44 protein-coding genes and 1 pseudogene (1 of these 45 running past the window's edge) are annotated in these 57,671 nt (G+C 59.4%); 19 read left to right on the top strand and 26 right to left on the bottom strand.

Annotated features, from left to right (window positions below; all coding sequences use genetic code 11):
* Positions 1-216: 216 nt before the first annotated feature.
* Positions 217-675, bottom strand: a complete 459-nt coding sequence (locus ACZYGA_RS12675; protein WP_024953445.1) for an META domain-containing protein — start codon at positions 673-675, stop codon at positions 217-219.
* Between the two features lie 198 nt (positions 676-873).
* Here ACZYGA_RS12675 and ACZYGA_RS12680 point away from each other — a divergent pair, with 198 nt between their 5' ends.
* From ACZYGA_RS12680 to ACZYGA_RS12700, 5 genes are all read left to right on the top strand, one after another.
* A complete protein-coding gene (locus tag ACZYGA_RS12680; RefSeq protein WP_479399273.1) occupies positions 874-1,869 on the top strand; it encodes an ion transporter in 996 nt (331 codons plus the stop codon).
* A 426-nt stretch (positions 1,870-2,295) separates the two neighbouring features.
* Positions 2,296-3,027, top strand: a complete 732-nt coding sequence (locus tag ACZYGA_RS12685) for a TauD/TfdA dioxygenase family protein (protein ID WP_225347875.1) — start codon at positions 2,296-2,298, stop codon at positions 3,025-3,027.
* Between the two features lie 271 nt (positions 3,028-3,298).
* On the top strand, positions 3,299-4,618 hold the full coding sequence (egtB, locus tag ACZYGA_RS12690; RefSeq protein WP_024953448.1) for an ergothioneine biosynthesis protein EgtB: 1,320 nt from the start codon (positions 3,299-3,301) through the stop codon (positions 4,616-4,618).
* A 90-nt stretch (positions 4,619-4,708) separates the two neighbouring features.
* Positions 4,709-5,050 carry a DUF427 domain-containing protein gene (locus ACZYGA_RS12695; RefSeq protein WP_024953449.1) on the top strand — a complete coding sequence of 114 codons (342 nt, stop codon included), beginning with the start codon at positions 4,709-4,711 and terminating at the stop codon, positions 5,048-5,050.
* Positions 5,051-5,308: 258 nt separating this feature from the next.
* Entirely contained in the window at positions 5,309-6,076 is a 768-nt protein-coding gene (locus tag ACZYGA_RS12700; protein WP_225347876.1) for a nuclease-related domain-containing protein, read from the top strand.
* 59 nt (positions 6,077-6,135) lie between these two features.
* On the opposite strand, the gene ACZYGA_RS12705 is transcribed toward ACZYGA_RS12700, so the two are convergent.
* The 10 genes from ACZYGA_RS12705 to ACZYGA_RS12750 all read right to left on the bottom strand — a co-directional run bounded on the left by ACZYGA_RS12705 (position 6,136) and on the right by ACZYGA_RS12750 (position 19,465).
* Positions 6,136-7,428 (bottom strand): type II toxin-antitoxin system HipA family toxin, encoded by a 1,293-nt coding sequence (locus ACZYGA_RS12705; protein WP_052384808.1) that lies wholly within the window; start codon positions 7,426-7,428, stop codon positions 6,136-6,138.
* Positions 7,425-7,667 carry a helix-turn-helix domain-containing protein gene (locus tag ACZYGA_RS12710; RefSeq protein ID WP_084589588.1) on the bottom strand — a complete coding sequence of 81 codons (243 nt, stop codon included), beginning with the start codon at positions 7,665-7,667 and terminating at the stop codon, positions 7,425-7,427. Before ACZYGA_RS12710 ends, ACZYGA_RS12705 begins: the two co-directional genes overlap by 4 nt.
* Before the next feature lie 445 nt (positions 7,668-8,112).
* Complete coding sequence (locus ACZYGA_RS12715; RefSeq protein WP_479399275.1) at positions 8,113-10,725, bottom strand: hypothetical protein; 2,613 nt, start codon at positions 10,723-10,725, stop codon at positions 8,113-8,115.
* A complete protein-coding gene (locus ACZYGA_RS12720; protein ID WP_153635476.1) occupies positions 10,722-13,211 on the bottom strand; it encodes a hypothetical protein in 2,490 nt (829 codons plus the stop codon). The genes ACZYGA_RS12715 and ACZYGA_RS12720 overlap by 4 nt, the downstream gene beginning before the upstream one ends.
* Before the next feature lie 134 nt (positions 13,212-13,345).
* Positions 13,346-14,170: a hypothetical protein gene (locus tag ACZYGA_RS12725; RefSeq protein ID WP_225347877.1), complete on the bottom strand. Its 825-nt coding sequence runs from the start codon at positions 14,168-14,170 to the stop codon at positions 13,346-13,348.
* A 365-nt stretch (positions 14,171-14,535) separates the two neighbouring features.
* Complete coding sequence (locus ACZYGA_RS12730) at positions 14,536-15,483, bottom strand: site-specific integrase (RefSeq protein ID WP_043335828.1); 948 nt, start codon at positions 15,481-15,483, stop codon at positions 14,536-14,538.
* A gap of 334 nt (positions 15,484-15,817) precedes the next feature.
* A complete protein-coding gene (locus ACZYGA_RS12735; RefSeq protein ID WP_284893779.1) occupies positions 15,818-17,383 on the bottom strand; it encodes a DEAD/DEAH box helicase in 1,566 nt (521 codons plus the stop codon).
* On the bottom strand, positions 17,380-17,925 hold the full coding sequence (locus ACZYGA_RS12740) for a hypothetical protein (protein ID WP_284893780.1): 546 nt from the start codon (positions 17,923-17,925) through the stop codon (positions 17,380-17,382). Before ACZYGA_RS12740 ends, ACZYGA_RS12735 begins: the two co-directional genes overlap by 4 nt.
* 227 nt (positions 17,926-18,152) lie before the next feature.
* The gene (locus tag ACZYGA_RS12745; RefSeq protein WP_284893781.1) at positions 18,153-18,281 is read right to left on the bottom strand and encodes a hypothetical protein; all 129 of its coding nucleotides are present in this window, start codon (positions 18,279-18,281) and stop codon (positions 18,153-18,155) included.
* A gap of 374 nt (positions 18,282-18,655) precedes the next feature.
* Positions 18,656-19,465: a helix-turn-helix domain-containing protein gene (locus ACZYGA_RS12750; protein WP_404626920.1), complete on the bottom strand. Its 810-nt coding sequence runs from the start codon at positions 19,463-19,465 to the stop codon at positions 18,656-18,658.
* A gap of 507 nt (positions 19,466-19,972) precedes the next feature.
* Between ACZYGA_RS12750 and ACZYGA_RS12755 the strand changes: the two genes are divergently transcribed.
* Together ACZYGA_RS12755 and ACZYGA_RS12760 are read left to right on the top strand one after the other, a co-directional pair.
* Complete coding sequence (locus ACZYGA_RS12755) at positions 19,973-21,022, top strand: phosphotransferase enzyme family protein (RefSeq protein WP_317292863.1); 1,050 nt, start codon at positions 19,973-19,975, stop codon at positions 21,020-21,022.
* A complete protein-coding gene (locus ACZYGA_RS12760; protein ID WP_225347879.1) occupies positions 21,022-22,356 on the top strand; it encodes an aspartate aminotransferase family protein in 1,335 nt (444 codons plus the stop codon). Before ACZYGA_RS12755 ends, ACZYGA_RS12760 begins: the two co-directional genes overlap by 1 nt.
* Positions 22,357-22,753: 397 nt before the next feature.
* Here the strand turns inward: ACZYGA_RS12760 and ACZYGA_RS12765 are convergent, their stop codons facing one another.
* A complete protein-coding gene (locus ACZYGA_RS12765) occupies positions 22,754-24,781 on the bottom strand; it encodes a TonB-dependent receptor domain-containing protein (protein ID WP_479399277.1) in 2,028 nt (675 codons plus the stop codon).
* Between the two features lie 357 nt (positions 24,782-25,138).
* On the opposite strand from ACZYGA_RS12765, the gene ACZYGA_RS12770 reads away from it, so the two are divergent.
* Positions 25,139-26,017: an ABC transporter substrate-binding protein gene (locus ACZYGA_RS12770; RefSeq protein ID WP_024952241.1), complete on the top strand. Its 879-nt coding sequence runs from the start codon at positions 25,139-25,141 to the stop codon at positions 26,015-26,017.
* A gap of 106 nt (positions 26,018-26,123) precedes the next feature.
* On the opposite strand, the gene ACZYGA_RS12775 is transcribed toward ACZYGA_RS12770, so the two are convergent.
* From ACZYGA_RS12775 to ACZYGA_RS12825, 11 genes are all read right to left on the bottom strand, one after another.
* Positions 26,124-27,116, bottom strand: a complete 993-nt coding sequence (locus ACZYGA_RS12775) for a nucleoid-associated protein (RefSeq protein ID WP_024952240.1) — start codon at positions 27,114-27,116, stop codon at positions 26,124-26,126.
* 80 nt (positions 27,117-27,196) lie between these two features.
* Positions 27,197-28,252, bottom strand: a complete 1,056-nt coding sequence (locus tag ACZYGA_RS12780; protein WP_176426456.1) for a LacI family DNA-binding transcriptional regulator — start codon at positions 28,250-28,252, stop codon at positions 27,197-27,199.
* 145 nt (positions 28,253-28,397) lie between these two features.
* Positions 28,398-30,116 carry an alpha-amylase family glycosyl hydrolase gene (locus tag ACZYGA_RS12785; RefSeq protein WP_479399279.1) on the bottom strand — a complete coding sequence of 573 codons (1,719 nt, stop codon included), beginning with the start codon at positions 30,114-30,116 and terminating at the stop codon, positions 28,398-28,400.
* Between the two features lie 136 nt (positions 30,117-30,252).
* Entirely contained in the window at positions 30,253-31,524 is a 1,272-nt protein-coding gene (locus tag ACZYGA_RS12790; protein ID WP_024950908.1) for an ABC transporter substrate-binding protein, read from the bottom strand.
* A 125-nt stretch (positions 31,525-31,649) separates the two neighbouring features.
* Positions 31,650-33,317, bottom strand: coding sequence for an alpha-amylase family glycosyl hydrolase (locus ACZYGA_RS12795; RefSeq protein WP_432704829.1), 1,668 nt, complete (start codon positions 33,315-33,317; stop codon positions 31,650-31,652).
* A 38-nt stretch (positions 33,318-33,355) separates the two neighbouring features.
* Complete coding sequence (locus ACZYGA_RS12800) at positions 33,356-35,005, bottom strand: alpha-amylase family glycosyl hydrolase (RefSeq protein WP_024950906.1); 1,650 nt, start codon at positions 35,003-35,005, stop codon at positions 33,356-33,358.
* A gap of 151 nt (positions 35,006-35,156) precedes the next feature.
* Positions 35,157-36,263 carry an ABC transporter ATP-binding protein gene (locus tag ACZYGA_RS12805; protein ID WP_175090554.1) on the bottom strand — a complete coding sequence of 369 codons (1,107 nt, stop codon included), beginning with the start codon at positions 36,261-36,263 and terminating at the stop codon, positions 35,157-35,159.
* A 45-nt stretch (positions 36,264-36,308) separates the two neighbouring features.
* Positions 36,309-37,949 carry an alpha-glucosidase family protein gene (locus ACZYGA_RS12810; RefSeq protein WP_286987845.1) on the bottom strand — a complete coding sequence of 547 codons (1,641 nt, stop codon included), beginning with the start codon at positions 37,947-37,949 and terminating at the stop codon, positions 36,309-36,311.
* Between the two features lie 26 nt (positions 37,950-37,975).
* Positions 37,976-38,818: a carbohydrate ABC transporter permease gene (locus tag ACZYGA_RS12815; protein WP_084208934.1), complete on the bottom strand. Its 843-nt coding sequence runs from the start codon at positions 38,816-38,818 to the stop codon at positions 37,976-37,978.
* Between the two features lie 11 nt (positions 38,819-38,829).
* Complete coding sequence (locus tag ACZYGA_RS12820; RefSeq protein ID WP_175090552.1) at positions 38,830-39,804, bottom strand: carbohydrate ABC transporter permease; 975 nt, start codon at positions 39,802-39,804, stop codon at positions 38,830-38,832.
* Between the two features lie 15 nt (positions 39,805-39,819).
* Positions 39,820-41,088 carry an extracellular solute-binding protein gene (locus tag ACZYGA_RS12825; RefSeq protein WP_474373357.1) on the bottom strand — a complete coding sequence of 423 codons (1,269 nt, stop codon included), beginning with the start codon at positions 41,086-41,088 and terminating at the stop codon, positions 39,820-39,822.
* A gap of 375 nt (positions 41,089-41,463) precedes the next feature.
* On the opposite strand from ACZYGA_RS12825, the gene ACZYGA_RS12830 reads away from it, so the two are divergent.
* Positions 41,464-43,005: a carbohydrate porin gene (locus ACZYGA_RS12830; protein WP_286173705.1), complete on the top strand. Its 1,542-nt coding sequence runs from the start codon at positions 41,464-41,466 to the stop codon at positions 43,003-43,005.
* 264 nt (positions 43,006-43,269) lie between these two features.
* On the opposite strand, the gene ACZYGA_RS12835 is transcribed toward ACZYGA_RS12830, so the two are convergent.
* Both ACZYGA_RS12835 and ACZYGA_RS12840 read right to left on the bottom strand, forming a co-directional pair.
* Positions 43,270-43,398: a putative transporter small subunit gene (locus ACZYGA_RS12835; RefSeq protein WP_284727478.1), complete on the bottom strand. Its 129-nt coding sequence runs from the start codon at positions 43,396-43,398 to the stop codon at positions 43,270-43,272.
* A 53-nt stretch (positions 43,399-43,451) separates the two neighbouring features.
* Positions 43,452-45,143, bottom strand: a complete 1,692-nt coding sequence (locus tag ACZYGA_RS12840) for a sodium:solute symporter family protein (protein WP_175090550.1) — start codon at positions 45,141-45,143, stop codon at positions 43,452-43,454.
* A 791-nt stretch (positions 45,144-45,934) separates the two neighbouring features.
* On the opposite strand from ACZYGA_RS12840, the pseudogene ACZYGA_RS12845 reads away from it, so the two are divergent.
* The 9 genes and pseudogenes from ACZYGA_RS12845 to ACZYGA_RS12885 all read left to right on the top strand — a co-directional run bounded on the left by ACZYGA_RS12845 (position 45,935) and on the right by ACZYGA_RS12885 (position 55,548).
* Positions 45,935-46,186: pseudogene (locus tag ACZYGA_RS12845) on the top strand (PAAR domain-containing protein).
* Positions 46,187-46,482: 296 nt separating this feature from the next.
* Positions 46,483-47,115: a putative quinol monooxygenase gene (locus tag ACZYGA_RS12850; protein ID WP_153635504.1), complete on the top strand. Its 633-nt coding sequence runs from the start codon at positions 46,483-46,485 to the stop codon at positions 47,113-47,115.
* 335 nt (positions 47,116-47,450) lie between these two features.
* Entirely contained in the window at positions 47,451-48,164 is a 714-nt protein-coding gene (locus ACZYGA_RS12855; RefSeq protein ID WP_347421545.1) for a UTRA domain-containing protein, read from the top strand.
* Between the two features lie 145 nt (positions 48,165-48,309).
* Positions 48,310-49,305, top strand: coding sequence for a putative 2-aminoethylphosphonate ABC transporter substrate-binding protein (locus tag ACZYGA_RS12860; RefSeq protein WP_479399281.1), 996 nt, complete (start codon positions 48,310-48,312; stop codon positions 49,303-49,305).
* A gap of 98 nt (positions 49,306-49,403) precedes the next feature.
* Positions 49,404-50,627: a putative 2-aminoethylphosphonate ABC transporter ATP-binding protein gene (locus tag ACZYGA_RS12865; RefSeq protein ID WP_284727481.1), complete on the top strand. Its 1,224-nt coding sequence runs from the start codon at positions 49,404-49,406 to the stop codon at positions 50,625-50,627.
* Positions 50,627-52,315 (top strand): putative 2-aminoethylphosphonate ABC transporter permease subunit, encoded by a 1,689-nt coding sequence (locus ACZYGA_RS12870; protein ID WP_479399358.1) that lies wholly within the window; start codon positions 50,627-50,629, stop codon positions 52,313-52,315. The genes ACZYGA_RS12865 and ACZYGA_RS12870 overlap by 1 nt, the downstream gene beginning before the upstream one ends.
* Positions 52,316-52,363: 48 nt before the next feature.
* Positions 52,364-53,503, top strand: coding sequence for a 2-aminoethylphosphonate--pyruvate transaminase (locus ACZYGA_RS12875; RefSeq protein ID WP_479399283.1), 1,140 nt, complete (start codon positions 52,364-52,366; stop codon positions 53,501-53,503).
* 13 nt (positions 53,504-53,516) lie between these two features.
* Complete coding sequence (phnX, locus tag ACZYGA_RS12880) at positions 53,517-54,335, top strand: phosphonoacetaldehyde hydrolase (RefSeq protein ID WP_479399285.1); 819 nt, start codon at positions 53,517-53,519, stop codon at positions 54,333-54,335.
* Positions 54,336-54,651: 316 nt separating this feature from the next.
* Positions 54,652-55,548, top strand: coding sequence for an EamA family transporter (locus ACZYGA_RS12885; RefSeq protein WP_479399287.1), 897 nt, complete (start codon positions 54,652-54,654; stop codon positions 55,546-55,548).
* Positions 55,549-55,687: 139 nt separating this feature from the next.
* Here the strand turns inward: ACZYGA_RS12885 and ACZYGA_RS12890 are convergent, their stop codons facing one another.
* Complete coding sequence (locus ACZYGA_RS12890) at positions 55,688-56,593, bottom strand: LysR family transcriptional regulator (protein WP_479399289.1); 906 nt, start codon at positions 56,591-56,593, stop codon at positions 55,688-55,690.
* Between the two features lie 187 nt (positions 56,594-56,780).
* Here ACZYGA_RS12890 and cuyA point away from each other — a divergent pair, with 187 nt between their 5' ends.
* Positions 56,781-57,671, top strand: the 5' portion of a protein-coding gene (cuyA, locus tag ACZYGA_RS12895; RefSeq protein WP_479399291.1) for a D-cysteate sulfo-lyase. It continues 153 nt past the right edge of the window; 891 of the gene's 1,044 nt are visible here — the first part of the coding sequence; the start codon lies at positions 56,781-56,783; the stop codon falls past the right edge of the window.

The following is a 57,671-nucleotide window of genomic DNA, read 5'->3' on the forward strand; positions in this document are numbered from 1 at the left end:
GGTATAGACCTTTACCAGAAACAATTCGCCGTCTGATAAAGGCGTAGCCGAGGTGAGTCCCTTCATGCTCCCGGCAGTCCGAAGATGCGAGATGGGGAATACCCTGCGGCGTGGATGTCGCAAAAAGACCGGAGCGGGACGAGTGATTCAGGCGCGATGAAGCAGTGCAAGCATTTCTTCTCGTCCCGACACCTTGTCACTGGAGCTTGTGAGTCCTCAATAGAGATGGACTGTCTGGAAACGGGCACGCGACGCCCCTTGTGCATCCATCAGCGTCAGTGTCTTGCCTTCTATCTGCCAGCCCGACACGTCATTGAGTGTCGCGAGGAAATCGCGTTCGAGCGTTGCTACTTCACCGGGACATGCCATTCGCGTGATGGCCAGGCGGCCGAAGCCGAGTTCTTGCGCATCATGGTGATATTCCCCCATCAGGCGATTGCAGCCGGTGGAGCCGGCTACTCGCGAGTCTTGTGTATGTAAGACGATATGGGCTTCACGCTTGCCTTCCACCACGGGTGTTGGCTGGTTGTCGAGTGTCACCAGCTTCCAATAGGTGTTCTCCAGTGGCTCGTCGACACCTTGATAATCCTCAGAGGATTGAGCGCCTGCGCAGCCGCCCAGGGTGAGTGCTGCGCTCATCACGGCGGCCCATGTCATCACTTGCGCTTGTTTCATGCGGGTGTCTCCCTCACTAATAGGGTGTCTACGGCGATTCGGGGCTGGGCTCCGGTAGCGCTGCAAGCCCTCGCAGATAGCGTCATCGCCAGTGTGGTCAGCTGATGCGCGGTCATCGCCAGCGTGGTCATCTGAAGCGTTGTAGGCTGAGTCAGGAAGACGCGTTACGCATTCTGAAACAATCGCCAAGGAGTTGTCATGCCAGCCACCCGCACGCCCTCGCCCGCCAGGGAGCGGATACATCTGTGGTGGGATCTGTTCATCATCGTGCTCGTGATCGCCAATCTGGCATTGCTGCTATTCGATAGTCTCTTCCTGATTCCCCCGCTGAACACGGCCTTCGAGGCCGTGACACCCGGGTTGCATGCGGCCTATGAGCAGAATATCCACGCCAATTTCCTCTCTATCGACCTGGCATTCGTCGCCGTCTTCCTGCTCGATGTGCTGGCGGGGTGGGCAGTGGCCATTGCGGAGCGGCGCTACCACCGCTGGTTCTTCTATCCCTTCGTGCACTGGTACGACGTGCTGGGGTGTATCCCGCTGAGCGGCTTCCGCCTGTTGCGTGTGTTGCGTGTGATCTCGCTGTTGTTCCGCCTGCAACGTCTCGGCTTGATCGATGTTCGCCGCTGGTACCTCTACGGGGTGGCGGCCAAGTATCTCGATATTCTGCTGGAGGAGCTGACGGACCGTATCTCCCTGCGCATGCTCGATAACGTCCAGCAGCAGTTGCGCGACAGCGATGACCTCTCATCTTCGGTGATCGAGCGTGTCGTGGAGCCTCGCAAGCAGGCCTTGATCCGTGAAATTACCCAGCGCCTCGAGACCATGGCGGGGGATGTCTATACCCAGAATCGCGACGATACCCTGCGCTATGTGCGGGGCCTGGTCAGTCGCACCCTCGCCGAGAGTCCGGAGCTTCAGCGTGTCTCGCGCCTGCCCATGGGCACCCAGCTTACGAAAGGGCTGGAAAGCTCGCTGTCGGATCTGGCCTGCCATCTCGTCGATGAAGCGCTGGTCGGCCTGCGTTCCAAGGAGTTCTCGGCGCTGGTGGGGCACCTGGCAGAGAGTGGTTTCGATGCTTGGTCGCGCACTGACCCGAGGACGGAGCAGATCACCGAGCAGGTGCTGATCGACATGCTGGATCTGCTCAAGGAGCGGATCGCCGTGAAGAGTTGGCAGAAGAAATACGAGTGACGTGATGCACCAGCGTCATCCTGATAGGTAACTCGCGGCGTTCGGGATGAGATGGGGCGAGGTTTGGCGCACGGGAATGTGTTTGCGAGAATGCTGATACATTCATCCCACGCCGAGAGTCTGTGAGCCGCGAGTGTCGTCGCGCAGCGATAGCGCGGCCTGATGACACATCAGCGTCTCGCCAGCGTGGGAGCCGCGACAGGAGGTCAGTGTCATGGCGAATCCAACACGCACTGAGGTAGCCGAGTCAGCACCGGGCGTTCCGTTCGACCCGGCACAGGTGGCTGTCATCCAGCAATTCGGCGGCAGCATCACACCGCTGGAGCCGATAGGCGCCGAGGTGAGGGGAATCGATCTGTCCGCTCAGGACGCGCCGCCCGCGCCAGTTGCTGGTGGGGCGGCAAGGAGCTGCACAGTACCCATGGGATGCATCCGGCCACGCCCGATGGCAACCGGCACATCTTCCGGCTGTCGAACGATCGCCGTCACGGCATTCCCGGCGTCGGGCCGCAGTGGCATAACGACGGCAGCTTCAATACCGATACGTTCTCGCACTCCGGCTACCACATCATCCGCCCGGCCGAGAACGGCGGCGGTACCTGCTTTGCTCATCAGGGCGCGGCCCATGACGCCTTGTCTGCCGAGCGTCAGGCCTTCTGGCGCCGTCTTGCTTCGGTGAATTCCTCCTCCGGGGCCGTACATCCCGTGGTACACGAGCACCCCATCACCGGTCGCAAGTGCATCTGGCTTCATCTGGGCATGACCGGCGCAGTGATCGAGAAGCTACCCGATCAGGATGCCTTCCGGCTGCTGACCGCCGAAGAGCTGACGCAGCTCTGCCGTGAGTACAACGCCATCCTGAATGCCGGCTTCACCGAGGGTTACGCCCTCGACTTCGAGTACCAGGAAAACGACTGCGTGTTCATCGATAACCTGGCGGTCGCTCATAGGGCCGCGCCCGGCGCGCACTTGCCGGCACAGGAGCAAGGCTTGCGGATCATGCATCGCAGTACCGTGCGTGGCACTCAGGATCTGGCACCTGGCTTCGGACTGCCGCTGCAGGTGGATATCCATGGCCCCAGCCCGCTGGAGAATGGTGTATGGCAGGGCGGCGGTATCGGCTTTCGTTGGGAAGAGAATATTCCGATGCAGAACTGAGGCTGGCGCGCTCAGGTAAGACACTTGCAGCGGGACGTGCGTTACAGCGAAGTGAAGGCTAGGGCAGATCAGGGGTAGATCAAGGTGCAGACCTAGTTTCAGAGGAAAGACCAGAGTCCGTGAAGAGTTGGCATTAGCAACACGAGTGATAGGGTGGGGATATCACCCCGACCAAGCGCTGATGGGGCTGGGGAGGCACGTCAGCCGTGCTGGCCAAGAGCCTGTCCGATCACGTTTCAGGGAGAGAACCAGACTCGTAAAGGAAGCCATCATGTCATCTGCCCATGACACCGTCATCGAAAGACCCGATAGCCTGCATGCCAAGGAGTGGCTACGCGCGTACCAGCGGGTACGCGCCGCCACCGAGGCGATCTGTGCGCCGCTGCATAAGGAAGACTACATGGTGCAGAGCATGGCAGATGTCAGCCCGCCCAAGTGGCACATCGCCCATGTCACCTGGTTCTTCGAAGCCTTCATCCTGAAGCCGTTTCAGCCGGACTATCAGACGCTCGACCCCGCCTACGATCACCTCTTCAACTCCTACTACGAGACCCATGGCGTACCGTTCCCGCGCGCCGAGCGTGGCACGATCTCGCGCCCGACCGTCGACGATGTCTATCGCTATCGCGCGCACGTCGATCAGGCCATGCAAGCGCTGCTTGAGAATCCGCCACGGGAACATCTGCCCGAGATTCTTCGCCGCTTGGAGCTGGGGCTGCCGCATGAGCAGCAGCATCAGGAGCTGCTGTTGATGGACATCAAGCACATTCTGGCGCAGAACCCACTGTGTCCGGCCTATCGGGATGATCTGACTCCGGGATTGGCACCAGCCCCTGCGCAGGAGGTGCCGTCGCTTGGATGGCTGGCCTATCCAGCTGGGGTTCGCGAGATCGGCCATGATGCAGCCGAAGGTGGCTTCGCCTACGACAACGAGATGGGCCGACACCGTCAGTTCGTCGAAGCGTTCGAGATGGCCGACCGTCCGGTGACCAACGGCGAGTTTCTCGCCTTTATGCAGGACGGCGGATACGCCACCCCCGAGCACTGGCTGGCGGATGGCTGGGCGACGGTCAAGGCGGAAGGCTGGCCGGCGCCGCTTTATTGGGTCGAGCGCGACGGCGTCTGGCATCACTACACGCTAGGTGGCCTGGTGCCGGTGGATCTGAATGCGCCGGTCTGCCATGTCAGCTTCTTCGAGGCCGATGCCTACGCCCAGTGGGCGGGCGCGCGCCTGCCCACCGAGGCCGAGTGGGAGACAGTCGGTCAGGATGTCCCTCTCTCTGGTAACTTCGTCGATCAGGATTATCTACAGCCAGTCGCGGCCGCGAGCTCCGAAGGCATGCCGAGTCAGATGTTCGGCGATGTCTGGGAGTGGACGGGCAGTGCCTATCGCCCGTATCCGGGCTTTCGCAAACTGCCGGGCAGCCTGGGGGAGTACAACGGCAAGTTCATGTCCGGTCAGATGGTGCTCCGTGGGGGTTGCTGCGCCACGTCTGCCGATCATATCCGCGCGACCTATCGCAACTTCTTCCCGCCCGAGGCGCGCTGGGCGTTCTCCGGCTTTCGGCTCGCCAGGGACGGTGGGGTCTGAGGGTCTGACTCTTTCAGAACGCGCCTCAAGGCACTTTCATCTGCCGCTTTCATCTGCCGCTTTCACCCGCCAACCCGTAAAGGAGTCTTCATGGCCGACCACCTCGAACCGCGTATCACGCTGCACCCGCTATCCTCGCGGGTGCGAATCCTGGTCGGTGAGACGGTGATCGCTGACACTGGCAACGCGCTGGAATTGCGCGAGAAGGGCTATCCGCCGAGGCTCTACTTGCCGCGCGCCGATGTGGCGATGGCGGAGCTCTCGGTTTCTCACACCGTCACTCATTGTCCGTTCAAGGGCGACAGTACCTATTACTCGCTGCCGGATCTTCCTGATATCGCCTGGAGTTACGATCACCCCATCGAGGAGGTGCAGGCGATCGCCGGGCGGCTGGCGTTCGATACCGACAAGGTCATGTTGGAGGTGGAGTGATTCAGACGAACGGCTCGTCGCCAACCTGATTCTCTCGTCGATGCACAACGCTCCGTCGTGCTCTGCTTCAGAGATAAACCGATAGAGAACAGTAGCTTGGCGTTCGCCAGATGGTTAGAATCCTGCAGTTTGCTGCACCGCGCTCCTCCATCGGGCGCGGTGCAGCATTACCTTTCCCTTATCAAGGCTCAGTACTCCGGTTGGACGAATCACCTCGCTTGATTCCTTTCCGTACAGGCTGCACCAGGAGTCATGACAGTGGTTGTCCCTTCGAACATCGCGCCGGTGATGAGTGTACTGCTATGCCTCGTGCTGGCCTCCTGCGTCAGTCGTTATCTCAAGTCTCCCCGCATGAAAGGTCGCATTGGCGAGTGGCGAGTGCGCTGGATGGCGCGTCGACTCGGCAAGCAGGGCTATCGGGCCTTGCACAATGTCACCCTCAAGACCGAGAGCGGCACCACCCAGATCGATCATGTGCTGCTGTCGCGTTTCGGCTGCTTCGTGTTGGAAACCAAGAACATGAAAGGCTGGATCTTCGGCAGTGAGCACGAGGCGAACTGGACCCAGCAGTTTCCTCGACAGTCGTTCAGCTTCCAGAACCCGCTACGTCAGAACTACAAGCATCTCAAGGCACTGGAGACGACGCTTGGCGTGACTCCCGAGCATCTGCATTCGGTGATCGTCTTCGTCGGCAACGCCAGGCTCAAGGGTGAGATGCCAGCCAACGTGACGCGCGGTACTGACTTCGTTTCCTTCGTACAGTCGTTCAAGGCCCCCATCTTCAGCGAGGCGCAGGTCGAGGCCATGCATGAGGCGCTGCTGACGGGGCGGCTGGCGCCGACTCGGGCGACGCAGCGTGCTCATGTGCAGCATCTCAAGCAGCGCAATGATCCACAGGCGAGACGTGAATGCCCGAAATGCGGTAGCCGTATGGTGCTGCGTACTGCCAAAGCAGGTGTACGTGAGGGCCAGCAGTTCTGGGGATGCTCGGCCTATCCGGAGTGTCGCGCGACACAGGCGGTGTGATGACTGCCTTCACGGCCCCGAACGAGGCAACATCCAAACTTGAATTTCGCTGACAGGCACTACCATCGCTCGGCACGGCGGCACTGCTTTTGAATGTGTTGACGTTGCTGCTGCAACCTCGTCCAGCCTTTGCCTTCGAGACCGGCTTGCTGTAGCTGCTCCTTGAGTATGACTGAGTCGGATAGATCAGCGAGCATGGTAACCATCTGTTGAATTTGGCGCTTCACAAACGGATAACTGAATCGGCACTCCTCCGAAAAGGCCTGCCAATCGCGCGGTAGCAGCTGCATCGAATTGAACTCCCCGCCGAGGGAGAAGGCCATGTCTGAATCGTAACCGAGCACTATGGTGCCAACGAGGTCATAGGCTGGGGCGATCTGCCAACGACCTCGGGAGTCCTGTAACAAGGACACGTTCTTGGCATGGCCGTCACTGTTGCCAACCAGCACATTGAATATTTGCCAGCGAAGCAGCTGCTGAATGGATGCCGCTGAGGGTCGGCAGGCTTCGCGGACTGTTTGCACGATCTCTCCGAAACGTGGCCCACCGTAAGCCTGGTATTTCTGATTCCGCGACACGCCCATGGCCTGACACAGATCCTCCTGATGCAAACGCTCGACGTGTCCGCTTTCAATACCCAAGCGGTCGTAGCGTTCGACCATCAAGTAAGGATGTCGGCCGGCATAGACCATCGTGGTCCTCGGGCAGGCTATTCCCCCCAAGCGTGCCAGATTGTTCAGATACAGCTCATTCAGAATGACTTGCTCACGCCCTTCGACGGCGAATTTCAAAATATGGGTAGAGGGTTCGATTCCGATAGGTAAGTAGAGTGTATCGTTCCACAGTCGCACAGGGATCTTGTCCTGCGCGCCGGCCAGCGAAAGACGAGGGCGTTTGGCCAGAGCTCCTTCATTCATCAGGGCATACCGCTCGCGAGCACCTGCCCATTGCGCAAGTCGATCGAGCGGCAACTCGCGGTAGTTGTCATCGAGGGATGACGGTAGGGTTCTTGACGGCGGCATGTGATCGCTCGGAAGGATCGTCAGCGCACCAGCACAATCGCCGCCGATGGTCGCCAGTAGCGAGAAGTCGTCGTCTGGTATACCCAGGCGCTTGATCAGCGCCGCCCGGGCTTGCTCTTCAGGCAGCAAATTTGCGAACCAGTGATGCGCCAGAAGGTCTTGGGGCTGCCAAGCCTTTTGGCTTAGAGGCAAGCTGTACGAAATGGCATGCCCGTTCTGTCGCCAGGTATCGTTGTATTCGAAGCCCATCAGTCGGCCATCCGTGCCGCGCCACAACGTCCCTACATGCTGCGTGTCGCGCCATACGTTCAACGAATCCGGCAATATCATGATTCGGATCCCTCCGGTGGAACAGCGGACAGCTCGATGCCTAGCGTATCAAGTACGATCAATATGCGACCCAACCCGCAGCTGTCACGGCCGTTTTCCAACTCACTCAGAAAGCGAATGCTCAACCCGCAAAGACCTGCGAGGGTTTCAAGATTTAGCCCTTGCTGCTTGCGAGCGCGGCGAATCAACTTGCCAAGCGTTGCGGCATCATGAATGGGAACTGCTTGCGATAGGGGCATGCTAAGACCTTTCACGATAAGAAAGCGGGTTGTTGTAAACAATTTAGTATACTTAAAAATTTCCCTATAGGGATAATTGGGTGGATATACTGGAGTAGTCCTGAATTTTTCCCTATAAGGAAAATAGTTGGTGTGCGGGTTGCAAGTGCTGCAATTTTTCCCTTTCAGGACAATTTGGGGCGATCAGTCTGTCAAAGTGTCAAGGAGATCATCGCACCACGCATGAACTGCTAATGCTCCATCCGTGTGTACAGGCTCGGACAGCCTACTGTACCTCCTGACTCATCCTGGTTGCCGAGCGTGAGATGGCGCAGGTGGACTCTGAGTGCAACACCGCAAGTGATGGAGGGTGATACATCGGGGTTGGGCTATCTCTAGCCCGTCGACCACCTGCGCTTCGGCTTCGATAGGCGACAGCCAGTATGCGAGTATGCGATCTTCGCCTTCAGCGTCGCTTCATCAGCTCCAGAAGTACCTCACCATGTATCTCACCCAGCACATGCGTGTAGTGATGTGTCAGTGTTTGAGAGTTGCGGTGCCCGATCAACTTGGCGAGTAACTCGAGACGGTGACCTCGTGCCTTGGCATCTCTTTCCAGTACGTCGTAGACCGCTCGGCGGCAGTTCGCCAGTGCTGCAGGAGTGAAGGACCAATGTCCTCGGCAGGTGGAGGAAAGGCGATCCAGAAGCTGAGGGTAGTCGTCGCTGTAGAGGCGCAGTACGAGCCACGAGATTGCATTGTGCCTCAAGAGATGAAAGTCGAAGTGGATGTCCTCCAGCTCCAATCCGGGTGTGAGAGCACCGCGGAGAGACTGCCGGGCCCATGCCATGAGCGGGGTCAGCAAGCTCTCTCTTGAATAGCCCAGCGGAGAGCTTTCTGGCCCCAGCAAGGCAATGTTCTTCAAACGCTGCTGGCCAGCAAAGGACTCTCGGCGCCTATCAATCCATTCTTTCACCAGCGTCATCAATTCTGGGGATATCAAAAGGTGAAGAGGAACGCTGCGACGAGCATTTGCGGTCTTCCCAGCATGGATTTCTACGTAACAGTAGGTGGGGCCGTCATCTCCCGGCTGATTGATGATGACGTCATGCAGTGTCAATGCCATGACTTCTCCAGCTCTCAGGCCCCCGTAGTAGCCAAGGAGGAAGGCGATCAGCCAGCTGCGCCGCAATCCACTCCGTCTTCGGGAGAGCGCCCGGGTCAGATGTTCCGCCTCGTGCGGCATGATCAGATGTGTACGCAATGTACTGATGAAGCGACCTCCCTCACCCTGCACGGGGGGAATACCCGTTAATCGATCGTTACCTTGGCAGAAGCTGATGAACTGATTGAACGTCTGGAAGAAGTTGTGGGACGTCGAAGTGTCCCAGCCTTTCTGAGTCGGTAGCTGTTCGCTGATCGCCTCCATCAGTTCTCCATCCCAGAGCGTCAACCATGGGATATCGGGCAACATCATCATGGAGGTGGGCGTCAGACGACTCAGGTAAGTTCTGAGCGTGCTGGCTTTGTTGCCTTGAGTGCTCGATTGATAAGACAGCCATAGCAGTATCCAGAGTGGATAGCTGTCTTCGCCCAGCATGTGTATCAGCTTCTTCGCGTAGCGAGACGTAATGGCGTCATGCCGCTGGATCGCAGATTCCCCTCTGGGGGTTATCAGACCTTCATGCTCCAGTTCGGTGATATACGCATACAGTTGGTTGCCTGCTTTCACATACCAGTCTGTTGATAGTTGATCCTGCCTGTATCGAGGGGAGGTTGATGGTGACGATTCGTTACTCCTGACGCCTCCTCCCATAAGGAGTTCAGGGGTGTGAAGATCGGTCTCGATGTCTTCCGGTTCAGAGGCATCCATGGCGCCGGAAGCGCTTGACGTACCGGAGGTAGGGAGGGATGCCGCCGATAAAAAGAGGCTTTCGTCATGCTGCCAAGGAGAACGCCAGCTACACACCGGCAGGGGATAGCGCCGAAGCAGCTGTGACCAGAGGGGCGCAGGGCCCAACAATGTCGTGCACCGAAAGGCATGACGAAGCAATGATCGGACACTCTTCAGCGAAGCGGAGGAACCAGTCCTGCGTGGTGCCTGGCTATCTAGCAGCTGTGACAGACCGGTGACCAAGAGCTGATCCAGATGGGCAGCTCGCGCTTCCAATGGACTGTTTAGATCCAGCGTAGCATCCGAGGAGAACCACCATACATCTGCTCGCTGAGAGGAGGGGGCTGATGATGGGGCAGGGGACTGACGGCAAGCCCTGAGTAGCCTCCTGAGATGATTCGGGATTTTTAGCCGGTAATGGGCTGGATGTGTTCGAGATAACCCTGGCAGGCAGCCGATGAACCAATGGTGGGGACCGCGCTTGGTGTTCAGGCGTGGCAGATGCTCTGAGCTCAAGTTCAGCAAAGTATGGCGAATCACTTCTTCCTCCATCCCCAGCAGGGTACCCATGCTCAAGGCCAGGAAGAGAAGAGACTGCTCTGGCGTGCATTGGTTAGCGGGAATGCTCTGCAGGGCGCGTACCGAATCCAGCACCCGTTGCTGAACCTTGATATCTCGTGATGAGGTAGCCGCGGATGAGGGTCTGACCGGACGCTTGATACTGGTCGGAATCGTAGCCTCGAAGTCAGGCTCTCGGTTGAGATGAGTCAGTACAAGCGCGACTTCCTTGGTGACCTTTCGGGAGCTGAAGTCGAGTTCAGCTTCCTTGGTAAGCTGGATGGCGTTGCGAATCAAGGCTTGTACAGCTCGCTGGTTCAAGCGTGTGGCATTGTGTCGAGCGCGAGACGGCTTGGTGGAAGGCGCACTTTGCGCTCTAGCCTGTGCTCTGGTTACCTTTTTCTTATGCCGTCGCCAGGCGTAGCGTGCGACATTCTTGCGGAAATGTCTGAGCTCTTCAGATGAGGAGAAAAGGGGATGAGCTGGATCATCCCAGCGACGGAATATCCTACCCAGTGTTTTCGAAAGCTCGATCGGAGACAGCTTCGGAGCTGTAAGCTCTTGGTGCGTGGCCTGGGCAGGTACATCGGTTTTCTTCCGAAGATCAATGGTGGTAACAGCGCTCATCCTCTATCTCCTTGAATGGCTGGTCCGGCGTGCTCAATGGGCCATGGGAGGTCGTCTCTGTGAAGCAGATCCGGTGTCAAGCCGCATAGTCTGGCGATATCGGTTAGTGCGCTTCGTGTCGCCGATTGAATCAGGCTCCGATCACTGGCCGGGGATTGGAGTGAGTGCCCCTGGGTGGTGTGCCCAGCGAGTGCGCTAAATTCAGCGTGAGAAAGTCGCGATTGGAGCGCGGTGAGCATGCTGTGGCGCGTGATATTGGAAGGCTGGTGGCCCCACTGGCTCAATTCAGTTGCCAAAGGCGAAGGCATGAATGTTGGAAGATCCTTGAGCCACTGTCGCCAGTCAGCATGCTGCATGCGTTGCTGCGTCAACATCATTGTCGAGGCATTGAACTTCCATTGAACGGGGTAGGCGACTTGTTCATGCCTAAGAAAGTCTGCTTTGCCACCGTGGCGTTTCCACCATCGTTGCCATTCCTCCCGCCACTCATGCTGAAGCCGGAGCAATGTGCCAAGGGCAGGGACAAGTGGAATTTGGCGGCTTTCCTGTGCCCGAGCCGAATCCTTGTCGCGTAGCCAGAGCGTATTTTCCAGCTGCTCACATTGGGTTTTGGATCCAATTGGGCGAGCCAAGGTGCAGAGCTGCCATGCAAGTAAGGTCAGCGCTCCCAGTATCTGACCTTGCCGGGCAATGGCTTCGCCGACTGCCCGTAAGTCGCGACTACGATTCCCTTGTGAGGTAATCAATGAGGTAACCAGCATGGCGTGGTTCTTGGTAAGTTGCGTCAGCAAATGAAGCGGACGTTTGAAATAGCTCGGCTCCTGGGCTTTTGTGGATCCCACGGTGTGATCTTCGCGAGGTGTACGACAGTCTTCTTCTAATAAGGGAAATAGGCCAAGCGCAGCTTGAGCCGAGAGAAAAGCCTTCTGAATCTTGTGCAGAGGTATCGTTCGATACGTTGCCGGGGCAGAGAGCGAAAGCGGGAGCTCGCCTCGCAACCAGGTCGCGATCACTTCATCTTCACAGGCAGGTATCACCCAATGATGATGACTGGCGGACACGCGTCTCAACGTCAGAGTACTTCCGGGACGGTTATCCCCCCAGCGCTTGAGTTTTTTCTCGATCAGTGATTTCAGTGCTTTGAAGGGCTGGGCGCCGGGGAGCCATGCCTTTTCGGCCATGAGTGACTGATTGAGAGCGTTGGGCAAGGGCAACGTGATGATGGTTTCGTTAGGTGCCTTGTTGACAGAGTAATGGAGTAGCCCCTCCTCCGGTGACCAGCTGGGAACTTGATCCAGTGTCTGGCAGATGATCCACTCACGATTGCTATCGCTATTGAGGGGCAGCTTGGGGGATCGGGAGATTACCGTCGTCTGCAGCAAGCGCTCAGGTGCTATTCCACTGCAAAGTAGAATGCTAAGAAATGCCAAGGCTTGTCGGTTTGCAATAGCACTCTCAGATTCTATGAGAAATTCCTCATCTTTCGGTGGTTGGAAGATACGTAAAGCTGCTAGAACCTCTTCTTGTGGGCGTAGGCTGATGTCTGCAGATGTCTTGAGACTGCGGGCCTGTTGCAAGAGCTGTACGCTCTCAAGGTGAAGCGCCTGATCGCCTTGTGAAAGCAGCGTGTTATGGAATAGCTCTTTCACTGGGTCGAGGGGTGAGATACTGCTTTGGTTCAGATCATTAGATGATGATTCATTCTGATGTTCATTGTCATCCGTGAGCTCTTCATCATCCTCTATTAAGGCATGGTCAAGTGCTTGGATTGACCTGTCAAGGGAGCGATAGTCGGTATATTCAGCATGAATTTTGTAAGATTTGTCACTGGCCCAAAGTGGCGAATCACGAAGAATGGTATCGACATGTTGACGTCTTTTTTGATTTTCATTGCGAGCTCTATGCTGTTTTCTTATTGGGCTACGAGTGAGCTGGCTCGACTGATAAATTTCGTCAAGCAAAGCGCGTGTCGCTTTCTTATTGCGCAGATGGTTGGGATGCTCCGATGGACGATCAGTTGCTTTATCATAGGCATGAAGAAACTGTTCGAGCAGCTCCAAATCAGCATCGGAAAAATGCTCCGGAGGAGGAACTAACTGCTCTCCCAGGGTAGGGGAAATGGGTCTGGGGAAACTGTTTTGAATATCATCCAGGTCGCCCCAGTTAAGTAGCCGCTTAAGCGCCTTTCTAAGCTCAAGTATCTGGGTGTAATATTTGATGGCAGAGCCACGTCTTACAGTACGACGTGGCTGACAAAAAATCAGTCTAAGCAGCTTTCGGATACTGCTTACGCGAGGATCAGTGAGCGATATAAATCGGTAGTTCACCGTGTAATGAAGGCAGTGAGACATTCTATGATTTCGATGTGACTCATCTTCCATAAAAAATTGGCTTTCTAGAAACTCTTCTACTTGGGGCACAAGGTCTGGCTCCGAGTAATCGGCGGCAAAGAGGCGAGCACTGAGGCGATATTCTGAGGCAATCAAGGGTGGGAGGCTCCTCTTGAGCCACTCCGGTACAAGGGGCCAGCGGGACCCGATCGCATTGAGGTCGTAATTAGCCAATATTTGGTCAGGTAGTTGGTGTTCACTCACGTGAAAGCCTCCTGTTTATCAGTCAATCAAAGCTCATAAAGCCAATCAATTTGCGAATCTGAGTCGTTTTCCCTCTTATTGTTCGAGTACTTGTTTTTTTCTTTTATATTGCTTTGCTTGTTGGTATCTGATTCCTGCTTCCTATTATCTTTTCTTTTGCTATGGGTGTTCTTCTTACTTGTTTTAGCGACAGTGGCGCCGTTTGCTATATTTCTATCTTTAGATGCATTACTTTGACTTTTATTAGCGCTATCCGTTATTGTGTTCATAAACTTTCTAATCGAGTCAGTGGAATAGCGATATTTGAACATTGATGAGATTTGCTTGTGTGTTATTGGCAAGTTTTGTTGAGTGACTACATTGCTCCATGCGTATTGTAATCTTTCATCACTAATGAAGTTTCTGAGTATATTGTTCCATAACTTCTTCTCGTTAATATTGATATCGCCAGTGGTATGTAGGTTGTGGATATTGATCCATTCCCAGCCAAGCTCGAGCAGAGGCTGTAGCACCTGGTAATAGAATCTCACCACCTGGACTTCATCTTCGTTGAGTCTGCCGATATCGATCTCGATGCAAAATACACTTTGTGAGACGGGCACTTTCTGTGTGGATACGATGGCTTTGATAACATGAAAATTCACGAACTCCTCGGAAGTGTGAGTCGACTGAACGTTGCTGCGGAAGCGGACAGGCGCTATGGGCAGGCTCTCTGTCGCGACCGTTGGTCGAAAAGCATGCTCCTCGTTCATAAGCTCGGCGGTGTCCACCTCGAGTACTCGCTGATAGATGACAAGCGTCTTGTCAGCGCTGATTTTCACTAGTGACGGTGTATAGGTAGCATCTGGCATATTGATGACTCCAACGATAGGCAAAGGGGGGCCGAGACGTATGAGAGAATCATTCGTCGAGTTCATGTCCAGCAAACGCGAGTAACTTTGAGTAGTGATGATCAGTCGAGTAATACACCCGACCTGTAGAACGATATCTCTGAGAGTACTACCTCCTGATATGTCTAATCTGAATCAATGTGTACTAATAGCATAACTCAAGTAGCAAGAATCTACTGCATCAGTTAACCGTCAAAATCGACCGTTTCGCGAGCATTAGGGCTTTTTAGCGTCAATATTGGTAGTGATTTTTTATTATGACTTTGCGTTTGATTGCTTTTTCTCAATTCATCGATTATTGAACGGTAATGTACTGTTCGTGTTTATCAAAAGTCATTGGCACTGTTTTCGAAGGGGTCTGCGACCCGAATATACTCCGTCAAGGTGCTGAGATGCCTGTGACCTGTTACGCGTTGTATCTGCTCCAGGCTCTTCCCCCGCAGATGAGCTTCAGTGATCAGGCCAGCACGCATGCTATGTGTGCTGAATCCCCGTGAAGCCAGGTTTGACCGCTCAAGCCCTCTGATCAACGCATTCTGAAATGCAGTTCGAGAGAGTTTCGAGCCTCCTGGCCTGCCGCCCAGCGAGACGCTGCGAAATACCGCACCTCTCTGGATATGGGCGGCTTCTAGCCAGCGATACAGGAGATTGACTGGGCAGTAGGGGAGCGAGGTATCCGCATGGTGAATGGCTTTGACTTCATGTCGTCCTTCTTGATTGGTCTTGCTGCGGGCGAGCCTGACCAACACGCCTCGTGTATCCCATGTGAGGTGCTCGACACGAAGGTTGAGGACTTCGCTGTAACGAAATGCTCCATAGAACGTCAGGCAGAACATGGCGGCGTCGCGCAGATCTCGCAACTCGCTCAAATTCAGGCTATTCAGCAGCTGATGCAGATCGTCTCTCATCAAGGCTGGTGCACGTTTCACCGGCACTTCATTGAGGCGTGCACAGCCGCGCATGACCCCCTTGATCATTTGCTCATTGCCCAAGGTGGGGCAATTCATGACAAGGTGCCAACGCCGTAACGAGCACAGCTGCCGCTTGAGCGTATTCGGTTTATAGCCGTCCTCGAAACACCGGGTGAGATAGTTGGCTATCTCCGTGTCGGTGCTGGGGAGGGTGCCGCCACGTCTGAGAAACATCCGTATGTCGCTTTGGAAGGCTCGGATGGTACTCGGTGCAAGGCTTGCCATTATCAGCTTTCGTGCCGAGACCGTCAGGCAAAGTCCCGGCAGAGAGTCCTGGTTTCCCTGATAGGGGATCACTTGCATTGCCTGATGTCTTCGTCTTTGAGGCGGGTGAATGCCTGTCGGTGGTCTGGACACCATGAGGGATCTCCATCGATGTCGAAAAGTTGGAATGATGGCCGACATGCGCTTGTGAGGCGGCCAACCAATTTCACGCTATCACTCTTCGTAAATCAGCCAACCCGAAATGCATGCCTCAGAAGGCATGGAAAGTCGAGAGTCACGCATGCTTAGGGTTATTGGAGGGATACCACTAGCAAGTGCATGATATGTGAGTGTTATCTCTGGGATGAGGTTGAAGAAAAGTGAAATCATCTGCCTGGTCGTGCAGGCGGTGCAGCCGAATCGCTGCCTGTGGTCAGAGCGATACCAGGCGCGCCAAGAAGGCGTTGGAGAACGCCACATCATTTGCCAGATCGAGAGTCATCTCTCGTATTCCCTCTGATAGGCTCACACACTCACTCATGGGGGCCTGAGCATGTGGCGCGCCATGCATTTCAATCGTGGGGAGTTCTCCGCTCGTGCCAGGGTCGTTGGAGGCTATCGAATCTGTGGCTGGATAGACGATTGGGGCGGGTGTTGTCGGGGAAGAGAAGGGATCCAGTTGGATCGCAGCATGCTCGTCGGGTAAGTCGTCAAACAGCCGGTAGGCGTAGTGCCGTAACGTGCTTTCGTTGAGTGCATAGAAATAGCACGCATCATCTTGTGCATGTCGACGCCGTATGATTCGGCCTAGCACCTGACGAAAATACTGTTCGGTCCTGACGTGGCTGAGGTAGCAACATACCTGCAAGCGGGGAATGTCGATCCCTTCACTGACCATGTTGACGGAGACAATCCACGAGGTATGGCCGTAGCGAAAGGCCTCAAGTCGTGCGTGCGCCCCTTCCGTCTGGCTGGTTACCAGACACACCGTCTGTCCCATCTGTTTCAGACAATCAGCGATGTCTTCCGCATGGGAAATGTTGGATGCCACCACCAATCCTGCGGCGGTCGGGTCTTTCTCCTGAAGCTGTCGCAAGCGTTGGCAGCTGACGTCCAGCAAATGCTGCTGAGGCCCCGGGTGACGCAGCAAGGCGGCGTAATGCACCCCTGGATGACGCAACAGGGCTGGGATGCTTTGGTAATACAGTGTCTCACGCTGCGCCTGCTGTTCTGCCACCAGACGTATGTCGTCATTATCTATCAGGTATATCTGGGGAGTACGGCAGACATCATCCTGGATGGCATCACGCAGGGGATAAGTGAAGTCTGGGATCAGCGCGAGGCGGTCACTGTCCGCCGATGGCAGGGTTGGCGCCGATGGCTCGGACGCTGAGGCGTCTTCATGGCTCGGTGCCATATAACGCAGCATCGGAAGGCAACTGCCATCAGTGCGCCAAGGAGTGCCTGACAAGGCGAGCGTAAAGCGAACATCGCGCTCCAATGCCAAGAGTGCCAATCCCCATTGATTGGCGCCGGTGGCTGCCGAGCTGGTGTAGGCGTTTTTTGCGGCGCATGCTGTCGCGCCGGCGGCATGGTGGCTTTCGTCCCAGACCAGCAGGACACGCCCTTGGCGACAGAGTTGCTTGAGATCCTCCAGGCGGAAGCTGAGCGCTTGATAGGTCAGCGCAATACCGATGTCCCCCAGCCTGCCCTGCATGGGCCGCCCCAGAATTTGCGAAAACGTCTCGCGTGCACGCTCCACCACGGCAGAGGTGGGGCCGAGATAGATGACGTGATCAATGCTCCCGTTGAGAATCAGTTCCTCAGTTAGAACGGCTGCCATCAGCATCTTGCCCGCACCCGGGGTGGCCTGGCACAGGAAATGGGGCTGCTGATCCGAAAGCCGTTGAAGCGCTGTCTCAATACAACGCGCTTGCCAAGCTCTGAGTGTCTGGCTTGTCAGAGAGGGCAGTAATCGATTGATCTGACGCGGCGTCATGAGGCACCTCCAGCATGGCGTTTTGCAGAGAGCGCCAGCACGGCGGCCAGTTGTCCCTGGAGTTCACAGGCGCGCTGAATCGCATCCTCCTGAAGTGGAGCGATGTCGGGTTTCGCCTCCGGATAGTCCTTTGCCAGCTGATAGAGGTGCTCGGCTTCCGCCTTCGCGGCCCGCATAGATTTTTTCAAGGCTCGACGTTGTTCCTGCAGTGCTTTATCGAGCGGTAGATGCGATGTGCTGTCGGTTTTCGACGTGGCAAGATCCTGTCGATTGCTCGGCAGTGGGATATCCGGTGAGCGCCCCGAAGTGCTATCGATGAGTTGATAGACGCGGCGACGCTTGCCGATGGTGTCGGATTGCACAGCGTGACCATCAATGACCAAGCGATCGATCAGGTCACCGACACGCTGCAGGACAATAATGGGTTTATAGCCCGCCAACTCTGGATGTTTCATCAGCTCGTTGCGGCAGCTGACTTTCGTGAAATGAGTCGGTTTATCCTTCAAGGCTTTCAGCCACTGCTGGAAGTGCTGTTTGATCAACTGTCCTCGTCGATAAGCTGCTGCAGTCGAGGAGTCTTGGAATGTGGGAGAGCTTGAGGTGTGAGGAGAAGTAGAGCTGTGCTGATTCTCTGAGGTGGTGGTAGAAGACGAGTCGTGTGACGCTGAAGCCTCAGGCATCTTGGAAGACTCGGCTATTGCCTTGCCCGTAACAGAGGGCATATGAGGAGTAGATGAGGCTGCTGGGATGGTGTGAGAAGAATTCGAGGTCATGACAGCACCTCGCTGCAGTCGCCAGCGATACGTGCGCGACAGCCTTGGGAAGGGGGATCGGGATAGCCGCCATAGGGGGTGGGTAGATCGGGGCTACGCGGGGATGCCGTAGTCTGAATGACCATGGTTGAAGCTCCTTTGTGTTGGAGCCGCTCCCGCTGTCGCCAAACAGTGATGGGGGCGGCCGTACACGGGTTGGCGAACCGGCCACAAAGGACACCGGCAGACCCGAGGGTCTCCCGCGCACGACCGCCATAACGCATGGCAGGCACAAAAAAAGCGCCAACCATGGTCTGGGCGCTTGTGCGCCTTTGTGGTTTCGAGTCGCCAAACCCGATCGGGGATTTTGCCCCGATTCTCAAAATTTAGCAGATGGTCGATGGGAGGTAAATATCACTTGTTCGATTTGTCACTGATAATCGGTCTGACACCCCGACGAGAATGGAAGATCATCGGTTAACAAGAGGATCTCTGAAGTGCCCAGTGCACTTGAACCCCTTCACGCTTCCAGCATGGGGTTGGCGCGATAACGTAACAGCGTCACCGACGGCCGCTCGCCAAACAGATGACGATAATCCTGCGCGAATTTTCCCAGGTGATAGAACCCCCAGTCATTGGCAATCTGGCTCACCGTACTGGTGCTGTCCGGGTCACATAGCCGACGTCGTACATGGTTGAGGCGGTTCAGGCGAATGAAGTGCATCGGGCTGATACCGAGAATGCTGACGAAGCTGTTGTGAAGCGTGCGCTGGCTGACATGGGCGATGTCACACAGGGTGTCGATGCTGATGGGGGCAGAAGCACTGCCATTCACGTAGTCACGTATCTTCGCGACGACTTGACGCCGGTGGTGATAGCTAGGGTAGCGCTCAGGGAGAGGGGTCTTTTCGTGCAGGATGGTGTTGATTGCCAGAGATAGAATGTCCTGGTGGACCTGCACCTCGAACGCCGCACTTTGACGCTTGAGCAGGCATTCCATCAGGAAGGTGGCGGCCTGCCGAGTCTTGGATGATACCTCCAGACGCATCACCTGTTGTGGGTCTGCCTCCAGCAATGCCAGTGCCGACTCTCCCGCGACGTTCACCAGCCAGTCCCGCCGGATCACCAGACTATAGATCGCGAAGTCATCAGGCGTGGTCAGTTCAAAGTCATGGTCTCCCGGCTGACACATGATGTCCTGCGTTTGCAGAGAGTAGCCATTGATACGGCAAGGCACCCGAGCTGCCGGGATGCCCAGCCACAGCGAATCCGGCCAGACATGACATTGCTGCCCGAGCGCATGACTGGTGTATTCCTTGAATACCTGCATGTGAGGCAGGTGAAGCTCATCGATACGGCCATAGAATCTCCCCTCGCCGTATTGATCATATTCCTGTGACCAATCGGTCAGGTTGCCGGCCTGTTCATTGACGTCCCATGCCTCCCGCGTGCACTTGCCTGGTGCGAGTGAATCTTTCCTGTACTTCCTTGTGGCATCGCCTGCGCCTGCTAGTGACACATATTGTGGCATATCGCGTGTAACTCATTGGTTTCCATGGTTAAGCAAGGTTTGCCAGATGCTGATAACGCTCTCCCTTGCTGTGTCGTTAGTCTGGACATGCAACTTTCGCGCACATCTTCAAAGAGGGAGCGGGGTTTCGGAATATCGATTCGCACACCCATGCCTGTTTCTTCCGCGAAGTGGCACCGAGACCACAAGGTCAAGAATCGCCGAGGAGGGCATGGCTTCGACCACGAGGCCGCCCTTCATGTGACATCGCGAGGCAGTGAGTATTTCGCAGCGTCCCGGCCTTTCTGATGTCAGCGAGGTAGTGAGATGTATACGGACACTCTTACAAATCAAATAAAAATCGAGTTGGCACGCTGTCTGGAGAAATGGGGCCTATCGAAACAGGCTCAGGTCTCGCTCCTGACCCTGTCGGAGAACGCGACCTTCATCGCTGAGGAGAGTGCGACAGGTCGCAAGATCATCATTCGTGTCCATCGGCCGGACTACCACTGCCGAGAAGAGATCGAGTCTGAATTGGCCTGGATACGCGCTATTCGGGTGACCACCGAGGTCAACACGCCAGCCCCTTTGCCGACTAAGACGGGGAGCCCTGTGCTGAGCATTTCCGTGGGCGAGCTGACATTACTGGTGGTGGCCTTTGAGCATGCAGCGGGGGCTGAGCCAGATATCGGTGACGGCTTGCCGGAATGGTTCGAGCGTCTCGGGGCTGTCACTGCGACCTTGCATGCGCACAGTCGTCGTTGGCAGTTGCCAGAAGGGTTCGTGCGCAAGCATTGGAATCTCGAGACGATGATCTCTGCGCAAGGGCTATGGGGGGATTGGCGTAATGCCCCCGGCATGACGATGAGCGAGGCTCACACCATCAGTGAGGCCATCCCCTATATCAAGTCAGAGATCGCGTTATACGGCACGGCACCCCATCGCTATGGCCTGGTGCATGCCGACCTGAGGCTGACCAACCTGTTGGTGTCGGGAGAGGGCATGTCGATCATCGACTTCGATGATTGTGGCTTCTGCTGGTATGCCTATGACTTCGCTGCCGCCATCAGCTTTCATGAGACAGACCCCTGTGTTCCGCAATTGCGGGACGCCTGGCTCAAGGGCTATCGCTCGGTTGCTGAATTCTCGGCAGCGGATGAGGCGATGCTCGACACCTTCATTCTGATTCGCCGCATCTTGCTATGTGCCTGGTTGGCAACCCATCAGGAGAGCCAGGAAGGCCAGGCGTTGGGCAGTGACTTCAGCCGCGATACCGCGGTGATGGCACAGCGCTATATGACACAACGTGGCCATCCGGTACGCGATGGCTATCTACCTGATGATCTGCAACGACACCACAATGTGAGGATGGCGTGATGGAAAAGGTACGCGGGATTCTGGATCAGAACGCCTTCAGCATGGCGCACATCGACAAGGCAGATGCGCGAATCGGCGCACTGGTACGCAAGCGGCTGGAAACGGTAGGGCCTACGTCCATGCTCTTCTATGAGGAGCCGCTGCACATCGTCCGGGGGGAGCGGGTCTGGTTGTTCGATGATCAAGGCAAGCGCTACCTGGATGTCTATAACAATGTGCCGTCGATCGGCCACTGCCATCCTCGCGTGGTCCAGGCGGTCGCCGAGCAGATGGGGACCCTTAACGTGCACAACCGCTACCTGCACGAAGGTATTCATCGCTATGCAGAGCGCGTATTGGACACGCTGCCGACAGCGCTCAATCGGCTGGTCATGATGTGTACCGGGAGTGAAAGCAACGACATGGCGCTGAGGCTGGCGCGTGGCTGGACGGGCCGGCAGGGTATCATCGTCACCGAGGCGGCCTATCACGGCAACACGGCGGCCGTGACCGAGGTGTCACCGTCTTCCTACAAGCAGGGCACGCCACCGGATCATGTCCATATCCTGCCGATTTCCGAGATGTCCCAGCAATCGGACCCCGCAGCCTGGCTCACTGAGCAGGTACGGCATGGTATTGAGCAGCTGGATGCTCGGGGCTACGGATGTGCGGCCTTGCTGGTGGACTCGATCTTTTCCAGCGATGGCATCTACGCGGACCCCGACGGTTTTCTAAAGCCCGCGGTCGAGATGCTGCAGGCACAGGGAGGGCTATTCATCGCTGATGAGGTCCAGCCCGGCTTCGGGCGCACGGGGCAGGGGATGTGGGGCTTCTCGCGCCACGGCGTGAGGCCGGATGTGGTGACCATGGGCAAACCGATGGGCAATGGCTTCCCGATGTCCGGGCTGGCGGCACGTGAGGAGTTGCTGGCGGTGCTGAACGCCGATGTGGGCTACTTCAATACCTTCGGCGGCTCACCGGTGGCCGTGGCGGCGGGCACGGCGGTGCTGGACGTGATCGCCGAGGAAGACCTGATGGCCAATGCCACACGTCAAGGCGAGTACTTCAAGCGACAGCTCCAAGATATTCAGGCACGTTTCGAGGAGGTGAGCGATGTACGAGGCGCCGGGCTGTTCCTGGGATTGGATCTCTGTGACCCGACGCGTGACGGAGCGCCGGACGCCCAGCGCACCACGGCGTTGATCAACGACCTCAAGCGCAATGGCGTCTTGATCGGCGGGGCCGGCAAGTCCGGCAGTACCTTGAAGATTCGCCCGCCACTGTGCATCGAACGCTCGGAAGCCGACCTCTTCCTGGACAGGTTTGAGCAATCCTTGAGAACGACTTCCAGGTAACCCACTCGCAATACGTCATGGATCATCGGTGAATAACTCCGCTTCGGTGCGGCAGGTTGCAATTGATAAGCAGGGTATTGCACTGGCTCGTGAGCTAATGGCTTATGATGTAATTGCTGCAGGCGTCTGGCGAGACTTTTCGATGAGGTGATATGCGCTTCTTCCTTGGCCTATTACGTGATTCATCGGCCTGGGGGCAACGCTTGCCAAGGTGCAAGCCTTCCGCGAGCGGTTGCTGGAGGAAAGTGGCAGCGAGTCTCGTGGATCTGATGGAAGCTGCTGATGAAGACACCGGCCCGTCATGACTGACGTCTTGTTTTAAAACCATGAGCTGCAACGCATCAAGGGGAGCCTCGGCTCCCCTTGATGCGTAAGCATGAGTGGATCTAGTCGAGGGTCAGAAGTCCATGGTCAGCCCAAGGTTCAACCGGCGGCCATCCAGCACCACGCCGTAGGTGTCATTGGTGACTTCCTTGTCAGCGATGTTGTAGAGGCCAGCCTTGACGCGAGCGCTCTCGTTCAAGGCATAGACGACACCCACATCGAAGAAGGTATAGCTCGGCGTGCCTTCGCTCATGCTGGTACGTGACAGGTAATCACTGGTTTCGCCACGGTAGTTCCCCTGTGCCCACAGGTTGAGGTCGTGAGTAGCCTGCCAGTCGAGTGCCACGTTGAGCATATGTTCCGGGACCTTGTTCAAGGGCTCGCCCTTGAATTCACCACTTTTCTGCTCGGAGTCGGTGTAGGTGTAACTGGAACTCAGGTTCACGCTTGGCGTGATGGCATAGTCCAGTGACAGCTCGATACCCTGCATGACAGCTTCGTCGATGTTGCGGTAGGTGCTGACGAAATAGTAATCAGTGCCGGCATAGCTGCACTCGCGGAAGGCGGGATCGGAGAAACCTTCATCCAGGCCCTGGCAGAGGCGGTCTTCGGAGATCTTGTCCTTGAACTGGGTGTAGAACAGGGTGGCGCCGGCGCTGAGCGTGCCTGACTGGTTCTGGAAGACGGTGCCCAGCTCATAATTGGTACTGGTTTCCGGATCCAGCTCCTCGTTACCGATGATGACAGCGCTGCCCCGACCGGTTAGACGACCGAAGCCCTCTGTCGCAGCGGATAGACTCGGTTGGCTGTAGCCCGTGGAGACCCCGCCCTTGAGTGTCCATTGCGGATCAAGGTGATAATTGGCGTAGACGCGCGGCGAGAGATGTCCGCCAAACAGCTCGTCATCGTCGTAGCGCAAGCCGGTGGTGACGTTGAGGTCCTCGGTCAGACTCCATTCCATCTCGACGAATAGCGCCGCGATCCAGCGATCGACGTTATCGACGGCCCCCGGGACATTCGAATCCAGCAAACCATTGGTCTCATCGGTCAGCTGCTCGAATTTGTACTGACCGCCGAAGGTCAGCATATGGTCGCCCCAGAAGTACGTGGTCTGGTTGTTGAGCGTGGTGACTTCTTCGCGTTTCTCATCATCGGAATCCAGCACGTTCTCCGAGATGTCGTGCTGCAGATAGGTGTCCGTGAGGAAGCTGCCGTAACTTCCCTTGTGGCCAAGGGTATAGACATCCTTGTCGTAGCGATAACGACTGGTTTCGGAATCATCTGCGATGCTCACGCCAGCATTGTGAGTGTATTCTTTCTTGGAGGCGGTATAGCCGAGCGTGAACGCATTGTCCTCATCTGGTGTCAGCGTGAACTCGGCACCTCCTTGACGTGTGTCGCTGTCGGGCATGCTTTCAGCATTGTCGCTACCGCCCTGGTAATCGCTCTCTTCATAACCGGTCCAGTTTCCGTGGACCTTGAGACCGAGCAGGCCTTCGATGAGCGGCCCGCTGGTATAGAAGCTCAGTTGCTGCCCGTCATTGCTGATGTCGTTGAGCGAATGGGTGTATTCCGTCGTGACAGACCCCGACCAATCATCCGCCACTTTTTTTGTGATGATGTTGATGACGCCGCCCATGGCTTGTGAGCCGTACAGCGATGACATCGGTCCGCGAATCACTTCCACTCGCTCGATCATCGAGATTGGGGGGAGGCCAATCTGCTTGCCTTCATCATTGCCATTGGTATTGACGGAGCGGCCAGCCGAGAGAGGGCGGCCATCGATCATGTAAAGCGTGTAGCTGTTGTCCATCCCTCGAATACTGATGTCCTGAGAATTCCCGCCCCCCGTGACATAGACGCCAGGCACATTATCCATGGCATCTGTGATGTCCGTGTACGACTGCTTGTTGAGCTGCTCGCCGGTAATGACCGAGATACTGGCAGGGGCATCCGAGATCACCTGTTCGTAGCCGGAAGCTGTCACCACCACAGGTTCCAACTGGCTGGAGTCGTCAGCCTGTACGCCAGCAGGTAGGCAAGCGGCGGCGATACCGATAGCCAAGGCCGATCGAGCAAAGGGGAGTGCGGGGACTGTCATGTTCCTGGATCCTTGAGGTCGCGATTATGTCGTTATTGAGCCACGAGTTTTTTAGGGTTGTGGGCCACTGAGTGCTCTGTTGACGTCGACTTCGGGTTGGGAATACGACAGGCATCATCGCATCAGTGTCGATCTTTTTTTCGTGTTTAAGAAAACAAATGATAAACATTCGTATTTTTTAGTTTAGGTGTGTTTCTTTGTTGACAGAGTTGCGTTCTACGCAACCCTTGGTGATGGCATGGAGTCGTTCGTAAATTGCGGGTTATGCAACGCACAGTTGCATGATTTTGAGGAAATAGTCGTGCTAGGATCGCAAACACAAATGATATTAATTATTATTCAATAAAGGGAATGTCGATGAACGTCACTGGGCTCACCTTGTCTGTCTCTACTCTGTTGTTGGCTGCTTTACCCTTGAGTGCACAGGCACACGAAGTCGCCGGGGGAGAGCATGGCCCTTCCGTCGTGAGTCTGGACTGGGGCGCTGCCGATACGCTGGATGAGCTGGGCTTGGCCGAGCATCTCGTCGGGGTTCCACATCAGTCTGCACCCGCCTATGTGTCGCATTTGATCAAAGATCGAGCAGATGTCGGCGGACTCAAGGAGCCTGATGTCGAGGCGATCGCGGGATTGGAGCCGGACCTGATTCTGGTCACCGGCCGTCAGTCTGGATCGCTTGAGGCGCTCAAGGCTGTGGCGGAGACGCGTGATGTCACTCTCGAAGAAGGCAATTACTTCGAAGCATTTAGTGACAAGGTGCTGAGCCTGGCGTCCCCGTATCATGCTGAGGAAAAGGCGCACGATCATCTTGCAGCGCTTGAGTCTGCAATCGATACGGCACGGGAGGGGCTCGTTAACGATCTTCGAGTGCTGGTCGTGACTCACAATGACGGTCGCTATGCTTTGCGTAACGAGCCGGTAGTGACTGAGCTGCTGCAGATCGAACAGCCGGCGTTGCCGGATTCCGTGGAGCCGGTCAGCCGTGGTGCGCGTACTTTCTACCCGCTGACGCCAGCGAATATTGCCGAGATGGCGCCGAATGCTCTTTATGTGGTCGATCGCAGTGCTGCCATTGGCCAGACCCCGATGGATGCTGACGCGCTTGAGGCCGCGCTGGCCGATGCTGGCGGCGCGGACATTGGTGTCACCGTGCTATCCCCGGGGCTTTGGTATCTCTCCGGCAATGGCTTGCAGAGTGTACGTGCTCAGATGAATGAAGTTCTCGAAGGGCTGTAAAGGCCGGGGCACACGGTTTCTTGTCAGACACACGAAGGCCAGGCATCTGCCTGGCCTTCGTGTGTCTGCCGGGTGTGCATCAGGTGATGTCGTCTGATCAGAGGCTTCAGCGTTGCTTGAGCTGATCGCGCAGGCCCGTCGGGACCTGCTTGATGATCAGACGGTCACTCGCTTCATCGTATTCCACCGAGTCGCCCAGCAGGTGCGAATCAAAGCTGATCGAGACGCCCGCGGCGCGCCCGGTGAAACGCTTGAACTGGTTGAGCGTCTTCTTGTCCGGCGGGATTTCCGGTGACAGCCCATAGTCGCTGTTGCGAATGTGGTCGTAGAAGGCCTGCGGGTGCTCTTCATCGATCAGCTCAGACAACTGATCCAGCGTGATTGGCTCGCCGAGCTTGGCCTGATCAGTGGCGTAGTCGACCAGGGTATCGGTTTTCTCGCGACTGGCCTCCTCGGCCATGTCTTCCTTCTCGACGTAGTCGCTGAAGGCCTTGAGCAGGGTGCGGGTTTCCTGACCGGCATCCCGCTGCTCCTGTGCGCCCAGCGTTTCGGCGAAGGCCTCGGCGAGCTTGGTGCGTCCGCGATCGCGCGCCCAGGACAGATAGGGGTGAGACGTCGAGCTGCCTTGCCATTGACTGATATCCAGTCGTGCGGCCAGCGACATCTGGGTCATGTTGAGCTGTCGGGCGGGGGTTACCGCGAGGGACTCGTCGATCGCGAAGCCGTCACGATGGTGCAGCAACGCCATGAACAGGTGACGCGTCTCGCCCTGTTGGTGATCCACCACCAGCAGATGACCGCCTGTCGGGAGGTTGTCATCGATCAACGGCATGAGTCGACCGGCAAGCGTCTGGGTCAGGCTCGCGAAATCGCTATCACCTGCGAGGAAAGACGCCAGCTCGGCGGGGAAGGCGGCAGGTGCGTCTTCATTGAAACGGCCCCAGTTCTTGGCCTTGCCGTGGTAGGCATCATTGAGCCCGGACACCAGATCCTCCAGTGCATCGGATGCCGGCAGGGCAGTGGCGGCAGGCACCAGCTGGGCCGGCGTCTCGCTATTGCCCTTGTCGATACGGTGAATGATGCTGTGCAGGATCGGCATGGAAACCTCCCTCGGCTGCGATGAACGGGCTGGGGATGATACCTGCCACGCCCCATAGCGTCACTCCTGGCGACACCTCCTCACGGACAGGTCTCGCCCTGGATCAGCTGTGTCGAGAGCCGGTGTGATGACGCGGGCTCCAGCCCCAGAATCATTCGCGCGGCAAGGCGGCCTTTCTCGGTACTGTCCTGGTGGACGGTGGTCAGGCGCGGTGACCGATATTGTCCTTCCTCGATGCCATCGAAGCCGGTGATACGCAGATCCTCGGGAATTCGGATGCCACGTTGTTCGGCCAGGGTCACGGCGGTCAGAGCAATACGGTCTGACATGCACAGCAGGAGGTCTGGCCGCTCGCCGGCCGGCAGGTCGAGTATCTCTGCCAGCACCGGCGCGCAGACCTCATAGGTGTTTTCCTCGATGTTCCACATCGCGACGTCTTCCAAAGCCACCTCTCGCTCAGTCAGGGCGCGATGAAAACCTGCCAGACGTGAGCGGGTGATTGTCTGACCCGTCGGAATCAGCGCGTGGGCATCGGTGATGGGGCCATTGCAGGGCGTGTCGGTCAGGCGCAGGTTGACGATGCCGATACGACTGGCGGGTGTCTGCAAGGCATGTTGCGCGATGGCGTAGCAGGCGGGCTCATCATCCACATGGATGGCGGGGTGATCGCCCAGATCGAAGTCGACGGCCACGATAGGCTTGTGACCCGCACTCTGGAGTTCTTCCACCAGCGCCATGCTGGCCATCAGCCCGTAGACGATGAAGCCATCGGCGATGCTGGAAGACCCGGGCACCTGGGAGGCATTCTGGCGGCCTGAAAGCAGCAGTAGGGTATGGCCGTGAGCATCCAGCACTTCCGCGATGCCCGACAGCAGTTCGCTGGCGACGGCGTCCTTGAGGCTGTAGGTCAGCGTCTCCGCGAGTACCACGGCGATGATCCGTGAGCGCCCCGTGCGCAGACTGCGCGCCTTGGCGTCCGGGCCACGGTAGCCAAGGCGTCTGGCCTCCTCGAGCACCCGCTCGCGCAATGCTGGCGAGAGCTGGTCGGGGCGGTTGAAGGCGTTGGAGACGCTGGCGGTGGAGACGCCGAGTTGTGCGGCTAGCTCCTTGAGAGTGATGCGGCGAGGCGATGACACAGGCGTCGGGTTCCTGAAGATGAAAAGCTTGAACGATTAAGTGCAGAGATAGCATATCGCCACGTACCAGAAATGCCCAGAAAGTGAGGGAGTTGGTCGAACGAGCGGTCAACTGCGCACAAGGCGTCCAGCCGGGCAACGCCTGCTAGCGGTCCTGCTCTTGTGAGGTATCGGCTGGCACGACCAGCCAGGCTGCCATCCCCGGCGCCAGGCTCAATTGGCCTGCTTCAAGCGAGGGCGTTGCCATGCCGGGCAACGAGACGACCTCTATCGGGTCATGATGCTGGTCATGAGGCATTCGCGAGCCCAGCAGGGCAGGCAGGTCGAGCATGACGGGGGCGTTGTCGTGTTCCGGGTCGTGATCTGTCTCGTGTTCCAGATTGGCCAGGCACACCATCTGCTGGTGAGGGGTGTGGCGTATCACGCCAAAGACTCCCTTCGGCAGCACGGAAGGAGAGATGAGTGTCTGTTGCCCCGTCTTCAGCGTCGCATTCTCACGTCGCAGTTCCAGCAGCTTGCGAACGCGATTCAGCAGGCTCTCGGGCGCCTCTTGTTGCAGCGAGACCGCCTGTGACTGATGAGGGGCATGGACGGGAAGCCAGGGCGACAGAGAGTCGGCGCAGAAACCACCATTGCGTTGAGGCTCCCACACCATGGGCGTGCGACAGCCATCGCGTCCCTTGACCTCGGGCCATAGCGCGATTCCGAAGGGGTCCTGCAGCTCGGCGTAGCTCAGCTCCGCTTCCTCGAATCCAAGCTCTTCGCCCTGATAGAGGCAGAGGCTGCCCCGCAATGAGCAGAGTACCGTCAGAGCCAGCAAGGCGCGTGCGCTCCCCCAGCGGCTGGCACTGCGCGGAACATCATGATTGGACAATGCCCAGCACGGCCAGGCGTCTTCGCCATGCTCGGCAAAGCGTGCCAGAACGGCGTGCAAGTCCACGGCATCGCCCGTGCTGTTGAGCAGGTCGAAGGTGTAGGCCATATGCAGGCGGTGCTGGCCCGCGGTGTAGGCTGCCATGGCGGGAAGCGGGTCGCTGCCTCCAACCTCGCCGACGCTGGTGGCGCCGGGGTATTCCTCCAGCAGGGCACGAATCTCTTCCAGATAGTCGAGATTCTCTGGCTGATCCGCATTGTGTTTCAGCAGTTGATAGCTGCGGGGATGCCCACGGCTACGGTAGTCGTCCGAGGACGGCGGATTGTCCGTCAGCGCCTGGTCATGGAAATAGAAGTTGGCGGTGTCGAAGCGGAACCCGTCGACGCCCAGCTCCAGCCAGAAGCGCAGATTGTCGAGCTGTGCCTGACGCACCTCCGGATGATGAAAGTTCAGGTCCGGCTGGCTGGCGAGAAAGTTGTGCAGATAATACTGGCAGCGCCGTGAATCGAAGGTCCAGGCCGGGCCACCGAAGGCGGCTAACCAGTTGTTGGGCGCACCGCCGTCCGGGCGCGGGTCCGCCCAGACATACCAGTCAGCCTTGGCATTGTCCCGGGATTGGCGACTTTCCCGGAACCACGCATGCTGATCGGAGCTGTGTGACAGCACCTGATCAATGATGACGCCCAGCCCGAGCTCATGTGCGCGGGCGACGAGCCGCGAGAAGTCCTCCAGAGTGCCGAACAGGGGATCGATGTCACGGTAGTCCGAGACGTCATAGCCGAAGTCCTGCATGGGCGAGGTGAAGATGGGGGAGACCCAGATGGCGTCCACCCCCAGGGTCGCGAGGTAGTCCAGACGTTGGATGATGCCGGCAATATCGCCGACACCATCGCCATTGGCGTCCATGAAGCTGCGCGGATAGATCTGATAGAGCGTTGCGCCGCGCCACCAGTCGTGTGCGGCATGGCGATGAAGTTGGGTAGATGTCATTGCACGATCCTTGTTGTCGAGGCGGCAGGGGTCACGGGCATGCTAGAGCGCCGGAAAGGCCCCGCGTCTCTGCGCGAGACCTTCCGGGCGTCATCAGTCTGCAGGCGCAAGGCCTGGCGGGGTGAGGCCGTTGGCGTTACCAGCCGCGGCGTCCGATGCGGGTGAGTTCTCTCCCGAGCGCTTCCACCGCCTGAGCACCGGTCTCCTCGCCCGACAGCACCTGATGGGTGCGGTTGAAGAAGGCATTGGAGACGCGAGCGTAGGCATCGCCCGTCACCGAGGCCGGGCGCGCGACGCCGGTTCTGAGCGCTTCATAGAGCTCCCCCATCGAGGGGTTGCTCGCCAGCACCTCGTCATCCTGATAGAGGTGTTCGATGGTGGGGTTGCGCCCCATCTTCATGGCATGGGCCTTTTGCTGCGGGGCGGCGGTGATGTAGGCGACCAGCTCCGCTGCGGCCTGTGGGTGCTCCGAGTAGCGTGATACCGCAAGATTCCAACCGCCCAGGGTTGCGCGTGACTCGCCCTGCGGGCCATGCGGGAGGGGGGCCATGCCGACCTTGCCTGCCACCGGACTGCCCTCGGCCTGGCTGAGCTTCCAGACATAGGGCCAGTTGCGCAGGAACAGCGCATTGCCCGACTGGAACAACCCACGTGACTCCTCCTCGGTATGATTCAGCGCACCTTCCGGAGCGATGCTGCCGATCCAGGAGGCGGCAAGATCGAGTGCCTCGGCGGCGCGCGAGTTGTCGATGGTGACCTCACCGGCATCATCCACCAGGGTGCCGCCGCCCTGGCTTGCGACCCACTCCAGTGCGTTGCAGGTCAGCCCCTCGTAGGCGCGCCCCTGGAAGCTGTATCCCCAGAAATCGGCATTGCCGGCGTCACGTTCCGCCGCCTGGATCGTGCGCGCCGTCTCGGTGAGTTGCTGCCAGGTCTCCGGCACCTGCTGGTCGTATTTTTCCAGCAGGTCCTTGCGGTAATAGAGCACGCCTGCGTCGGTGTACCAGGGCATGGCCACCAGACGTCCCTCTACGGTGCCGTTGTCGACCAGCGCGGGGAAGAAGCCCTCGGTGGCGTCGTCGGGCAGATAGCGGGAAAGGTCGACCAGGTGATCGTCGAGCAGCCCTGGCCACGCCATGTCGACGATCAGCACGTCGATGTCACTGGAGCCGCTGCTCAGCAGCTGCTGATACAGCGAGAGCTTCTCGGTGGTGTCGTTGGGAGTGGAGATCACATTGACACGATTGCCGGATTGCTCAGCCCATTGCTGGGCGAGCTCCGGGCACATGTCGGAATCTCCGCCAGGGCCACAGGCAATCGTGACCTCGGTGGCCAGTGCGAGGGGTGCCGTCAATGAGGCCCCGCTCAACAACAGGGCACCGGCGCTACCCTTGAGGGTCGTGAGCATCCGTTGGCGTGGGGTGCTGATAACAGAAGGCATGGCGTGCGACTCCATCATTGTGATTGTTGTTGCGGCGTCCGGGATGACCGTCATCCACCGAGCATCCCGTGAAGCATCGAATCTGCCAGGCGTCAGTTGAGGGCGAGCCACATGGCGCTGCCTGGCATCAGCGACAGGGGGTGGTGAGAGGCGTGTGTCGCCGTGACACCGGCGATCTCGAGGGTGGTCCAGGTGGTGATATCTGGCGCCAGTTGACTCGGGTCGATCACGCTCGGCGTATCGCCTGTCCCGAGGTGTGCCAGACACAGCAAGCGTTGCGCTCCATGCTGGCGCACGCTGGCGAAGACGTTGTCCGGGAGCCGCTCGGGGGCAATCAGGGTCTGATCACCCTCGCGCAGCACCTGGCTGGTCCCGCGATAGCGCAGCAGGCGACGTGCTCGCGACAGGAAGCTGTCATCACGGTTTTCCTGCTGCGCCACCGACAATGGCAACTGGCGTGGGGAGACCGGTAACCAGGGCGTGGCCTCAACGCCGGACTTCGTCGCGCAGCGGCTGAACCCACCGTTCAGGCTGTCATCCCAGACCATCGGCGTGCGACAGCCATCGCGGCCCTTGATCTCGGGCCACAGGTTGATGCCGAAGGGGTCCTGCAGGTCCTCGAAGGCCAGCTCCGCTTCGGGAAGCCCCAGTTCTTCTCCCTGATAGAGGCACAGGCTGCCACGCAGCGAACACAACACCGTCAGGGCGAGCAGGGCGCGCGATTCTCCCCAGCTGGTCGCACTGCGTTCCACGTCATGATTGGACAGGGCCCAGCAAGGCCAGGTGTCTTCGCCTTGCTCGGCAAAGCGCGTCAGCACGTCGTAAAGCGCGCGGGCATCGCCATCACTGTTGAGCAGGTCAAAGGTGTAGGCCATGTGCAGGCGGCGTTGGCCGGCGGTATAGGCAGCCATGGTCGGGAGAGGGTCATTGCCGGCGATCTCGCCGACACTGGTGGTGCCCGGGTACTCATCGAGCAGGTCGCGGATGCGCTCCAGATACGCCAGATTCTCCGGTTGCTCGATATTGTGCTGCATCCGCTGATAGCTCTGCGGGTTGCCCGGGTTGACGCCTTCGCGCGCCATCGCCGGGTTGTCGGTCAAGGCGCGGTCATGGAAGTAGTAATTGACGACGTCGAAGCGGAAGCCGTCCACCCCCAGATCCAGCCAGAAGCGCAGGTTGTCCAGCTGCGCCTGGCGCACCTCGGGATGATGGAAATTCAGATCCGGCTGACTGGCCAGGAAGTTGTGCAGATAGTACTGGCGACGCTTGGCATCGAAGCTCCAGGCGCGACCACTGAAGGCTGCCATCCAGTTGTTGGGCGGGTTGCCATCCGGGAGCGGGTCGGCCCAGACATACCAGTCGGCCTTGGCGTTGTGGCGGTCCTGACGGCTTTGCTGGAACCAGACGTGTTGATCGGAGCTGTGAGACAGCACCTGGTCGATGATCACGCGCAACCCCAGCTGGTGGGCTTGCGAGACCAGGTGCTTGAAATCCTCCAGGTGGCCGAACATCGGGTCGACATCCCGATAGTCCGCGACGTCATAGCCGAAATCATTCATCGGCGAGGTGAAGAAGGGGGACAGCCAGATGGCATCCACGCCGAGGCTGGCCACATGGGGCAGGCGCTCGATGATGCCGGCCAGGTCGCCGATGCCGTCGCCGTTGGCATCCATGAAACTGCGGGGGTAGATCTGATAGATCGTGGCACCACGCCACCAGTCGAGGCGTGCGTGAGGATCGAGTTGAGACAGGGTCATCATGACCTCCTTGTGAGTCGCGTGATCGGCAAGCGGGAGATTCAGTGCACCTCGCCAACACAGCGCGCGATGGCAACGCCGTGGGGCGGCAGCGTCAGGCGACCTGCCTGCCAGTGACCATTGATCATGCCGGGGGCATCCTCGAGGGCTTCCGCTCGCCAGGCGGTCTCCAGAGTCAGGGCCTGAGCAGAGAAGTTGAGCGCGATCAGCAACGACTCGCCGCCTGAGAGACGCGTGAAGCAGATGACTTCCTCATGCAGCGAGTGGAAGTGGATCTCTCCTCGGCTGAGGGCGGGGTGACGGCGGCGGAAGGCGAGCAGCTCCCGGCTGGCATTCAACAGCGATGCCGGGTCGTGTTCCTGATGGTCGACGGCCAAGGCATGATGGAAGTCGGGAACCGGCAACCAGGGAGACACGCGAGAGAAGCCCGCATGTGACTCACCGGCCTGCCACGGCATGGGCGTCCGGCAGCCGTCGCGTCCCTTGTAGCGTGGCCAGAAGGTGATGCCGGCGGGGTCCACCAACTGGTCATGGCGTAGCTGGGCTTCACTCAGCCCCAGTTCTTCGCCCTGATACAGACAGACGCTGCCGCGCTGGGTCAGCAGGAAGGCGAGATAGAGGCGCAGGCGCGCCGGCGAGGCTTCGGCGTCCCAGCGCGTTGCCAGACGTGTGACATCGTGATTTCCCAGCGCCCAGCACGGCCAGCCGTCCCCGATCTGCGCTTCCATCGTCTGTAGGGTCGCCAGGAGGTGGCCGGGTGAGGCGTTCTCGGTCAGCAGATCGAAGGAATAGGCCATGTGCAGCCGCTGGTCGCCCCGGGTGTACTCGGCCATGACGCGCAAGGAGTCATCGTCGCCGACCTCGCCAACGCTGGTGGTGCCGGGGTATTCATCGAGCAGACTCCGCAGCCGTTCGAGAACGGCGAGGTTCTCGGGTTGGGTCTTGTCGTGAAGATGTTGTTGATAGCCGTAGGGGTTGTCCGGGCGCACGCCAATGAAGCCCTCGGCGATCTCACGCCGCGGCGGGTTATCCTTTAGCTCACCATGTGTGCAGAAGTTGATGGCGTCCAGGCGGAAACCATCCACCCCCCGCTCCAGCCAGAATCGCACTTCTTCAAGAATGGCCGTCACGACTTCGGGGTGATGGAAGTTGAGGTCCGGCTGCTCGATCAGGAAGTTGTGCAGGTAGTACTGGCAGCGGCGAGTGTCCCATTGCCACGCGGAGCCCCCGAAGATCGATTGCCAGTTGGTGGGCGGTGCGCCATCGGGTCTGGGGTCTGCCCAGACATACCAGTCGGCGCGCGGGTTATCGCGGCTCTGGCGGCTTTCCTCGAACCACGGGTGGGCGTCGGAGGTGTGTGAGAGCACCTGATCGATGATGACTTTCAGGCCGCGCGCATGCGCTGCCTCGACCAGACGGTCGAAGTCCTCCAGGGTGCCGAACATCGGGTCGACATCGCGATAGTCGCTGATGTCATAGCCGAAGTCCTTCATGGGCGAGGTAAAGAAGGGGGATAGCCAGATCGCATCGACATTCAGCGAGGCGATGTAATCCAGGCGCTCGAGGATGCCCGGCAGATCACCGATGCCATCGCCATTGCTGTCCTGAAAGCTGCGCGGGTAGATCTGATAGATGACGGCGCCGCGCCACCAATCGTGGGCCGACACCTGGGTGTCTCGAATCGTGGACATGCGAGTCTCCTGGGCGGGAACCATGGCTCCCGCCCGTGGGGTCCTTGCGGAGAATGAAGCGGTTGGCCTGAGGCGCCGTGAGCAGGCGCTGGACACTCAGTCCTGGCTGCCAGGCCCTCGAGAAAAAGCCCTGCAGAACAGGCCCTGAACGTCAGGCTGCCTGGCGTTGCTGGGTCAGGCTCAGCGCGCGATCCTGGCTGTCGAAGAGATGCACGTGCTCCAGGTCCGGCACCAGCGCGACGCGTTGGCCGATCTTCCACTGACTGGGGGCTTCACTGCGGTGGATCAGCAGGCTGTCGCCGACTTTCGGATCCAGATAGACATAGACTTCGTTGCCCAGGTACTCGACGTTGACGATCTCGAAGGCGTTGTCGCCACGGGCCTCTTCCAGGCAGAGGTGTTCGGGACGAACCCCCAGCATCAGACGGCTACCAACGCGCTCGCTACCGGCATCGCGAGGCAGGCCCAGCTCGCCGATCCCGGCCGTCGTGATGCGACAGTTATTGGCATCGCTGCTCAATAGCTCCGCCGGCAGGAAGTTCATGGTCGGGGAGCCGATGAAGCCGGCCACGAAGCGGGTCGCCGGTGCCTGATAAAGTGTCTGGGGACTGCCGACCTGTTCGATACGGCCATCACGCAGTACCACGATCTTGTCGGCCAGGGTCATGGCTTCGACCTGGTCGTGGGTGACGTAGACCATGGTGGAGCCCAGGCGGTGGTGCAGGCGGGCGATCTCATTGCGCATCTGCACCCGCAGTGAGGCATCCAGGTTGGAGAGCGGCTCATCGAACAACAGGATCTTCGGCTCACGCGCCATGGCGCGCCCCATGGCGACGCGCTGTCGCTGGCCGCCGGAAAGCGCCTTGGGCTTGCGGTGCAGCAACTCCTCGAGCTGAAGGATGCGCGCCGTCTCCATCACGCGTTGTTCGACGCTTTCCTTGTCGGTCTTGGCAAGCTTGAGGCCGAAGGCCATGTTCTCGTACACCGTCATGTGCGGGTAGAGGGCATAGGACTGGAAGACCATGCCCACGCCGCGCTCACGCGGGGGGAGGTCATTGACCAGATCGTTGGCGATATGCATCTCACCCTCGGTGATCGATTCCAGCCCGGCGATCAGGCGCAGTAAGGTCGACTTGCCACAGCCTGACGGCCCGACGAAGACCACGAATTCTCCGCTGCCGATCTTCAGGTCCAGGTCCTTGATGATGTGCGTGCTGCCGAAGGTCTTGTTGATCTTGGAGAGGGTTACGCTTGTCATCTTGCGACTCCCAGCCGGTGCTCGGCACCGGCTTTCGAAAGAAGGTTAGTCGAGTGCCAGGAAGGCAGCCTGATAGGGCGGCAGTACCAGGCGCGCTGTCTGGGGCTGAGCCTCATCCAGTTCGGCAGTGAAACCCGTGCCCTTGAGAAGACGCGCGCCGCCTGCGTAGGCTTGCGGCAGCGCGGTACTTAGTTCAGTGCCTGTGAGATTGAACAGGCACAGCATGCGCTGACCGTCATGCTCACGCAGGAAGCCCAGAAGCTCGTCCCCCACGTCGACCAGTTGAATGTCCCCCTCACGCAAGACCGGATGCTGACGGCGGAAGTTCAGCAGAATCCGCGTGGCATGAAGCACAGAGTTAGCGTCGTCTTCCTGGTTGGCCACGGCCAGTGGCAGGTGGCGCTCATCGATCGGTAGCCAAGGCTCGACACTTGAGAAGTCCCCTTGCGCCGCTTGACGCCAGGGCATGGGGGTCCGGCAGCCATCACGGCCCTTGAACTCCGGCCACAGCACCTTGCCGTAAGGGTCCTGAATACGCTCGAAGGGCACCTCGGCTTCTGGCAGGCCCAGCTCCTCACCCTGGTAGAGGCAGACGCTGCCGCGCAGTGACAACACCATGGCCAGGGCGACCTTGGGGTAGGACACCGGGTCTTCGTGGGCCCCCCAACGGGTGGCGCTGCGCACCACGTCGTGGTTTGACAGGGCCCAGCATGGCCAGGCATCACCGGCCAGGCGCTGGAAGCGCTCGATGACTTCTCGGATATAGCCTGCGGAATGCGGCGCATTGAGCAGATCGAATCCGTAGGCCATGTGCAGCTTGTCGCCCCCAGCGGTGTATTCCGCCATGCGCTCCAGCGGCTTGTCGTCACCGATTTCACCGACCGTGGTGGTGCCGGGGTATTCATCCATCAGGGCACGTAGGTCTCTCAGGAAGTCGAGATTTTCCGGGCGGCTCAAGTCATAGACGTGGCGCTGCCAGGTATAGGGGTTGGAATCCGGCGCGCCCAGTGTCTTGGCTTCGCCTGCTGGCACTGGCGGATTGTCGCGCAGAGCCTGATCGTGGAAGTAGAAGTTGACGGTATCCAGTCGGAAGCCATCGACGCCGAGTTCCAGCCAGAAGCGCATGTTGTCGAGCTGAGCCTGACGGGCCTCCGGGTGATGGAAGTTCACGTCGGGCTGGCTGGTCAGGAAGTTATGCAGGTAATACTGCTGGCGGCGCGAATCGAAGGTCCAGGCCGAGCCGCCGAAGATCGACAGCCAGTTGTTGGGCGGCGTGCCATCGGGCTTGGGGTCTGCCCACACAAACCAGTCGGCCTTGTCATTCGTGCGGTCCTGACGGCTTTGCTGGAACCAGGGGTGCTGGTCGGAGGTGTGGCTGATCACCTGGTCGATCATGACCTTGAGATTGAGCGAGTGAGCGCGCTCCAGCAGGGCCTTGAAGTCCTCCAGGGTGCCGAACATCGGGTCGACATCACGGTAATCGCTGATGTCATACCCGAAGTCGAGCATCGGAGAGGTGAAGAAGGGCGACAGCCAGATGCCATCCACGCCCAGGGAGGCCACGTAATCGAGTCTGGCGGTGATGCCCGGCAGATCGCCGATCCCGTCGCCGTTGCTGTCCAGGAAGCTGCGCGGGTAGATCTGGTAGATGACGCCACCGCGCCACCAGTTGGAGGAGGTCTGCATTTGGGCTTCGAGCAATGACATGAAAATTATCCTTTGACGGCGCCGGCGGTCAGGCCGGATACGATGCGGCGCTGGAAGATCATCACCAGGATGACCAGCGGTATGGTGACGGTGACGGAGGCGGCCATGATGGGGCCCCAGGGGAGCTCATGCTGGCTGCCGCCGGAGATCAGGGCGATGGCGACCGGCACGGTGCGTTCGCTGTCGGTCAGCGTGAAGGTCAAGGCGAACAGGAACTCGTTCCAGGCCGCGATGAAGGCGAGCAACCCGGTGGTGGCCATGGCCGGCCACATCAGGGGCAGGAAGACCTTGGTGATGGTCTCCCACGGTGTGGCGCCGTCCATGATCGCGGCCTCTTCCAGTTCCATGGGCAGCTGACGCATGAAGGTCGTCAGTACCCAGACGGTGAAGGGCAGCGTGAAGATGGTGTAACTGAGAATCAGGCCACCGGGGTTGTTGTAGAGATTCAGGCTGCGAATCACCTCGAACAGCCCGGAGAGCACCGCGACCTGAGGGAACATCGAGACCCCGAGGATGATCAGCATCACGGTGGAGCGGCCGCGAAAGCGCACGCGCCCCAGCGCATAGGAGGCGGTGATGCCCAGCAGCAGCGCGATCAACACGACGCTCAAGGCGATCAGGATCGAGTTGCCGATCGCCTGTAGGAAGCTCTTCTGCGCAAAGATCTGGGCATAGTTGCTGAAGTCCAGAGAGGTCAGCCAGTAGTTGACCTCGAACAGCTCACTGGACGGTTTCAGTGAGGTGATCACCGCGTAATAGAAGGGGAACACGGCGTAGACGATGATGATGGCGATCAAGGCCCATTTGCCGACATGCTTGGCGAGTCGGGTCAGCTGGTAGCGGTTCATCGGAGTCTGATTCATTTCTCCACTCCCAGTTGGCGGCGGCCAAGGTAGAGGTAGACCACGACGGCCAGCGCGATGATCAGGAACAGCATCGTGGAGGCGGCACTGCCGTAGCCCACGTCCTGGAACTCCACCAGTTGCTGGCGGGCGTAGATGGACATGGTCATGGTGCTCGACGAGTTGGAGGTCAGCACATAGATGACATCGAAGACGCGCAGTGCATCGAGAAGGCGGAAGATCACAGCGACCAGCAGGGCCGGGGTGATCAATGGCAGGGTGACACGGAAGAACACCTTCACCGGGTGGATGCCATCGACCTCGGCGGCCTCATAGCAGTCCTTGGGCAGCATCTGCAGCGCGGCGAGTACCAGTAGTGCCACGAAGGGGATGGTCTTCCAGACATCGACCATGATCACGGCCCACATCGACAGATCGGCATCCGCCGTCCAGGCCAGGGGCGCATCAATCAGCCCCAGCCCCATCAGCAGGTGGTTGATGATCCCGAACTGGTCATTGAGCATCCAGGCCCACATCTTGGCGGAGACGATGGTCGGGATGGCCCAGGGGATGAGCACCGCGGCGCGGACCAGCATGCGCCCCTTGAATTCGGCGTTGAGCAGCAGGGCCACGATGATGCCGAAGACGACTTCCAACGACACCGAGATGACGCTGAAATAGACGGTGTTCCAGACGGAATTCCACCACACCGGGTCAGCCAGCAGGCCGTACCAGACGCCGTCGTCCTTCACGAGATAGTTTTCAAAGCCGATGAAGGCGGCGCCGGTCGTGTCCGAGAGCGAGGCATCGGTCAGGCTGAGATAGAAGGTTCTCAGCAGTGGCCAGCCGGCCACCAGGGCCAGCGCGACCAGCATCGGCGCGAGATAGGTCCAGGCCGCACGTACCCGCTGGCGTCTGACCTTGGTGCCGCGTTTGCGGGTCCGGGCCGAGGGCGTGTCCGTCGGCACTGACTCATTGAGCGTGGTTGTCATGCGAAACCTCCCGGGTTACCAGCGACGACGTTTGATGCGAGCCAGCTCGCCCTTCAGCTGAGCCACGGCCTGGGCGCCGCTCTGCTCGCCGCTCAGCACACTGTGGGTCGCATTGAAGAAGGCGTTACTGACCTGGCCGTAGTTGTCACCGGTGACGGCAGACGGACGTGCCACGGCATTGGTGAAGGTGTCGTAGAGCGTGCCGAAGAAGGGCACGGCGGTGAGCACCTCTTCGTCCTGATACAGCGCCGTGAGGGTCGGGTTGTAGGCGGCCTGGATGGCCCGGCGTTTCTGCTCGGACTCACCGGTGAGGAAGGCCACCAGCTGCGAGGCGAGCTCGGGGGTCTCGCTGTACTTCGAGACCGCCAGGTTCCAGCCGCCCAGCGCCGCCGCGCTTTCTCCCTCGGCGCCGTGGGGCAGCTTGACCACTCCGACCTTGCCAGCCACCTTGCTGTCATCGCTCTGGGTCAGCGACCAGGCGTAGGGCCAGTTGCGCATGAAGACGGCGTTGCCGGACTGGAAGATGCCGCGGGCTTCTTCCTCGGAATAATTGAGCGCCCCCTGCGGGGTGATCTCGCCGATCCAGCTGGCGGCCAGGTCGAGAGCGGAGGCCGTATTGGGGTTGTCGACGGTGATCTCGCCATCGGCATCGACAATGGCGCCACCGTCGTTGCTGGCGACCCATTCCAGCGCATTGCAGGTCAGGCCCTCATAGGCACGCCCCTGGAAGACGTAACCCCACATCTTCTCGCTGCCGGCCTCGCGTTCCTTTGCCTGGATCTGCGTGGCAGTCTCTGTCAGCTCCTGCCATGTCTCGGGAGGTGCGAACCCGTATTTCTCCAGCAGGTCCTTGCGGTAGTAGAGCACCCCGGCATCCGTGAACCAGGGCATGGCCACCAGGCGGCCATCGACCGTGTTGTTGTCGATGATGGTCTTGAAGTGGCCCTGCGATGCCTTTTCGCCGAGCGTCTGGTGCAGATCAAGCAGGTGATTGCCGAGCAGGCCCGGCCAGACCACATCGATCTGCAAGACGTCGATGTCACCGGACTGCGCTGACAGAATCTGCTGGTAGAGCGAGAGGCGTTCCGTCGAGGAATTGGGCGTGGAGACGATATCGACCTCATGGCCGGTCTTGTCTTCCCAGGCAGCGACGCCCTGTTCACAGAATTCCAGTTCGGCCCCGACCGCACCGCAGGAGATGGTCAGGTCCGCGCCCATCGCAGGGGCGGTGGTGGCCGCTCCCAGCAGGGCGAAGCTTGAGGCGATTAGCGTCTTGCGTTGCATGGTGGATCCTCGTCACTTGTTGTTGTTTGACCCGCATCGGACGACTGGGTGGGGGAGAGTCACAACGTCGTCCGATGGTGGCTTCTTAATCGATTAAGGCGTAGTCACAGTCAAACGATTGGCGTCGATATCCGCAACCTGAACTTTGGTCTTACTGTCACCGATATGTCGCCAAAAATGGGAGTTTTACGCGGTGATCGCTCCCCTTTGGTCGAATTTCGACATAAGTCGTGTGTCTGGAGCGCCGGATTGCCACTAGGGTCTTAAACGATTAAGTGAGTGTGGCAACCCCTCCAACGCCAATGATTCGGGCGCCACTTCGCTGATCATCGCCAAGCGAGTGATTCGTCAACAACAACAAAGGCTCTCTTCAACATGACAACTCCCCCTCAGCACCCGCTCAAGACCCCACTTGTCATGGCCGTTGCCATAGCGGTCATGAGCACCAGTGGACTCGCCAATGCCGACGGGACAGGCGATATCGAGGCGCGGCTCGCAGAGCTGGAACAGCGTATCGATGACGCCGAACAACGGGCCAGAGCGGCTGAGCGTCGCGCCGCCGAGGCAGAGCGCGCGATGGCCGTTCAGCGCCAGTCGAATGAGGCTGATCAACCCGCGCGCGTGACCGCGCAGACCGAGGACCTCGAAGAGCGTCTGGCGGCCGTCGAGCGCCAGGCCAGTGGCGAAGAAGGTTTCTCCTTCAATGCCTATGCTCGCTCTGGGCTATTGATCGGCGAAGGAGGCAAGAGCATCGAAGGCGGCCCCTATCTCACGCCGGCGGGCTCGGTGGGCGGGGCGGTCGGGCGGCTGGGGAACGAGCCCGACACCTACGTCGAGTCGGTATTCAACTACAAGACCCGCTACGACAACGGGACGAAGGCGCTTTACCGCACCATGATTGCCGACGGAGTAGAGACCAGTAACGACTGGACCTCGGACGAATCCAGTCTGAACGTACGACAGGTCTTCGTGGAGTTGAGCGATCTGCCGAGCTTTACCGGCGCCTTCGAGAACTCCTCCATCTGGGCGGGCAAGCGCTTCGATCGGGACAACTTCGATATCCACTGGCTAGACAGCGATTTCATCTTCCTCGCCGGGACCGGCGCAGGTATCTACGACGTCCAGCTTGCCGATGACTGGAAAGCCAACTTCTCGGTCTACGGGCGCAGTTACAGTGAATACCCGACAGAGGACTCCGATACTGGCGGCAATACCGACAACCTGACGTTCACCATGAATAACTATGTCGGCCACTGGCAGTGGATGGTCAGTGCCCTGTCGGCGGCAGACAATGAAGAGCGCGCCATGGACACGGGGGCCGAAGCGGCCGATTCCGGCTTCCACACCATGCTGGCCTACCATGGCGACAGCTTCTTTGGCCTCGCCGATGGCAGCTTCAAGGCCGCCGTGCTGCATGGTCGCGGGCTCGGCGCGGAGACCAAGGTCATCGGGGCTGACGGGAACCTGACGGATGACGCCACTTCTACTCGTCTGGGGCTTTACGGCACGACCTATCTCGCACCCAAGTGGCGCTTCGCACCAGCCGTTCTGGCAGAGGTGAGCAAAGATCGCTACGACGACGGAGATGAGTATTCCTGGGCGACCTTCAATGCGCGTCTGGCCAATGAGCTGACGACGAATTTCGAGATGCAGTACGAGCTGAGCTATCAATGGATGGACCTGGACCCCGGCTCGACAGGCAATGCCGTGGAAGGCGGGTATCGCAAGTTCACCATTGCACCGACCTTCAAGCCTGAAGTCGGTGGCTTCTGGAAGCGTCCGGAAATTCGCTTGTTCGCGTCCTGGAGTGACTGGGATGAAGAGCTCAATGATTACTCCGAAGACGATGCCCTCGGGAGTGCAGGCTTTACGGGAGGCGAATGGGCCTTCGGTGTCCAGAGCGAGGTATGGTTCTAGGAGCAGGGTGCTAAGACCGTCATCGCCTGCCAGTGTTTCGATCTTGCCCGTGGAAATGTGCTCGATTTTCTGATGGCCAGCGTGGTCTCAACGACAGTGCCGGCCCCAAGCGGGTCTGGAAGTTCAAGAATGACCCCGCGCATGAGTGGATCGTCGAGCAGGTGTGATAGATAGGCTATTCTTCGGTAAGCTGTAAAAAAGCCCGCCTCTGGACATTCCAGAGGCGGGCTTTTGCGTTCATGGCGTCACATTACGCCAAGAGCTTCATACCAGCTCGCGCTTTTCTTCACGTGCGATGCGACGATCACGTGCGACCGCGCGACAGATGACGGTCAATACCGCCAGGGTGAGTGCTGGCCATATCAGTACATAGGTAGCGAAAAGCAATGTCATGGGGCATGTCTCCTGTTGTCCGTCTTCAGACGTTATCCAGCTTCATGCGAGGCTCAGGCCGCCGGCTGTGGCTGGTTGGGCGCTGAAGTCTTGTGGTCGTCTGCGTCGAGTGCTTCGTCATAGTTGCCGACACGTGCGGTGATGGTGTCGAAGTCGAAGCGCTCCTGGCGGCTGGCGAGGCTCATGACCACACACACCAGAGTGCTGGTGCCGTAAGCGGTCAGTGAGGCGAGCAGAACGGTGTAGTCACGCAGGAAGTCGGTCGCGAAGATCAGCATGGCGATCATGGCGGCGACAGCAGCGATGATGCCGAGAATACGCCCCAGGAAGCCGAATACCATCAGACCGATGATCACGCCGCCGCCGATGCTGGCGAGCAGCTCGAAGAACAGGCCGCTCATGCCCGTCAGCGGCACCAGTTCAAAGCGTGCCAGGCAGAACATCACCATCGCGACGATGACCGACGTGGTGAAGGCGGTGTTGGTCACGCGATTCCAGAAGCAGCTGGCGATGACCGGGAAAACGATCGCGCCCCACAGAGCCCCGACGAAGACCAGCATCACCAGGATATCCAGTGAGAAGCTGGCGAAGACGATGCCCAGCACCGTGGCGATGATCATGGTCAAGCGGCCGATGAAGAGCATGCGCTTCGGGTCTGGCTTGCCGCGGGCGATATTCTTGCCATAGACATCAGCCATGATGATGGCGGATAGCGCGGAAAGGTCGGAATCCGCGGTAGAGGACAGCGAGCCGATCACCAGAATGAAGAACAGCGCGATGAAGAACGGCGGCAGATACTCGGACACCATCTGCGGGATGAGGTTGTTCATGTCGCCGTTGAGCGGCTCCACCCCGAGTGTCAGTGCCATCAGGCCAATCATGCCCAGGCCGATGACGATGGCGCCATAGCCCAGCGTCGCGGTGAGGAAGGTCGGCTTGATGTGGTCTTCGTTGACGGCGAACAGGCGCTGGGAAATGGTCTGGTTACCGATCGCATAGGCCAGTACAGCGACGAAGAAGGGCGCCCCCTGGTTCAGGATGGCATCCGTCGAGAAGAAGTTGGCCTGCTCAGGCGTCAGATTATCTAGGCCAGCGACCAGCTCTGTCGGGCCGCCCATGGCGAAGAACACCGCTGGAATGATCACGATGGCGATCGCCATTAGGGCAACCAGTTGCGCGAAGTCGGTCAGTACCGAGGCGCGGAAGCCGGACCACAGGGTGTAGAACAGCACCCCCACACCCGCCATGATCACGCCTGCCTGGAAGGACAGCGGTGAGAGCACGGAGACGAGCGCCCCGGCGGCGGTGAAGTTGACCATCAGGCTGATCACGCTACCCAGCAGGTTGGAGAGCGCCAGAATCAGCTGACTGGAGGAGCCGTGGCGCGCATGGATCAGCTCGCCCAGTGTATGCGCATTGGGCGCCAGCTTGCGGAAGCGGCGACCGAAGGGGTAGATGAACAGAATCATCAGTGCACCCCACAGGCCATAGTGGATCGGCCCTGAGACACCATAGGTATAGCCGGAGGTGGCGGCGGCATAGAAGGAGGCCGCCCAGATCCAGGTAGCCGTCATGCTTGCCGCGCCCATGCCGAAGCCAACGCGATGGTTGGAGACCATGAAGGCATCGGCATCTTCATTTTTCTTGCGGATCCCCAGCGTCATCAGGTAGGTGCCGCCATAGAAGGCAAGCAGCAGCAGTACGACAGTCAGGGTAGAGAATTGATATAGCGATTCGTTGTTCAAGAACTGGCCCTCGGTAGGGAAACAGGGCGCTACGCAACGCAGTCGCCTAAGGGCAAACGGTTGTCGATAGCGACGAGTAAGGAGGGGAAGGTTCTTAGCCGTGGACGTAGTTCTGCGTCATTTGCTCAAGCAAATGGCATCCAGCGCAGCACGTGGGCCGCGTCATCAATAATCGGCAATCTCGGTCAATGAAGACGGAGTTGGTGGCACTTCCCGGTCAGGCGGGAACTTGGGGGAGGGCGGCGTGGCATGCATCTGCCTTCATCGGAATAATGATATCGCATACGCGTCCTTGTTATCGGTCAAGCCTTGCAAGGGCGCTGATGCGAGTTGTTGGTCAGCCCCAAGCTTGGCAAAACGGTGTTTTTATTTTTTCTCGTTATCAAATTCGTTGGCAACGATAAATTATGCGCATGTCAATGTCCACACCCTGGCGGGGAAAGCTTGCCTCTCATTCACCTCAACGATGATTGGACGAGCGGGTGCGACGATGTTCAGTTGCGTGACACGTGCCAGAGCAGCATGAAAGACATGACGTATTATATAAATAATATTACTCGGCATGAGTTGTGTTTATTTGCCGAGTGTTCTGAATGGTGCCAGAAAGTGAAATAAATCGTTGTCATTACGTCATGCGTATTTCTTGTCCAATGCTTGAGGAAAAGACTCCCTCAATGGCCCAAGCAACGGCTGACTCGGCGTGGAAGAGGACGTTGACACATGGGAGAGCGAGTCTTCAAAGCGGCCCAGCTGTAGGGTCTCGGATGCTCAGTTCCGGCGATGGCGTTATAGTGCCAGGTGATAGCACCACACATGGCGGCAAGGTGGTGTATGCCCAGTCCAACTATCTGTTGGAGGGCAAGCCGGTGGCAGTGGTGGGGGTCATGGTAAGGTGTCCCAAGGATGGCCATAGCATCTGCAGCATCATCTAGGGGCATCCCACCATCAGCTTGAATGGCAAGCCGGTAGCGTTTCACGGCTGTCACACGTCATGTGGGGCGGCGCTGATCTCTGCCGCGAGTGGCAAGCAGGGCCTGGGATGAGGACGTGAGCTGGTCGATGAGTTGTCTGTATTCGTTGATCCTGTAGCCCTGCCTGCGGGATCTTTCGTTCTGAATCTGCGTGAGGCCGCAGTCTCTTGTTTCAAGCGGCGCATTGCAGAGGAAGGGGCTGTATTCACGTTCAAGGTTTCATTGAAAGTCTTTCTCTGCGCCGCGGGTTTTTCAGCCAGGCAGCGAGAGATAGTGTCAGTCACTTCCCGAGACAGACCTGCTGCCACGTGACGTAACAGCTCTTGCCGTTGGGCCTATGACAACCACTGACTATAAGGGGCATCTCCATGCTCACCTTGATCGTGAAATTTGACGTCAAGCCCGAACAACTCGCTACCTTCAAGCAGGCCTTGGCTGACAACAAGCTGGGCTCAGCGGCTGAACCGGAGATGCTGGAAATGCGTTTCTTCGCGGCCAAGGATTCTCCCACCACCATCTTCGCCTACGAGCGCTGGGCAAGCGCCGAAGCTCATCAGGCACATGTGAATCAGCCATACGCGCAAGCCCTGCTGAAACTGGCTGACACGGCGTTGGCATCGCCATTCGAGGTGATGCCCTTGAACGATACTGACCCGGCGCCATTGCATGAGGCGAACCCCAGGCACGTGCAGCCGGAAGATGAGGTATTCAGTATCTTCTTCATCTTCAAGATCAAGGAAGAATATCGCGCTCGATTGCTGCAGCAATTCACCACGCATGTGGCGAAGACGCGCAGTGAGGAGCCGGGCAATCTCGTGTTTGATCTGTATACCATCGACGGGCAGGACGACACGCTGGTGATATACGAGCATTGGCGCACGGAGTCAGACCTGTGGGACATTCACTTCCAGCAGCCCTATGCCATCGAGACAGGCAAGCTCTTGGAGCAGGCCATGGTCGGGGACATGCAGCAGTACCTGAATATCGTCAGCGAGTTCTGAGTTCTCCCGCCGGTCATTCGTTTCCTGTTTACCCATGCGATGCGCAGTCTTTAGAGGCTGCGCATTGTGCGTTCACCCCCTCCTTGAACATCAGCGTGTCATCCCACCGCCATCCACGCCTGTGAGCTCAACCAGGCGGCTGTCATGAAACCCTGCAGCGCCAGCGGTACGTAAGCTGGCAGGCCAGTGCGAGTCACGCGAATGTGATAGTTTCTGGAGCGTCCAGCCGTTTGGCGGCGCAGAGTCCCGGGCATTTTCTTCGCCGGCGGGGCAAGCGGCGCCGTGTTATTACCCGGTAGTGGCAACCCCTTCATCTTTGGTCAGGACCCCTCGTCATGAGTGATGCGTATTACCTCCACCTTACCGATCGCCTGCGCGAACAGCTGAAGGACCCTGATGCCTTTGAAGATAGGCGATTGCCCTCGGAACGCGTGCTGGCCGAGCGCTTCGATACCACGCGCGTGACGTTGCGTCAGGCGTTGGGGCAGCTGGAGGGAGAAGGGCGCATTCATCGCAGCAATCGGCGTGGGTGGTTCGTGTCGCCGCCGCGGCTGGATTACGACCCCACGCGTGACTCCGGCTTCAATGACTATGTGACGGCGCAGGGGCGGCGGCCACGGACGGAAGTGCTGCTGACCGATGTTCAGGCCTATCCACCGGCTGCGCAAGCGCTGGGCCTGGCGGCCCAGACACCGCTCTATCATATTCGCCGCCGGCGTTTCGTGGATGAGCGCGCCGTGCTCAGCGAGTCGATGTGGGTGGTGCCGGAGCGTGCCCCGGGACTGCTCGAGGAGGGCCAGTTCGGGGTGTCACTGTGGGCGGAGCTGCGCGGGCGCTATGGCCTGACGCTGGCCCACCGTGAGCTGCGCTTCTACTCCGAGTCGCTGGGGGAGCAGGCCGCCCGGGAGCTGGGGGTCGCCATGGGTAGTTCCGGTCTGACCGTACGTCGCGCTACCTTCGATGAGCAGCATCGTCCCATCGGCTATGACGAAGAGCGCTGGCTGCACAATGCGCTGTGCATCACCGTCACGCTCAAGAACAAGCCCTGAACCCGCGCTGCAGGGACACTATATGAGGTAACACTGTTTCACTGGGCCTTCAACTGACTGTCACGGGGGTGTCATTCGGCCCGCCCATACTCTTGGTATATACCAGATGGCGAGAGCCATTCATTCCAAGCGTTGGAGAGTCCCGATGTCCTTCTTGACCCGTTCCTTGCTGGCCAGTGCCGTTGGTCTAGTCGTTTCCCTCAATGCCCAGGCGGCCACCGAGCTCACCGTCTATACCGCGGTGGAGTCCGATGATCTGCAGAAATATGCCGAGCGCTTCCAGCAGGCGCATCCGGATATCGACATCAAATGGGTACGCGACTCCACGGGCGTGATCACCGCACGATTGCTGGCCGAGAAGGACAACCCGCAGGCGGATGTGGTGTGGGGCCTGGCCGCGACCAGCCTGCTGGTGCTCGAGAAGGAAGGCATGCTGTCGCGTTATGCCCCCAAGGGAGTCGAGGCGCTGGATACCAAGTTCGTCGACCCCGCCTACCGTGATGGCCAGGACCCGTCCTGGGTCGGAATGGACGCCTGGGTCGCCTCGCTCTGCTACAACACCGTCGAAGGTGAGCGACTGGGAGTGCCCAAGCCGACGTCTTGGGAAGACCTCACGCGTCCCGAGTTCAAGGGCCACGTGATCATGCCCAACCCGAGTTCTTCCGGTACCGGCTATCTGGATGTCGCCAGCTGGTTGCAGCTGTGGGGTGACGAGGGCGGCTGGGAGTACATGGACCGCCTGCACGACAATATCGCCCGCTACACCCACTCAGGCTCCGCGCCCTGCAACCTGGCCGGTTCCGGCGAGGCCGTGGTCGGTGTGTCCTTCGCCTTCCGAGGCGCGCGCCTCAAGGCACAGGGCGCACCGGTGGACCTGGTCTTCCCCGAGGAAGGGCTGGGCTGGGACATGGAAGCCGCGGCGATCATGAAGGGCACCGACAAGCGTGAGGCGGCGCAGACACTGATGGATTGGGCAGTGTCCAAGCCGGCCAATGAACTCTACAACGAAGGCTATGCGGTCGTGGCCTATCCGGGGGTGGCCAAGCCGATCGAGCATTATCCGGCCAATATCACTGAGATGATGATCGAGACTGACGTTGCCAAGGCGGCCAACCAGCGGGATGCAGTGCTCGCCGAATAGCAGCGCCGTTACGACGGCAAGTCCGACAGTCAGTAAGTCACGCCCAGCCACCTTCGTCATTGCCCCGGCGCCTTGCGCCGGGGCCGGGAGTTTCTCGCATGTCTCTTGTGACCGCACCCCCGCGTCATCACGCCTCGCGTCAAGCGCTGCCAGCGACTGCCGGCGCCTCGCCTCGCGCGGCCTCCGGCCCTGCAGCCCGGGCACCTGCGGGTGACGCAGCGCCTCAGGCACCCATCTCGCGTTCTGCGTCGTCAGATAGCATCCACCTCAAGATCAGCGGCCTCACCAAGCGCTATGGCCAGTTCACGGCCCTGAGCGAGATCGACCTCGCGATCCGCGAAGGCGAGTTCGTGTGCTTCCTCGGCCCCTCCGGCTGTGGCAAGACCACCTTGCTGCGCGCCATCGCCGGGCTTGCGCCGCAGAGCGAAGGCACCATCCACCAGCGCGGCCAGGACATCTCGCGGCTGCCGCCGCAGGCGCGCGACTTCGGCATCGTCTTCCAGTCCTATGCGCTGTTCCCCAATCTCACGGTGTTCGACAACGTGGCCTATGGGCTACGCAATCGGCGCGATGCGCGTGACGCGATGCGCCGGCGCGTGACGGAGCTGCTCACCCTAGTGGACCTGGCCGGCAGTGAAGGCAAGTATCCGGCGGCCCTGTCCGGGGGCCAGCAGCAACGCGTGGCACTGGCGCGGGCACTGGCGACCGAGCCGGGGCTGCTGTTGCTCGATGAGCCGCTTTCAGCACTGGATGCGCGCGTACGCCTGCATCTGCGCAGTCAGATCAAGGCGCTGCAGGCTCGGCTGGGCGTCACCACCATCATGGTGACCCACGACCAGGAAGAGGCCCTGGCCATGGCGGACCGCATCGTGGTGATGAACCATGGTGTGATCGAGCAGATCGGCACCCCCGCCGAGATCTATCGTCAGCCGGCGAGCGCCTTCGTGGCCGAATTCATCGGCAGCATGAACTTCCTGCAATGCTGTCCTGAGAACGCCAGTACTCTGCGTCTGGGTCAGCAGCGTCTGGAATGCGCGGCGCATGATCTTGAGGGGCTGGATCAGGCGCGTCTGGCCATTCGCCCGGAAGCCGTCTCGCTGTGCGCAGTGGGTGAGGGGCTGCCGGCGCAGGTGGAGCACGTCGAGTTTCTCGGCGCCTTCCTGCGTATCACTCTGACGCTTGAGGGCTGTGGGCAGACACTGTCGGCGGATGTGGCGCTCAAGGACAGTGAGTCACTGGGCGTGCGGGTCGGTGCCCGGGTGGGTGTGCGTCTGCCGTCCGAGGCGATCCGCCTGTACCCGCTGGTGGAGGCGCAGGCATGATGGCGCGTGCATTGCCCTTGTCGGGAAGGCTGTCAGGCGAGTCCGGCTTGCGTCTGTTGATGTTGCTGCTGGCCCTGGCGCTGCTGGTCATCGGGCTGCTGTTGCCGCTGGCCACCATGCTGATCAAGAGCGTGCAGGACCGCAGCGGCGACTTCGTCGGCCTGGCCAACTTCGCGCGCTATGTGCAGACGCCGGCGCTGGTCGGCTCGATCATCAATTCCGTCAGCATCGCGCTGATCAGTACCCTGACGGTGGTGAGTCTGGCGTTCCTGTGCGCGTACGGCATCACCCGCACCTGCATGCCGGGCAAGCGCGTCTTCCGCATGCTGTCCATCCTGCCGCTACTGGCACCGTCACTGCTGCCAGCCATCAGTCTGGTGTATCTGTTCGGCAATCAGGGCTGGTTCAAGGAAGCGTTGCTGGGGGAGAGCATCTACGGCCCCATCGGCATCGTGATGGGCATGACCTTCTGGATCTTCCCGCATGCGCTGATGATCATGATGACGGCGCTCAGTAACAGCGATGCCCGTCTCTATGAAGCCGCGGATGCGCTGGGAACGCCCAAATGGCGCAGCTTTCTGACCATCACCTTGCCGGGGGCGCGCTACGGCATCATCTCCTGTGCCTTCGTGGCCTTCACACTGGCGATCACCGATTTCGGCGTGCCGAAGATCATCGGCGGGCAGTTCAGTGTGCTGGCCACCGATGTCTATCGTCAGGTGGTGGGGCAGCAGAACTTCCAGATGGGCGCGGTGGTCAGCGTCATCCTGCTGTTGCCGGCCTTGCTGTCCTTCGCGGTGGACCGCTGGATCCAGCGCCGTCAGGTCGCGCAGCTCTCGGCGCGCGCCGTTCCCTGGCAGCCGACGCCAAGCCCGCTGCGTGACTGGGTCTTCGCGCTGCTCTGCTACGGCGTGGCCGCCGCGATTCTGGCCGTGATCGCCACCGCCATCTATGCCTCGCTCGTGCAGTTCTGGCCCTACAACCTGAGCCTGACCCTGGATCACTACGCCTTCAAGCCGCTGGCGGGCGGTGGCTGGGACGCGTGGCTCAACTCGCTGACGCTGGCCTTCTGGGTCACCTTGATCGGCACGCTGGTCATCTTCTTCAATGCCTGGCTGACCGAGAAGAGTCAGGGTTATCGTCCGCTGCGCCAGGGGCTGCACTTCATGGCGATGATGCCGATGGCCGTGCCGGGCATGGTGTTGGGTCTGTCCTACATCTTCTACTTCAACAAGGCCGACAACCCGCTGAACTGGATCTACGGCACCTTCGCGATTCTGGTGCTCAACACCCTGGTGCATTTCTATACCGTCTGCCACCTGACCTCGGTGACTGCGCTCAAGCAGCTTGTTCCGGAATTCGAGGCGGTCGATGCCTCACTCAAGGTGCCGTTCTGGAAGACCTTCTGCCGCATCACCTTGCCGGTGTCCCTGCCGTCAGTGCTGGATATCTCGGCCTATCTGTTCATGAACGCGATGACGACCGTCTCGGCGGTGGTATTTCTCTACAACAGCGATACCCGACTGGCCTCCATCGCGGTGATGCATCTCGACGAAGCCGGGCACTTCGCCAGCGCGGCCGCCATGGCAGTGCTGATCTTTTTCACCTGTCTGGGCGTCAAGCTGCTGCATGCGGTGGTCAGTCATCTGCTGTTGACCCGTGCCCAACGCTGGCGACAGGCGACCTGATACGCCGTTGGTCGTCTTTTTTTTGTGCAAATTAACTGGTATATACCAATGAGTATTCAACAACCGTACCTGCTGACTCCCGGGCCCTTGACCACCAGTGCGAGCGTCAAGGCCGCCATGATGAAGGACTGGGGCTCATGGGATCAGGACTTCAACACCAAGACCGCCGAGATCTGCCAGCAGTTGCTCCGCTGTGCCAATGCCAGTGAGCACCATGAGTGCGTGCCGATGCAGGGCAGCGGTACCTTCGCGGTCGAGGCGGCGCTGGGCAGTCTGATCGAGCCGACGAGTACGACGCTGGTGCTGGTCAATGGCGCCTATGGCAAGCGGCTGGTCAGTCTACTGACCCGCATGGGGCGCGACTGCGACGTACTGGCGTGGGGCGATGCCGAGGCGCCGTGTGCCAGGGCCGTGGCCGACAGACTCGCGGCAAGTCCCGAGATCGGTCATGTCGCCATGATTCACTGCGAGACAAGCTCCGGGATGCTCAATCCGGTGGCGGCCATCGCCGAGGTGGTGGCAGCACATGGTCGTGAGCTGATCCTCGATTCGATGAGTGGCTTCGGGGCGCTGGAGATCGATGCGCAACGTACCCCGTTTCTGGCGCTGATCTCCTCGGCCAACAAATGCTTCGAAGGGGTGCCGGGGTTCGGCTTCGTGATCGCTCGGCGTGATGCGCTGCAGGCGGCACAGGGACGTAGTCACTCGCTGTCGCTGGACCTGCACGATCAATGGCAGTACCTCAAGCGCACCGGGCAATGGCGTTATACCCCGCCGACTCACGTAGTGGCGGCGTTCCACCAGGCGCTTAAGGAACACGCCGAGGAGGGCGGCATCGCGGGCCGCCACGCCCGGTATCGCGCCAACATGCAGCGACTGGTGGCAGGCATGCGTCAGCGCGGCTTCACGACCCTGCTCGACGATGCCTGGCTGTCGCCGATCATCACCACCTTCCTGAGCCCGGCACACCCGTACTTCGACTTTTCACGTTTCTACGCCGAGCTCAAGGCACGTGGCTTCATCATCTACCCGGGCAAGCTCACCGACGTGGAGAGCTTCCGCATCGGCAGCATCGGACAGCTGGATGTCCGCGTGATGGATCAACTTCTGGCCGCCGTGGATGACGCGCTGGCCACCCTGGGTGTCGACGATGCCCGCCCGTGCGCTGACGCTGTCGCACTCAACTGACTGGAGAACTGTCATGCATTATCACACCCCGGATCGTCTGCAGGCTGCCATCTTCGATTGGGCCGGCACCCTGGTAGATTTCGGCTCCTTCGCGCCGACCCAGATCTTCGTCGAGGCCTTCGCGGAAATCGGCGTGGCCATCAGTCTGGAAGAGGCGCGCGGCCCGATGGGCATGGGCAAATGGGAACACATCCGCACCCTGTGTGATGACCCTGCGATCGCGGCCCGTTTCGAGGCGGCCTGTGGCCACGCCCCCAGTGATGCCGATGTCACGGCGCTTTATGAGCGCTTCATGCCGCTGCAGATCGACAAGATCGGGGCGCACTCCGCACTGATTCCCAGCGCGCTCGAGGTCATCAATGGGTTGCGCGACAAGGGCATCAAGATCGGCTCCTGCTCCGGCTACCCCCGCGAGGTGCTCGAGCAGGTGGTCGCACGGGGCAAGGGCAATGGGCTGGTGGTGGACCATGTCGTGGCCACCGATGAAGTGCCCAAGGGGCGACCCTCTCCGGCGCAGTCTCTGGCCAATGTCATCGCGCTGGGCATCACTGACGTGGCGGCCTGTGTGAAGGTGGATGACACGGCGCCGGGGCTGCTGGAAGGTCGCAGTGCCGGCATGTGGACGGTCGCGCTGACCTGCTCCGGCAACGCCATGGGGCTGGATCACGCAGCGTTCATGGCCCTGTCAGAGGCAGAACTCAACGAAAGGCGCAGCGCCATCGAAGCCCAGTTCGCGCCAGCCGGGCCGCACTTCATGATCGACACCATCGCGCAACTGCCCGAGGTGATCATAGAGATCGAGGCGCGTCTGGCGCGCGGTGAGCGCCCCTGACAGCCTGGTGACGGGGCTGCGACGCCATGCCTGACGCTGCACGGCCTGTCACCTCGCTCACCCACTTTGGCTTACCCCTTCACCCCACCACTTCAGGCGCCAGCCCCGGGCCCTTGCACCAGGCCTGGAGGATGGCGCCTCCCCGCGAAAGGTAAGGACATATGCTCATTGGCGATTGCCGCCAGGTTGCCCTGCAAGCCCGTGATTTCCGCATGCCCGTCCCCAGGCACGGGCAAGCTCACTCTCAAGCCCAATTTCCTGTTCAGGCCCAATCTCATGTTCTAGCTCAAGCCCACACGATTGCCGTGAGCGCCTCTTGAGCCCACTGGCGCTGGGACTCATCCTGATCTCGGTCTGTCTGCATGCCGGCTGGAATCTGCTCGGCAAGGGGCGGGCGCCGTCGCTGGCCTTCTTCATGCTGGCCATGGGTAGTGGTGCGCTGATCTTTGCACCGCTGCTGGCGCTGGGGCCGTCGTTTGCCGTGCTGCCCGCTGAATTCTGGGGCTGGCTGGTGGCCACCGGACTCTGTCAGGTGCTCTACATGGGCGGACTAGCCTGGGCCTATGCGCGCGGCGAGGTCAGTGTGCTGTACCCCATCGCGCGGGCCTTGCCGGTGGTGCTGGTGCCGCTGGTGTCGCTGAGTCTGCTGGGCAGTCAGGCACTTACAGCGTCGGATCTGGTCGGGATGGGGTTGATCGTGCTCGGCGCGTTGGTGCTGCCCTTGAGCAGTCCGCAGGGCCTGCGCCCCTCGACCTACCTGACGCCGGCACTGGGGTTCGCGCTGCTGGCAGCAGCCGGCACCACCGGCTACTCGCTGATCGACAAGCAGGCGCTGGATATCATGGTGAGTGTCGGTTACTCGCCCACCTCGGCGGGGGCTGTCTTCCTGGTGTTGCAGGCCATCATGACCGTCGCCTGGGGCGCGCTGCTGGTGATGTTGCTGCCAGCAGAGCGTCGCCGTCTGCCCGCGCTATGGCGGGGTGAGCGGGTCAGCATGGTGCTGACCGGCGTGATGGTGATGGCGACCTATGGACTGGTGCTGGTTGCTATGACGTTGACGGCGGAGGTCAGCCTCGTCGTTGCAATGCGTCAACTGTCGATCCCGCTAGGTGTGATGTTCGGCGTGGTCTGGTTGCGCGAGCGAGCGGCCATCGCCAAGTGGATCGGCATCGTCATCATGCTGGCGGGGCTGTGGACCGTCGCGCTGGTGTGAGGAAAGGCGTGGCATGGAGGCACAAACAAGCGAGACAGGCGGCTGCCTGTCTCGCTTGTTTGTTGCTGGGTTGGCATGAGTGATGGGATCTTGTTCACATCAGGAATGCGCCTTGAGCGTCTTTGATGCATCTCCAATGTTACACGGAAGGTGGAGCTTCACTCATGAGCTGCCAGAAGGCATCGGCGCTGGCGTTGACCTTTCGGCTATGCCGATAGCAACACACCACAAGTGCCGGGCCGCCGAGTAACTCGATCAGCGAGATCAGTTTACCCGCTTCCAGATCCCCCTCTATCAAGCCGTGGGGCAGCCATCCCACCCCCATTCCCGCCAATGCCATTTCGCGTATACCGATGGTGAATGCTGTCTCGCACACCAGATCTACGTCGTAATTCCGCTGCAGGTCCATCATGTAGGGAGAGGCCAATACTTCCCCGAGGAAGCTGTCATGGCTGTAACCAATCAACGGTAGCGAAGTGTCGATCTGCGGTTTGAACAAGGGATGTCCGGCACTGTCGGTCGCGCAGACGGGAATCAACATCTCTCCACCCAATTCGACGCGCTCGATGCTGTCGCTATCGCCATATAGCGGGCTGCCCTCGAGCTCGCTGCACAGGAAAAGGTCTGCCTTGCCGCGCTGAAAATCACGGATGCAGTCACTTCGGTCTGCAGACTGGATCTTGAGGCGCGCTTGGGAGGCATGCTGTCGAAAATGACGAAGCAGGCGGGGTAAATAGCTTACGGTCAAAGTGTGCTGCGTGGTCAGTATCGCGCGTTGCCCCTGGGTTGAGTCTGCGCGAATTCGGCTACGCATTGCATACAGATGGGCGAGCCATTCTCTCAGCGAAGCCTCATGAGCCTGTGCATGAGCCGTCAACGTCAACCGCTGGGCGCTGCGATCAATCAGATCTACACCTAGCCATTCCTCCAGCTGGCGAATACGCCGTGAGAAGGCCGGTTGGGTCACATGTCGACGTTCGGCAGCCTGCGAGAAGGTGCCGACTTCAATCAACACAAGAAAATCTTCTATCCACTCAATTTTCATGGTGCCTGGACTGTTTTAGGTCGCTAATGCAGAGCATTTGACTGGCTATGCAAAAAATTAACCGATGCCAACCATCTTAGCATTGGTCGCGAGGAATCAGGAGAGCGTAAGTTTAACTCAGACCGCGCAGTAGTGGGCTTCGTCACCCATTACCCCTCTTGGTGTTGGTCGAGAAGAGAACCTACTTATGCAAAAAATTTCTCGTTTGGAGGCACGTATGCATCTGTCGCGTTACCCACGCGTTCGTCTTGGTCATCTACCTACACCGCTGGAACCGATGGATAACCTGAGCAAGTTGCTTGGGGGGCCTCGCCTCTGGATAAAGCGTGATGATTGCACCGGCCTGTCCACCGGGGGCAACAAGACGCGCAAGCTTGAATTCCTCATGGCTGATGCCCTGGAGCAAGGTGCAGACGTCGTCATTACGCAGGGGGCAACGCAGTCCAACCATGCCCGCCAGACAGTGGCCGCTGCCTGCAAGCTTGGTCTGGAGTGCCACATCCTGCTGGAGGACCGCACCGGAAGCGAAAGTGATGCCTATAACTATAACGGCAACGTCTTCCTGGACCAGTTACACGGTGCAACGGTCGAGAAACGTCCAGGTGGTACCGACATGGCAGCTGAAATGGTCAGCCTTGCCGAGAGTTTGAAGAGTGAAGGCAAGCGCCCTTACATCATACCTGGTGGTGGCTCCAACGAGATCGGTGCCCTGGGCTATGTGAATGCAGCACTGGAGATTTTGTCTCAGGCCAATGACATGGGGCTGAAGATCGATCATCTGGTGCACGCCACCGGAAGCGCGGGCACTCAGGCAGGACTGGTAACAGGGCTGGCAGCCTGTCATACGGGTATCCCCGTTCTTGGCATCGGGGTGCGTGCTCCGAGGGAGGCCCAGGAAGCCAATGTCTTTGCTTTGGCTCAGAAGACAGAGGCCAAGCTGGGGCTGACCGGCGTCGTGACTCGCGATCAGGTCGTGGCGAACTGTGACTACGTAGGGGAAGGCTACGGGCTCCCCACCGACAGCATGCTGGAAGCCGTGACCTTGCTGGCAAGGCATGAGGGCATCCTGCTGGACCCC

The sequence above is a fragment of the Cobetia sp. BL01 genome, from assembly GCF_056493605.1.

Coding starts and splice junctions, on each gene's coding strand:
- ACZYGA_RS12675 (WP_024953445.1), bottom strand. CDS start 675: ATGAAACAAGCGCAAGTGATGACATGGGCCGCCGTGATGAGCGCAGCA.
- ACZYGA_RS12680 (WP_479399273.1), top strand. CDS start 874: ATGCCAGCCACCCGCACGCCCTCGCCCGCCAGGGAGCGGATACATCTG.
- ACZYGA_RS12685 (WP_225347875.1), top strand. CDS start 2,296: ATGCATCCGGCCACGCCCGATGGCAACCGGCACATCTTCCGGCTGTCG.
- egtB (WP_024953448.1), top strand. CDS start 3,299: ATGTCATCTGCCCATGACACCGTCATCGAAAGACCCGATAGCCTGCAT.
- ACZYGA_RS12695 (WP_024953449.1), top strand. CDS start 4,709: ATGGCCGACCACCTCGAACCGCGTATCACGCTGCACCCGCTATCCTCG.
- ACZYGA_RS12705 (WP_052384808.1), bottom strand. CDS start 7,428: ATGATATTGCCGGATTCGTTGAACGTATGGCGCGACACGCAGCATGTA.
- ACZYGA_RS12710 (WP_084589588.1), bottom strand. CDS start 7,667: ATGCCCCTATCGCAAGCAGTTCCCATTCATGATGCCGCAACGCTTGGC.
- ACZYGA_RS12715 (WP_479399275.1), bottom strand. CDS start 10,725: ATGAGCGCTGTTACCACCATTGATCTTCGGAAGAAAACCGATGTACCT.
- ACZYGA_RS12725 (WP_225347877.1), bottom strand. CDS start 14,170: ATGCCAGATGCTACCTATACACCGTCACTAGTGAAAATCAGCGCTGAC.
- ACZYGA_RS12730 (WP_043335828.1), bottom strand. CDS start 15,483: ATGCAAGTGATCCCCTATCAGGGAAACCAGGACTCTCTGCCGGGACTT.
- ACZYGA_RS12735 (WP_284893779.1), bottom strand. CDS start 17,383: ATGACGCCGCGTCAGATCAATCGATTACTGCCCTCTCTGACAAGCCAG.
- ACZYGA_RS12745 (WP_284893781.1), bottom strand. CDS start 18,281: ATGGTCATTCAGACTACGGCATCCCCGCGTAGCCCCGATCTACCCACC.
- ACZYGA_RS12750 (WP_404626920.1), bottom strand. CDS start 19,465: ATGCAGGTATTCAAGGAATACACCAGTCATGCGCTCGGGCAGCAATGT.
- ACZYGA_RS12755 (WP_317292863.1), top strand. CDS start 19,973: ATGTATACGGACACTCTTACAAATCAAATAAAAATCGAGTTGGCACGC.
- ACZYGA_RS12760 (WP_225347879.1), top strand. CDS start 21,022: ATGGAAAAGGTACGCGGGATTCTGGATCAGAACGCCTTCAGCATGGCG.
- ACZYGA_RS12765 (WP_479399277.1), bottom strand. CDS start 24,781: ATGACAGTCCCCGCACTCCCCTTTGCTCGATCGGCCTTGGCTATCGGT.
- ACZYGA_RS12770 (WP_024952241.1), top strand. CDS start 25,139: ATGAACGTCACTGGGCTCACCTTGTCTGTCTCTACTCTGTTGTTGGCT.
- ACZYGA_RS12775 (WP_024952240.1), bottom strand. CDS start 27,116: ATGCCGATCCTGCACAGCATCATTCACCGTATCGACAAGGGCAATAGC.
- ACZYGA_RS12785 (WP_479399279.1), bottom strand. CDS start 30,116: ATGACATCTACCCAACTTCATCGCCATGCCGCACACGACTGGTGGCGC.
- ACZYGA_RS12790 (WP_024950908.1), bottom strand. CDS start 31,524: ATGCTCACGACCCTCAAGGGTAGCGCCGGTGCCCTGTTGTTGAGCGGG.
- ACZYGA_RS12795 (WP_432704829.1), bottom strand. CDS start 33,317: ATGATGACCCTGTCTCAACTCGATCCTCACGCACGCCTCGACTGGTGG.
- ACZYGA_RS12800 (WP_024950906.1), bottom strand. CDS start 35,005: ATGTCCACGATTCGAGACACCCAGGTGTCGGCCCACGATTGGTGGCGC.
- ACZYGA_RS12805 (WP_175090554.1), bottom strand. CDS start 36,263: ATGACAAGCGTAACCCTCTCCAAGATCAACAAGACCTTCGGCAGCACG.
- ACZYGA_RS12810 (WP_286987845.1), bottom strand. CDS start 37,949: ATGCAGACCTCCTCCAACTGGTGGCGCGGTGGCGTCATCTACCAGATC.
- ACZYGA_RS12815 (WP_084208934.1), bottom strand. CDS start 38,818: ATGAACCGCTACCAGCTGACCCGACTCGCCAAGCATGTCGGCAAATGG.
- ACZYGA_RS12820 (WP_175090552.1), bottom strand. CDS start 39,804: ATGACAACCACGCTCAATGAGTCAGTGCCGACGGACACGCCCTCGGCC.
- ACZYGA_RS12825 (WP_474373357.1), bottom strand. CDS start 41,088: ATGCAACGCAAGACGCTAATCGCCTCAAGCTTCGCCCTGCTGGGAGCG.
- ACZYGA_RS12830 (WP_286173705.1), top strand. CDS start 41,464: ATGACAACTCCCCCTCAGCACCCGCTCAAGACCCCACTTGTCATGGCC.
- ACZYGA_RS12835 (WP_284727478.1), bottom strand. CDS start 43,398: ATGACATTGCTTTTCGCTACCTATGTACTGATATGGCCAGCACTCACC.
- ACZYGA_RS12850 (WP_153635504.1), top strand. CDS start 46,483: ATGCTCACCTTGATCGTGAAATTTGACGTCAAGCCCGAACAACTCGCT.
- ACZYGA_RS12855 (WP_347421545.1), top strand. CDS start 47,451: ATGAGTGATGCGTATTACCTCCACCTTACCGATCGCCTGCGCGAACAG.
- ACZYGA_RS12860 (WP_479399281.1), top strand. CDS start 48,310: ATGTCCTTCTTGACCCGTTCCTTGCTGGCCAGTGCCGTTGGTCTAGTC.
- ACZYGA_RS12865 (WP_284727481.1), top strand. CDS start 49,404: ATGTCTCTTGTGACCGCACCCCCGCGTCATCACGCCTCGCGTCAAGCG.
- ACZYGA_RS12870 (WP_479399358.1), top strand. CDS start 50,627: ATGGCGCGTGCATTGCCCTTGTCGGGAAGGCTGTCAGGCGAGTCCGGC.
- ACZYGA_RS12875 (WP_479399283.1), top strand. CDS start 52,364: ATGAGTATTCAACAACCGTACCTGCTGACTCCCGGGCCCTTGACCACC.
- phnX (WP_479399285.1), top strand. CDS start 53,517: ATGCATTATCACACCCCGGATCGTCTGCAGGCTGCCATCTTCGATTGG.
- ACZYGA_RS12890 (WP_479399289.1), bottom strand. CDS start 56,593: ATGAAAATTGAGTGGATAGAAGATTTTCTTGTGTTGATTGAAGTCGGC.